The sequence below is a fragment of the Levilactobacillus wangkuiensis genome, from assembly GCF_016861605.1.
In the GTDB taxonomy this organism is placed as follows: domain Bacteria; phylum Bacillota; class Bacilli; order Lactobacillales; family Lactobacillaceae; genus Levilactobacillus; species Levilactobacillus wangkuiensis.
On sequence record NZ_BOLM01000017.1, the window covers coordinates 1 to 56934 of the forward strand.

58 protein-coding genes, 1 rRNA gene, 1 pseudogene and 1 riboswitch (1 of these 61 only partly in view) are annotated in these 56934 nt (G+C 49.1%); of the genes and pseudogenes, 38 read left to right on the forward strand and 22 right to left on the reverse strand.

Annotated elements, in window-relative coordinates; translation table 11 throughout:
* Positions 1–130 precede the first annotated feature (130 nt).
* The 3 genes from rrf (at position 131) to JUF13_RS10955 (ending at position 3684) form a co-directional block, all read left to right on the forward strand.
* Positions 131–247: ribosomal RNA gene (rrf, locus tag JUF13_RS10945) — 5S ribosomal RNA — on the forward strand.
* 458 nt (positions 248–705) lie between these two features.
* Positions 706–1992, forward strand: coding sequence for a cation:dicarboxylate symporter family transporter (locus JUF13_RS10950; RefSeq protein WP_203639694.1), 1287 nt, complete (start codon positions 706–708; stop codon positions 1990–1992).
* Between the two features lie 743 nt (positions 1993–2735).
* A riboswitch (M-box (ykoK) riboswitch) is annotated at positions 2736–2902 on the reverse strand.
* Positions 2903–3120: 218 nt separating this feature from the next.
* A complete protein-coding gene (locus tag JUF13_RS10955; RefSeq protein WP_203639695.1) occupies positions 3121–3684 on the forward strand; it encodes a peroxiredoxin in 564 nt (187 codons plus the stop codon).
* 92 nt (positions 3685–3776) lie between these two features.
* Here the strand turns inward: JUF13_RS10955 and JUF13_RS10960 are convergent, their stop codons facing one another.
* Positions 3777–4124: a hypothetical protein gene (locus JUF13_RS10960; protein ID WP_203639696.1), complete on the reverse strand. Its 348-nt coding sequence runs from the start codon at positions 4122–4124 to the stop codon at positions 3777–3779.
* 296 nt (positions 4125–4420) lie between these two features.
* Between JUF13_RS10960 and JUF13_RS10965 the strand changes: the two genes are divergently transcribed.
* Together JUF13_RS10965 and JUF13_RS10970 are read left to right on the forward strand one after the other, a co-directional pair.
* Entirely contained in the window at positions 4421–5062 is a 642-nt protein-coding gene (locus JUF13_RS10965) for an SDR family oxidoreductase (RefSeq protein ID WP_203639697.1), read from the forward strand.
* Between the two features lie 91 nt (positions 5063–5153).
* Positions 5154–5417 (forward strand): hypothetical protein, encoded by a 264-nt coding sequence (locus tag JUF13_RS10970; protein ID WP_125765322.1) that lies wholly within the window; start codon positions 5154–5156, stop codon positions 5415–5417.
* Between the two features lie 49 nt (positions 5418–5466).
* Here JUF13_RS10970 and JUF13_RS10975 read toward each other — a convergent pair whose 3' ends face one another.
* Positions 5467–6024, reverse strand: coding sequence for a TetR/AcrR family transcriptional regulator (locus JUF13_RS10975; protein ID WP_203639698.1), 558 nt, complete (start codon positions 6022–6024; stop codon positions 5467–5469).
* A gap of 144 nt (positions 6025–6168) precedes the next feature.
* Between JUF13_RS10975 and JUF13_RS10980 the strand changes: the two genes are divergently transcribed.
* Positions 6169–7344, forward strand: a complete 1176-nt coding sequence (locus tag JUF13_RS10980; protein ID WP_203639699.1) for an NADH-dependent flavin oxidoreductase — start codon at positions 6169–6171, stop codon at positions 7342–7344.
* 49 nt (positions 7345–7393) lie between these two features.
* Here JUF13_RS10980 and JUF13_RS10985 read toward each other — a convergent pair whose 3' ends face one another.
* Positions 7394–7834 carry a hypothetical protein gene (locus tag JUF13_RS10985; protein WP_203639700.1) on the reverse strand — a complete coding sequence of 147 codons (441 nt, stop codon included), beginning with the start codon at positions 7832–7834 and terminating at the stop codon, positions 7394–7396.
* A gap of 303 nt (positions 7835–8137) precedes the next feature.
* Between JUF13_RS10985 and JUF13_RS10990 the strand changes: the two genes are divergently transcribed.
* Positions 8138–8722 carry a hypothetical protein gene (locus JUF13_RS10990; RefSeq protein WP_203639701.1) on the forward strand — a complete coding sequence of 195 codons (585 nt, stop codon included), beginning with the start codon at positions 8138–8140 and terminating at the stop codon, positions 8720–8722.
* Between the two features lie 65 nt (positions 8723–8787).
* Here JUF13_RS10990 and JUF13_RS10995 read toward each other — a convergent pair whose 3' ends face one another.
* The 3 genes from JUF13_RS10995 to JUF13_RS11005 all read right to left on the reverse strand — a co-directional run bounded on the left by JUF13_RS10995 (position 8788) and on the right by JUF13_RS11005 (position 11598).
* Positions 8788–9411 carry a helix-turn-helix domain-containing protein gene (locus JUF13_RS10995; RefSeq protein WP_203639702.1) on the reverse strand — a complete coding sequence of 208 codons (624 nt, stop codon included), beginning with the start codon at positions 9409–9411 and terminating at the stop codon, positions 8788–8790.
* 159 nt (positions 9412–9570) lie between these two features.
* Complete coding sequence (gene gnd, locus JUF13_RS11000) at positions 9571–11013, reverse strand: NADP-dependent phosphogluconate dehydrogenase (RefSeq protein WP_125765318.1); 1443 nt, start codon at positions 11011–11013, stop codon at positions 9571–9573.
* 153 nt (positions 11014–11166) lie between these two features.
* Positions 11167–11598 (reverse strand): MarR family winged helix-turn-helix transcriptional regulator, encoded by a 432-nt coding sequence (locus JUF13_RS11005; RefSeq protein ID WP_203639703.1) that lies wholly within the window; start codon positions 11596–11598, stop codon positions 11167–11169.
* Positions 11599–11682: 84 nt separating this feature from the next.
* Between JUF13_RS11005 and JUF13_RS11010 the strand changes: the two genes are divergently transcribed.
* The gene (locus tag JUF13_RS11010) at positions 11683–12120 is read left to right on the forward strand and encodes a GNAT family N-acetyltransferase (protein ID WP_203639704.1); all 438 of its coding nucleotides are present in this window, start codon (positions 11683–11685) and stop codon (positions 12118–12120) included.
* A gap of 170 nt (positions 12121–12290) precedes the next feature.
* On the opposite strand, the gene zwf is transcribed toward JUF13_RS11010, so the two are convergent.
* On the reverse strand, positions 12291–13778 hold the full coding sequence (gene zwf / locus JUF13_RS11015) for a glucose-6-phosphate dehydrogenase (RefSeq protein ID WP_203639705.1): 1488 nt from the start codon (positions 13776–13778) through the stop codon (positions 12291–12293).
* Between the two features lie 452 nt (positions 13779–14230).
* Here zwf and JUF13_RS11020 point away from each other — a divergent pair, with 452 nt between their 5' ends.
* On the forward strand, positions 14231–15046 hold the full coding sequence (locus JUF13_RS11020) for an AAC(3) family N-acetyltransferase (RefSeq protein WP_203639706.1): 816 nt from the start codon (positions 14231–14233) through the stop codon (positions 15044–15046).
* 85 nt (positions 15047–15131) lie between these two features.
* Here JUF13_RS11020 and JUF13_RS11025 read toward each other — a convergent pair whose 3' ends face one another.
* Entirely contained in the window at positions 15132–15974 is an 843-nt protein-coding gene (locus JUF13_RS11025) for an aldo/keto reductase (RefSeq protein WP_203639707.1), read from the reverse strand.
* A gap of 240 nt (positions 15975–16214) precedes the next feature.
* Here JUF13_RS11025 and JUF13_RS11030 point away from each other — a divergent pair, with 240 nt between their 5' ends.
* Together JUF13_RS11030 and JUF13_RS11035 are read left to right on the forward strand one after the other, a co-directional pair.
* A complete protein-coding gene (locus tag JUF13_RS11030) occupies positions 16215–17036 on the forward strand; it encodes an Ig-like domain-containing protein (protein WP_203639708.1) in 822 nt (273 codons plus the stop codon).
* Positions 17037–17262: 226 nt separating this feature from the next.
* Positions 17263–17613 (forward strand): hypothetical protein, encoded by a 351-nt coding sequence (locus JUF13_RS11035; protein WP_203639709.1) that lies wholly within the window; start codon positions 17263–17265, stop codon positions 17611–17613.
* Positions 17614–17689: 76 nt separating this feature from the next.
* On the opposite strand, the gene JUF13_RS11040 is transcribed toward JUF13_RS11035, so the two are convergent.
* The 4 genes from JUF13_RS11040 to JUF13_RS11055 form a co-directional block, all read right to left on the reverse strand.
* Positions 17690–19591, reverse strand: a complete 1902-nt coding sequence (locus JUF13_RS11040; protein ID WP_203639710.1) for a heavy metal translocating P-type ATPase — start codon at positions 19589–19591, stop codon at positions 17690–17692.
* Between the two features lie 848 nt (positions 19592–20439).
* Positions 20440–21003: a Dps family protein gene (locus JUF13_RS11045; RefSeq protein WP_203639711.1), complete on the reverse strand. Its 564-nt coding sequence runs from the start codon at positions 21001–21003 to the stop codon at positions 20440–20442.
* A 35-nt stretch (positions 21004–21038) separates the two neighbouring features.
* A complete protein-coding gene (locus tag JUF13_RS11050; RefSeq protein ID WP_125765308.1) occupies positions 21039–21266 on the reverse strand; it encodes a heavy-metal-associated domain-containing protein in 228 nt (75 codons plus the stop codon).
* A 21-nt stretch (positions 21267–21287) separates the two neighbouring features.
* Positions 21288–21515: a heavy-metal-associated domain-containing protein gene (locus JUF13_RS11055; RefSeq protein WP_125765307.1), complete on the reverse strand. Its 228-nt coding sequence runs from the start codon at positions 21513–21515 to the stop codon at positions 21288–21290.
* Positions 21516–21753: 238 nt separating this feature from the next.
* Between JUF13_RS11055 and JUF13_RS11060 the strand changes: the two genes are divergently transcribed.
* The 3 genes from JUF13_RS11060 (at position 21754) to JUF13_RS11070 (ending at position 26160) form a co-directional block, all read left to right on the forward strand.
* Positions 21754–22920 (forward strand): MDR family MFS transporter, encoded by a 1167-nt coding sequence (locus JUF13_RS11060; protein WP_203639712.1) that lies wholly within the window; start codon positions 21754–21756, stop codon positions 22918–22920.
* 567 nt (positions 22921–23487) lie between these two features.
* Positions 23488–24843: an MFS transporter gene (locus JUF13_RS11065; RefSeq protein ID WP_203639713.1), complete on the forward strand. Its 1356-nt coding sequence runs from the start codon at positions 23488–23490 to the stop codon at positions 24841–24843.
* 204 nt (positions 24844–25047) lie between these two features.
* A complete protein-coding gene (locus JUF13_RS11070; protein WP_203639714.1) occupies positions 25048–26160 on the forward strand; it encodes an AAA family ATPase in 1113 nt (370 codons plus the stop codon).
* Positions 26161–26226: 66 nt separating this feature from the next.
* On the opposite strand, the gene JUF13_RS11075 is transcribed toward JUF13_RS11070, so the two are convergent.
* The gene (locus tag JUF13_RS11075; RefSeq protein ID WP_203639715.1) at positions 26227–26985 is read right to left on the reverse strand and encodes an NADPH-dependent oxidoreductase; all 759 of its coding nucleotides are present in this window, start codon (positions 26983–26985) and stop codon (positions 26227–26229) included.
* Positions 26982–27452, reverse strand: coding sequence for a class Ib ribonucleoside-diphosphate reductase assembly flavoprotein NrdI (gene nrdI / locus JUF13_RS11080; protein WP_203639716.1), 471 nt, complete (start codon positions 27450–27452; stop codon positions 26982–26984). The genes JUF13_RS11075 and nrdI overlap by 4 nt, the downstream gene beginning before the upstream one ends.
* Before the next feature lie 771 nt (positions 27453–28223).
* On the opposite strand from nrdI, the gene JUF13_RS11085 reads away from it, so the two are divergent.
* Both JUF13_RS11085 and JUF13_RS11090 read left to right on the forward strand, forming a co-directional pair.
* A complete protein-coding gene (locus tag JUF13_RS11085; RefSeq protein WP_203639717.1) occupies positions 28224–29741 on the forward strand; it encodes an ABC-F family ATP-binding cassette domain-containing protein in 1518 nt (505 codons plus the stop codon).
* Between the two features lie 131 nt (positions 29742–29872).
* Entirely contained in the window at positions 29873–31306 is a 1434-nt protein-coding gene (locus tag JUF13_RS11090; protein ID WP_203639718.1) for a DHA2 family efflux MFS transporter permease subunit, read from the forward strand.
* A 54-nt stretch (positions 31307–31360) separates the two neighbouring features.
* Here the strand turns inward: JUF13_RS11090 and JUF13_RS11095 are convergent, their stop codons facing one another.
* Positions 31361–32290: an AEC family transporter gene (locus JUF13_RS11095; protein ID WP_203639719.1), complete on the reverse strand. Its 930-nt coding sequence runs from the start codon at positions 32288–32290 to the stop codon at positions 31361–31363.
* A 222-nt stretch (positions 32291–32512) separates the two neighbouring features.
* On the opposite strand from JUF13_RS11095, the gene JUF13_RS11100 reads away from it, so the two are divergent.
* On the forward strand, positions 32513–32728 hold the full coding sequence (locus JUF13_RS11100; RefSeq protein ID WP_203639720.1) for a hypothetical protein: 216 nt from the start codon (positions 32513–32515) through the stop codon (positions 32726–32728).
* Positions 32729–33011: 283 nt separating this feature from the next.
* Here JUF13_RS11100 and JUF13_RS11105 read toward each other — a convergent pair whose 3' ends face one another.
* The 4 genes and pseudogenes from JUF13_RS11105 to JUF13_RS11115 form a co-directional block, all read right to left on the reverse strand.
* Positions 33012–33854 (reverse strand): SDR family oxidoreductase, encoded by an 843-nt coding sequence (locus tag JUF13_RS11105; RefSeq protein WP_203639721.1) that lies wholly within the window; start codon positions 33852–33854, stop codon positions 33012–33014.
* A 13-nt stretch (positions 33855–33867) separates the two neighbouring features.
* Positions 33868–34470, reverse strand: a complete 603-nt coding sequence (locus JUF13_RS11110) for a zinc-binding dehydrogenase (RefSeq protein WP_203639722.1) — start codon at positions 34468–34470, stop codon at positions 33868–33870.
* 51 nt (positions 34471–34521) lie between these two features.
* A pseudogene (locus tag JUF13_RS14610) lies at positions 34522–34632 on the reverse strand (hypothetical protein); the annotation flags it as partial.
* Between the two features lie 18 nt (positions 34633–34650).
* The gene (locus JUF13_RS11115; RefSeq protein WP_203639723.1) at positions 34651–34848 is read right to left on the reverse strand and encodes a hypothetical protein; all 198 of its coding nucleotides are present in this window, start codon (positions 34846–34848) and stop codon (positions 34651–34653) included.
* Positions 34849–34967: 119 nt separating this feature from the next.
* On the opposite strand from JUF13_RS11115, the gene JUF13_RS11120 reads away from it, so the two are divergent.
* A complete protein-coding gene (locus JUF13_RS11120; RefSeq protein ID WP_203639724.1) occupies positions 34968–35837 on the forward strand; it encodes a LysR family transcriptional regulator in 870 nt (289 codons plus the stop codon).
* A 42-nt stretch (positions 35838–35879) separates the two neighbouring features.
* Here JUF13_RS11120 and JUF13_RS11125 read toward each other — a convergent pair whose 3' ends face one another.
* A complete protein-coding gene (locus tag JUF13_RS11125; protein ID WP_125765293.1) occupies positions 35880–37259 on the reverse strand; it encodes a hemolysin family protein in 1380 nt (459 codons plus the stop codon).
* A gap of 592 nt (positions 37260–37851) precedes the next feature.
* Between JUF13_RS11125 and JUF13_RS11130 the strand changes: the two genes are divergently transcribed.
* The 3 genes from JUF13_RS11130 (at position 37852) to JUF13_RS11140 (ending at position 39021) form a co-directional block, all read left to right on the forward strand.
* Positions 37852–38214: a hypothetical protein gene (locus tag JUF13_RS11130; RefSeq protein WP_203639725.1), complete on the forward strand. Its 363-nt coding sequence runs from the start codon at positions 37852–37854 to the stop codon at positions 38212–38214.
* A gap of 151 nt (positions 38215–38365) precedes the next feature.
* Positions 38366–38701 carry a type II toxin-antitoxin system Phd/YefM family antitoxin gene (locus tag JUF13_RS11135; RefSeq protein WP_203639726.1) on the forward strand — a complete coding sequence of 112 codons (336 nt, stop codon included), beginning with the start codon at positions 38366–38368 and terminating at the stop codon, positions 38699–38701.
* Positions 38698–39021 carry a type II toxin-antitoxin system RelE family toxin gene (locus JUF13_RS11140; protein ID WP_225893666.1) on the forward strand — a complete coding sequence of 108 codons (324 nt, stop codon included), beginning with the start codon at positions 38698–38700 and terminating at the stop codon, positions 39019–39021. The genes JUF13_RS11135 and JUF13_RS11140 overlap by 4 nt, the downstream gene beginning before the upstream one ends.
* 490 nt (positions 39022–39511) lie before the next feature.
* Here JUF13_RS11140 and JUF13_RS11145 read toward each other — a convergent pair whose 3' ends face one another.
* A complete protein-coding gene (locus JUF13_RS11145) occupies positions 39512–39694 on the reverse strand; it encodes a YlcI/YnfO family protein (RefSeq protein ID WP_125765289.1) in 183 nt (60 codons plus the stop codon).
* Positions 39695–39961: 267 nt separating this feature from the next.
* On the opposite strand from JUF13_RS11145, the gene JUF13_RS11150 reads away from it, so the two are divergent.
* The 17 genes from JUF13_RS11150 (at position 39962) to yjeM (ending at position 55888) form a co-directional block, all read left to right on the forward strand.
* Entirely contained in the window at positions 39962–40534 is a 573-nt protein-coding gene (locus tag JUF13_RS11150; RefSeq protein WP_203639727.1) for a hypothetical protein, read from the forward strand.
* A gap of 28 nt (positions 40535–40562) precedes the next feature.
* The gene (locus JUF13_RS11155; protein WP_203639728.1) at positions 40563–43076 is read left to right on the forward strand and encodes an AAA family ATPase; all 2514 of its coding nucleotides are present in this window, start codon (positions 40563–40565) and stop codon (positions 43074–43076) included.
* An 18-nt stretch (positions 43077–43094) separates the two neighbouring features.
* Complete coding sequence (locus tag JUF13_RS11160; RefSeq protein ID WP_203639729.1) at positions 43095–43529, forward strand: hypothetical protein; 435 nt, start codon at positions 43095–43097, stop codon at positions 43527–43529.
* 184 nt (positions 43530–43713) lie between these two features.
* The gene (locus JUF13_RS11165) at positions 43714–44577 is read left to right on the forward strand and encodes a hypothetical protein (protein WP_203639730.1); all 864 of its coding nucleotides are present in this window, start codon (positions 43714–43716) and stop codon (positions 44575–44577) included.
* 45 nt (positions 44578–44622) lie between these two features.
* The gene (locus tag JUF13_RS11170) at positions 44623–45144 is read left to right on the forward strand and encodes a hypothetical protein (protein ID WP_203639731.1); all 522 of its coding nucleotides are present in this window, start codon (positions 44623–44625) and stop codon (positions 45142–45144) included.
* 37 nt (positions 45145–45181) lie between these two features.
* Positions 45182–45628, forward strand: coding sequence for a hypothetical protein (locus tag JUF13_RS11175; protein ID WP_203639732.1), 447 nt, complete (start codon positions 45182–45184; stop codon positions 45626–45628).
* 11 nt (positions 45629–45639) lie between these two features.
* Positions 45640–46155: a hypothetical protein gene (locus tag JUF13_RS11180; RefSeq protein WP_203639733.1), complete on the forward strand. Its 516-nt coding sequence runs from the start codon at positions 45640–45642 to the stop codon at positions 46153–46155.
* 147 nt (positions 46156–46302) lie between these two features.
* Positions 46303–47364, forward strand: coding sequence for a hypothetical protein (locus JUF13_RS11185; protein WP_203639734.1), 1062 nt, complete (start codon positions 46303–46305; stop codon positions 47362–47364).
* 94 nt (positions 47365–47458) lie between these two features.
* Complete coding sequence (locus tag JUF13_RS11190) at positions 47459–47923, forward strand: hypothetical protein (protein ID WP_203639735.1); 465 nt, start codon at positions 47459–47461, stop codon at positions 47921–47923.
* A gap of 27 nt (positions 47924–47950) precedes the next feature.
* Positions 47951–48508, forward strand: coding sequence for a hypothetical protein (locus tag JUF13_RS11195; protein WP_203639736.1), 558 nt, complete (start codon positions 47951–47953; stop codon positions 48506–48508).
* Positions 48509–48543: 35 nt separating this feature from the next.
* Complete coding sequence (locus JUF13_RS11200; protein WP_203639737.1) at positions 48544–49911, forward strand: zinc metalloprotease; 1368 nt, start codon at positions 48544–48546, stop codon at positions 49909–49911.
* 18 nt (positions 49912–49929) lie between these two features.
* Positions 49930–50292 (forward strand): hypothetical protein, encoded by a 363-nt coding sequence (locus JUF13_RS11205; RefSeq protein ID WP_203639738.1) that lies wholly within the window; start codon positions 49930–49932, stop codon positions 50290–50292.
* A 58-nt stretch (positions 50293–50350) separates the two neighbouring features.
* A complete protein-coding gene (locus JUF13_RS11210; RefSeq protein ID WP_203639739.1) occupies positions 50351–50713 on the forward strand; it encodes a hypothetical protein in 363 nt (120 codons plus the stop codon).
* A gap of 53 nt (positions 50714–50766) precedes the next feature.
* Positions 50767–51648: a hypothetical protein gene (locus tag JUF13_RS11215; protein WP_203639740.1), complete on the forward strand. Its 882-nt coding sequence runs from the start codon at positions 50767–50769 to the stop codon at positions 51646–51648.
* Between the two features lie 162 nt (positions 51649–51810).
* The gene (locus tag JUF13_RS11220) at positions 51811–53553 is read left to right on the forward strand and encodes a putative glycosyltransferase family protein (protein ID WP_203639741.1); all 1743 of its coding nucleotides are present in this window, start codon (positions 51811–51813) and stop codon (positions 53551–53553) included.
* A 209-nt stretch (positions 53554–53762) separates the two neighbouring features.
* Positions 53763–54188, forward strand: a complete 426-nt coding sequence (locus JUF13_RS11225) for an Hsp20/alpha crystallin family protein (RefSeq protein ID WP_125765275.1) — start codon at positions 53763–53765, stop codon at positions 54186–54188.
* Between the two features lie 209 nt (positions 54189–54397).
* Positions 54398–55888 (forward strand): glutamate/gamma-aminobutyrate family transporter YjeM, encoded by a 1491-nt coding sequence (yjeM, locus tag JUF13_RS11230; RefSeq protein WP_373300831.1) that lies wholly within the window; start codon positions 54398–54400, stop codon positions 55886–55888.
* Between the two features lie 648 nt (positions 55889–56536).
* On the opposite strand, the gene JUF13_RS11235 is transcribed toward yjeM, so the two are convergent.
* Positions 56537–56934, reverse strand: partial view of an aldo/keto reductase gene (locus JUF13_RS11235; RefSeq protein WP_203639742.1) — the final stretch only. The gene runs 454 nt beyond the window's last position; 398 of the gene's 852 nt are visible here — the last part of the coding sequence; its start codon lies off the right edge, out of view; the stop codon is at positions 56537–56539.

Genomic DNA, 56934 nt, shown 5'->3' on the forward strand with positions numbered 1-56934 from the left:
GGCAGCGTTGTGAGACGTGAAGCGGACCAGTACTAATCGGTCGAGGACTTAACCAAGTTGAAAAACGTGGTGTTCTCTATAGAAAATAATTTGATGATATCTAGTTTTGAGGGAATAAGTTCTCTTATAGTGTGGTGGCGATAGCCTAAAGGATACACCCGTTCCCATGCCGAACACGGAAGTTAAGCTTTAGCACGCCGATAGTAGTTGGGGGATCGCCCCCTGCGAGGATAGGACGTTGCCACGCAAACGTAAGGAACCCAGTGATGGGTTCCTTTTTTTGTGCAAAAAATTAAAAGAGGACTGGCGCATGACCGCAGCGGCAGTGTGGCTGGCGCCGCCGTCACGTCAGAAATGAATCCCCAATACAAATTGCATAAACGTTTTACCCATCCACTGCTAGCAGTGCGACTGACATTTTCACAAAAATCTACGGCTTAGCACAGCCAGTGGTTAGGACTAGCTACTAGAAATGGAAAATTCAGCCCCCTGCTGGTCTCAGGTGGCCGTTAAATCTGTCAGCGTCTCCGTGGTAGCTGACACATCTAAATGGCGTTAGAGGCTAACTGTGGGCGTTTTCCTGCCTGAAATCAGTTGTGTGCCATCTTTGCCGGGACCGGGCATTGTGCTATCATTATGACTGTTGTGACTAATCACTACCTAAATTATCTAAAACTATCATAAGAGAGAACAGGTGACAGTAGCATGCAGAAGTATCGGAAGTACCGCCTGAGTCTAGGGTGGCAAATTCTGATTGGGCTGATTCTCGGGATTATTCTGGGGGCAGTCTTTTATCAGAACAAGGTCGCTATCACAGCGATGCAAAACATTGGGAACATGTTTATTGGGTTGATTCAAATGATCGTTCTGCCAATCGTGGTTTCCTGTCTGACCGTTGGGATCGCCAACATGGGTGACATCAAGCAACTGGGCCGTATTGGTGGGAAGACCATCATTTACTTTGAAATCATGACCACGATTGCGATTGCCTTAGGGTTATTGGTTGGGAACATTTTCAAACCCGGGGACTTCATTGATATTCACCAATTACATAGTACCGACATCAGTCAGTACGTTTCCTCTGCCAAATCGGCCGGAAACTCCGGTATTTGGGCCACCTTGATGGGGATTATCCCAACCAATATCTTCAAGTCGCTGTCTGAAGGGGACATGATGCCAGTCATCTTCTTCTCCGTCTTCTTCGGACTGGGAACGGCTGCCATTGGCAAGCAGGGACAGGTCATTATTGATGCCTTAGACGCCGTCTCACAAGTGATGTTCCGCGTGACGAACTGGGTCATGCACACGGCACCCATCGGGGTCTGTGCGCTGATTGGGGTCACCATCGCGCAAATGGGGCTGTCGGCGTTGGCACCGTTGGGGTACTTCATCGTCTTAGCCTACGCGACCATGGCCGTCTTCATTCTCGTGTTCATGGGCTTGGCGGCCCGGTTGTTCGGGTTCCGGTTGTGGGACCTGCTCTACGTCATTAAGGATGAAGCCATCTTGGCCTTCTCAACGGCGAGTTCCGAAGCAACCTTACCCCGGTTGATCGATAAAATGGACAAGTTCGGGGTTAGCCAAGGGATCGTGTCCTTTGTGATTCCCACCGGGTACACGTTTAACCTGGATGGATCCGCCATTTACCAGTCATTGGCTGCGCTCTTCCTGGCACAGGCGTACCATATTCACCTGAGTCTGGGGCAGCAGATTACCTTGCTGGTGGTCTTGATGATTACTAGTAAAGGGATGGCTGGGGTGCCTGGCGCGTCCTTCGTGGTCTTACTGGCGACGGTTTCTACGATTGGGGTGCCCATGAGTGGGTTAACCTTTATTGCTGGGATCGACCGGTTAGTTGATATGGGACGGACCGCCGTTAACGTGGTGGGGAACTCCCTGGCAACCGTGATCATTGGGAAATCTGAACATGAATTTAGCGAGGAGAAGAGTCAGGCTTATCTGGATCATCTTCACTCGGCAAAAGCGAAATAATAAAAAAGCAGCGAACCAATCCGTTTTTCGAATTGGTTCGCTGCTTTTTAGTGAAGCGTGTTTGGTAATACCAGCTCATCAACGTCATGGCGGTGGGACCTTGCGGGGTGATTCCCATCAGCCCATGGGGCCCATCAAATGGCGTTAATAACCAGTTTATGATTGGTTTGGTATTGATTAGTCGTATCGACCGTTAGAGATTAAAAACCGACCTAGTTGAAACGGCGTCAGTTACGAAATGTTTTCCTCTCCACTGGGTTCCCCCAACGGTGAAGCATCGCTACGTGGTGTAACGCTATGCGACTAGCACGTCAATGCATTATGGTGACATAGTTGCCGAGAAAGACTGGTAACTCTAGCTTGCGTTATCCATTAAGTGGGTGGAACCCGGCTGGCACACGAACGAGTTCGGGAAGTTCAGACGAGTTACGGTCGGTTGCAACACCGACAGCGTCTGAAATAAAGTGGCCAGTCGTTTCCGTTTAAAGTCTACTAGTCGAACCTCCGCATCAAGCTACGGGGTCCGGGATAGGGAAAGCTAGAGGTTTGTCCTCCTCAAAGCGTCAACCAAGAGGCTTGAACAGACTGTAACTTTCCCACCGGCGAGTAATAACACGCTCCGGGATCATCTAAAAGTTGCGTTGTCATGTTCAATCACCTCCTGTAGTAAGTCGACAGTGACAACTGCGACAAATTAAAAGCGCTTAGCCACGACTAGCTAAGCGCACAATAAAAACATGTGTGATTTTGGCTAGTCGTTGAGTTTTAGCACTATACGGCGTAGTTAATTTCATAACAGCTACATTAGATCAGGCCTTGAATTGACCTGAACAGCTGACTCATTGGCGTTTCTCGACGTTTCTGAGCAGTAGCATTTTCCGTATAGGAGCCTCACCTAACAGCTTCTAATTTATCTATGTACTTAGTATATCTGCTTTCAGCCCACAATGCAAGAAAAATGCGTAATCCCTAGCGAATAATAATTATAATAACTAACTATTAAAACCTTTATAATAGGCGGATGTCTGGTATTTCTCTAGTTTAGAACGATTCTTGATTTTGTGGTGGAAACCGCGTATGCTAGGGGTGTGTTAGAAGTTATCAATTGAATGAGGGGAGTTTTAAGTCATGAATTATATTGGTTCTGCGTTACCCGATTTTCAAGTCAATGCTTATCAAGACGGCGAGGTACAGTCTTTGACGCCCACCGACTTACTGGGCCACTGGTCTGTGTTGTTCTTCTATCCAGCCGACTTTTCTTTTGTTTGTCCCACGGAACTCGGCGACCTGGCAGCGCACTATGCGGCGTTTCAGAAACAGAATGCGGAGATCTACAGTATTTCTGAAGACACTGAGTTCGTGCATCAAGCCTGGCACGAGCAGAGCGATGAGGTTGGCCACGTGGCTTATCCGATGATTGCCGACCCAGCCGGGGTGCTGGCGCGGCACTATGATGTGCTGGATGAGGATGCGGGGCAGGCCTACCGGGGCGTCTTTATCCTGGACCCTGCCGGCAAGGTACGTTCATACACCATCAACGATATGGGCATCGGCCGCAATGCGGAAGAGATTCTGCGGACGTTGACCGCGGCGCAGTTTGTTGCAGAGCACGGCGACCGCGTTTGCCCAGCCAATTGGCATCCGGGCGAAGAAACGCTGAAGCCGGGGACAGACCTGGTTGGTAAAATTTAATTTTTAAATCAGTAAAGGCGCGTCCAGAATAATCCGGACACGCCTTTTAGCGCGCAAAAAAGGCAGCTGCCTGCCCCTCATTGCCTGCTTGTTTATTTACCTTCGGCGATGCCAGCGTACTGTTGTGCGTACCAGCCGTCCCAAGTTAAATCTTTGAGCGCGCCGCTTGCCGTGTAAGGCAGGTTGACCGTCTTCAAAATGGTTAAGAATAGGTCGCGCTTGTTAGCCAGAACCCCAGCGGCCAGTTGGTCGGGGCTGAAGTTCAGGTTGCTGTAAATGTACATGTTGATATCGTTCATGGCGTAATCAACCTTAAACGAAGCCAAGATTTCCAAATCATTGGTTCGGTAGTGCCGTAAATAAAAGTGGACAAAATCAGTTAGAGCAGTGTTTTGGGCATTTTCGTCCAAGTCAGTGATGGTCAAATCTGGATTTTGCAAAATTTGAGACCTCCTCAAAATGTGTGTGTCAAAGCGAGTATCGGTCAAAGTCGGTCGGTGCCCTTCCTTCATTATAGCATGGGGGCTAGTGGGGTAAAGCAGACTGGTCAAAAAATTTCAGTTGTCAATAACTTCTATAGTGTGGGAATGTGTTAAGCAAATAGGGTCTTGGCCTTACAGGCGTCATAATTAAGTAGACAGTACTTTGGACTGAAAGGACGGGTTACGCCGGTTAAGCTCGATTAACGCGTAGTGTATAATGACTATGGAAAGTTTGGAAGGGAGCTTGAGAACTGATGCGGGTAATGATCGTTGGGGCAAACGGCCACGTGGGTCGGCTATTAGTGGCGCAGCTGTTGGCCAAGGGGGATGAACCAATTGCCGGATTGCGGCCGGATGAAGATGGCGAGGACTGGGAAGACCAGGGTGTCGCTGTGCGCCGGCTAGACCTCCTAGAGAAGCCTGAGCGGATTGCTAGCACGTTCATGGATGCCGAGGCCATCATCTTCGCCGCGGGCTCTGGTGGGCGTACCAGGGACGATATGACGCTGCTGATTGACCTGGACGGCGCCGTGAAGACCATGCAGGCTGCTGAAATTGCTGGCGTCCACCGCTTCTTGATGATCAGCATGTTATTTGCCGAGGACCGCAACCGCTGGGCCGATCCGTTGAAGCCGTTGTACGTGGCGAAATTTTATGCCGACAACTGGCTAGTTCACCAGACACATCTGGCTTACACCATCGTGCAGCCGGGTGCGCTGTCCTTTCATCCGGGGACTGGCAAGGTTAAAAGCGACCCGTTGGCAGTTGGCAGTGTGCCCCGAGAAGACGTTGCTGCCTTCTTAGTGGCGGCGTTGCATGCGCCCCAGACAATCGGCAAAACTGTGCCGTTATTGCAAGGTGACCAACCGATTGATCAGGTGATTGACCAGTTGTGAGCATAATGGTCGCGTTCGTTAGTGATTCTTGTTAAAATGAAGACAGAAATAGAGAGTAGTCGACTGAACATTTGCTAAGGAGGGGACGGTTATGACTGAGAACTTAGTGTTAGACGCGCCAGAAGCTCTGGAGTTAGCGCACCACCTTGATGAATGGGCGAAATGGCGGCAGACAAAGGACCGGACCACGGCCGATATGGACTGGGACCGGTTCATTGCCAAGAGTCGCGAAAAAGCGCAATGGCAAGCAGGCCTCGCCACTGAAATTGACCACTGGGAAAACCTCCACGCAATTCAAATGGCACTTGAAGATCGTTTAGCGGGGACCACGGCTGGTGGCCACACGCGTCAATAGAGCAATTAAAAAACCGTCTGGGGAGTTGGTCCTCAGGCGGTTTTTGTGCTTAAAAGGTCGGGTTGGTGACGGGCAGATCCAGGCGAATGCGGCATAGAATCTCAGGCATAAACAAGTGCAGTTCATAGCCTAAATCAGTGGCGGATTGGGGCGTGTCGCTCAGAACCCACTGACGCGTGTAGGTGACGAAGCCGTCGACGAAGAACCGCACGGCCTTGCGTTCGTCAGTTGAGAGCGCCTGGTGGTCACTGTGGGTCGTGATGATGGCCGCAAACTTTTGATTTAGGTAGTCGCGGAAGAACTGGGTGAAGGCGTTTTGCCCCTCGCTCTGGAAGGCAGTGCGAAAGAAGACGCGGTGTTTTTCCAGGTAAACCGTCATCTTAGTGAAAATGCCCTGCCAGGTAAAGGCGTCACAGTCCTTGAAAATGTCGGTCATGGCCTCTTCGTAGTAGCTATTGACGACGTCATATTTGTCAGCGAAATATTTGTAAAATGACCCGCGACTGACCCCGGCTTCCGTGAGAATATCATTGACGGTCATGTCTTTAATGGCCTGCCGTTGGGCCAGTGTATAGACGGCGTGTAAGAGTTGATGGCGAATATCCATAGGTCGCGCTCCTTCCAATAAGTAGACAACTGGGGACTTTTGTTCAAATATGAACAAATTTCACAAATCGTTCGTTACTAATAATAAGCGATTCTGTTACAGTAGACAAGTAAAGTTCCTGTGACTAACTTAGGAGGGGTTCAAATGAGTCAATATCAATTTTTGGAACCAGCAACGTTAAAGTCCGGCGTGACCGTGAAAAATCGGGTCGTTTTACCACCAATGACGGAGTGCATGTCTTTGGCAAATGGTGAAATTTCACGGGATGAACTGCGGTATGCCGCGATTCATGCTGGGGGTGTCGGCCTGTTTATCACCCCGGTGGCCTACGTTAATGCTCGTGGTAAAGGCTTTGAGGGCGAGCTGTCCGCTGCCGAAGACCGGTTCATTCCGGGCCTGACGAAGTTAGCAACGACCATCCAACAGAACGGGACCAAGGCTATTTTGCAAATCTTTAGTGCCGGTCGGATGTCCAGTTCTGCCATCTTACGGGGGCAACAACCGGTTTCTGCTAGCGCCGTTGCCGCGCCACGTCCGGGGATGGAGACACCAGCCGAACTGACGGATGCCGAGATTGAGCAAACGATCACTGACTTTGGTGAAGCGACACGGCGGGCCATTCAGGCCGGGTTTGACGGTGTGGAAATCCATGGTGCCAACACCTACCTGATTCAACAATTCTTCTCTCCTCACAGCAACCGGCGGACCGACAAGTGGGGTGGCTCTGTTGAAAAGCGGATGACCTTCCCATTGCGTGTTGTAGCCGAGGTGCAGAAAGCCGTTGCCACCTATTCGGACCGGCCATTTGCCGTCGGCTACCGCTTCTCACCGGAAGAAATTGAGGAACCTGGGATTCGGATGGCGGATACGTTGAAATTGGTTCAAAAGCTAGACACTCTGGGTTTGGACTACCTCCACGTTTCGATGGGAAATGTTTGGCGGCCATCGATCAATGATCGGACGGACAAGACGCCGCTGATCGACCAGATCCAAGATGTGACTCAGGAGACGCCATTGATTTCTGTGGGAAACGTCAAGACGCCTGTCGATGCCGAACGGGTGATGGAAGCCGGCATTGACTTCGTTGCGATTGGCCGGGAAAGTATTCGCGAGCCGCATTGGGTCGAGAAGGTCGAAGCTGGGGCCGAGGACAGCATTCGCTACACCTTACCACTCGCTGATTTGGACGAGCTAGGGATCGCCTCACCATACTTTGATTTCTTGGCGGGGATGGATGCCGGGGGCGCCCATATTGGGTTTGAACCCGCATTAGACACGACTGAAAAAGGGAATGCGCAAGACTTAGTATTTCGGAAATAAAAATGAACCTGAAAAATGCCACCCGGGCATCGACCTAGGTGGCAGTTTTTTAGCTGAAAGTGCGCCATAATCCGTAGGCTAGCAGAATCAGTGGGGCGAAGATAAACTTACCCAAATTGCTTAATAACTTTGGCAGCCAGTGCTCGTGCGGGACCGTGTAATCGCGCAAGGGCATTAGGGGCAGACCAGCCGCGTAAATGCTAGCCCATGGCGTTGGTGCCTGGGTCATGGGGTGAGGATGACGGGGCCAGCTAGCACGGAGGTGTGACAGTAGGACGGCCACCAGTGGGAAGGTGACGTAACAGAGGGTGAGGTACCACGAGGTTAGGTTCCAAGTAAAGTTGAACTTGCTTAAGGTAAACTGGCAGTTTAGTAGGATGAGAATGAGCCAGATAGGCAGGGCCTGTAGGTACAGAATGAAGTAGCGACGAGGGGATGCTATTAAGGAAATAGACCCAGATTTTGGGGACAAGTGCGCGAGGGCTTTCATGATAATCACTCCTAACTTGGTTTAGTCTCAGTATAGGTGGCCATAACCGGGCGGGTGACAAAAATAAATCGGTTAGGGTCATGACAGTAAAAACAGTGGGCTAAGGATTAATAGTCATGGTAGTGTTCGGGCACAGCCATTTTAATGATGGGGGACTGGGTGACTAAAACCATTCACCTAGTCATAGTTCCGAAGATGAGGGTGCTTATGGAACCGTCGTCATAACCATTCTTTTGCAGTTCTTGATTGACAATTCAAGGTGTGTCAGCGATACTTTAGAAAATAGTATCGGGGGCGAAGCGGATGGCGAACGGTCGATCAAAGCAAGTGATGGGAATTATTTTAAGTTTAATGTTGGCGACAATTTGGATGCAGTTATTCACAGCGCCGGTTCACGCGGCGCACCGGCAACTAGCTAGCACGCCCAAGGCCTTACGTGGCTACTGGTATACCTATGGCACCAAAACGACCCATCGCCATGCTAGTGACCTGGTTTATTTACACGTGACTGCCAACCATATTGACGGTAGTGTGATTTCTCGCAAGACCATGAAATTAGGCTTGCAAACGTTCAGCGGGGCGAATCTGAATCCGGGGAATCCAATTGCTACAAAGTTACGTGCCAATAAGACTAATACGCTGTACCAAATCAACCGCAATCATTGGCAGTTGCATGCGCTGCTGTCGACGGCAGATGGCAAACTGTATGCCACCGGTCGATATGCGCTGAAGGGCCAGAAAACGCTGTTCTTCCAAGGGCTGGGCAGCACCAAGGGATTTAACGATCATCCTTTGGCGGTCCACGAACGTTTACACGGGAAGCATCCGGTTATCAAGTATACGAAAATCAGTCGGCAGTATCTGCAATCGATTGGCATCTTTGACTGAAGTTTGTTTGGGGGATGGCCAAAAAACGGTCAGGACAATGTTAGCCCTGGCCGTCTGTGAGTAAATTAAGGTAGTTGATCAAGTTGATTGGCGCCGGCACGCTTATGCCAAAAGGAAAATTCGGCAGAAACTAGGATAATTGCCGTAATGGTTGCGAGGAAGGTGAAGTCGCCAGCGAGTGGGACGTTGCCGGTGAATTTTAGAATCAGTGCGGCCACTGCGCTACCAAGGGTAACCAGTAAAATCCATGGCCGCCGTTTCGTCCATGCGACATACGGGTTAACGTTATCTAAACTATTTGCGAAGACCGTTAATTGATTTAACGCCAAGATGTTGATCATGCCCATTAGGTAGAATAGGTCCTGGCTAATAAAGGTCTGGTGCGAAAAGCTCAGGCCAATCAAAAAGAGAATATCGACGATGGTGAGTGTTTTAATGACGGGTTTAATCGATTGAAGTACGACAGGTTTCCGTAGTGTATCGGTTAGCCCGGTATCGTTCTTGAGTAGCGTATCTAAGGAAATCTGAAAGTAATCGCTTAATTGAATCAAACTATCGATGTCGGGATAGCTCTTTCCGCGTTCCCAACTGGAAATGGTTTGTCGCGTGACGTGTAAATTCTTCGCGACAGTTTCCTGTGTTAAATCTTGGTGTTGCCGTGTACGCTTAATTCTTTCCCCAAATTCCATGGTGGTGCCTCCTCTAACTGATGGGTCTAGTATAGGCATAGGTGGGGAGAAGTGTCTAGCAAAGGTTCTCTGCAACGTTGATATGACGCCGTTTCTGCCTAAATAAAAAACTCACGGCCAAAACGACCGTGAGTCTTCAAAATCAATTTAAAATTAAGCTTATTGTTCTTCGTACCAACTGTAATGGAAGTTCCCATCGCGGTCGTTCCGTTCGTAGGTGTGGGCACCGAAGTAATCCCGTTGTGCTTGTAACAAGTTAGCAGGCAGAACTTCTGCACGGAAGCTATCGTAGTAAGTGATAGCAGCGGACAGACTTGGAACGGGGATGCCGGCTTGAACAGCCATGGCAACCACGTCACGGATGGATTGTTGATACTTACCAGCGATATCCTTGAAGTAGCTATCGAACAGCAGGTTAGTCAACTTAGGATCCTTGTCGAAGGCGTCGGTGATGTTTTGCAGGAATTGGGCCCGGATAATGCAACCGCCACGCCAAATCTGTGCTAATTCACCAAACTTCAGGTCCCAATCGTTAGCTTCGGAAGCGAACCGCAGTTGTTCAAAGCCTTGGGCGTAACTCATCAGCTTACCAAAGAAGAGGGCTTGACGAACTTCTTCAACGAACTTGTCCTTGTCAGCGATTTCGGCCTTGCCTTGCTTAGCTGCAGCTGGCAATTCCTTAGAAGCCTTGACCCGTTCGTCCTTCAACATGGAAATGTAACGGGCATAAACGGCTTCAGTAATCACGGATTGTGGGACTTGAACATCAAGGGCATCTTCGGAACTCCACTTACCAGTCCCTTTGTTGTTCCCACGGTCCTTGATGGCATCAACGATTGGCAAGTTCTTGTCGTCGCCTAAGTCATCCTTGCGGGACAGGATGTCAGCAGTAATTTCGACCAAGTAGCTATCGAGTTCACCCTTGTTCCATTCCTTAAAGATGTCAGCCATGTCGTCAACGGAGATTCCGGCAACGTTACGCATGATGTTGTAGCTTTCGTCGATCAGCTCTTCATCACCGTATTCGATACCGTTGTGGACCATCTTAACGTAGTGGCCGGCACCATTAGGCCCAATGTAAGTGACACAAGGCTTGCCGTCTTGAGGCGCCTTAGCCGCAATTTTAGTTAAGATAGGTTCAACGAGATCATAAGCTTCCTTTTGGCCACCGGGCATCAGTGAAGGTCCTTGTAAGGCCCCTAATTCACCACCGGAAACACCCATACCAATGAAGTTGATGCCAGACTTGTCCAGCTCAGCGTTCCGTGCCATGGTGTCATGGAAGTTCGTGTTCCCACCATCGATCAGCACGTCACCCTTATCAAGCAATGGCAACAGTTCGTGGATAACGGCGTCAGTTGGCTTTCCAGCCTTAACCATCAAGAGAATCCGCCGTGGCGTTTCCAAAGATTTAACAAAGTCTTCAACCGTGTAACTTGGAACCAGTTTCTTTTCGCTGTGGTCCTTCATGACTTGTTCAGTCTTGTTTGCGGAACGGTTAAAGATTCCGACCGTGTACCCGCGACTTTCGATGTTCAGGGCTAAGTTCTTGCCCATGACTGCCATACCAACAACACCAATATTTGCTTTTTGATCTGCCATTAGTAACCTTCCTTTTTGTCTCAAAATTAGTAACGACTTTCCACCAGCTAGTGTAGCATTGAACAATTTGAAAGGAAACTGATTTGACTGGAAATGGGTGAAAAAATCACTCAGGTTTCAAAACGGTCACGTAAAATGGTAACGGCACGCGGTTTAGGACCGCTTTTCTTGGAAATCACGCATGTTTGTCGCAACCTTGGCCAGCAATTCTTCGAGCAGGGCGGCCTCACCGGTAGATAAACCAGCGGTGCCGATGGCCAGGACGTGTTGCTCATAGGCTTCCAGCGCGGGTGCCATTGCCATGCCCTTAGTCGTTGCGACTAAGGGGCGGCGTTTCTTATTGGCGTCATCGGTCTCACGACTGACGTAGCCACTCGTGATAAGTTTGCGCACGGTTCGTAGGCAAGTGGAGGGGTCAACGTGAAGTTGGTTAGCCAACTCAGTCTGGGTGATTCCGGGTTGTTCCGTGATCCGTAGAAGATAAATGAATTGATTGTTAGCGAGGTCATCGGCTTGAAAAAGTTGATTTCCCATGGTGGCTGTTACACGGGCAATTAAGCCGATACTACGAAAAGAATTTGCCATATTTTCTCCTTTTATAGTTGCATTTGCAATTAAAATAACCGATACTAGTCAAAAATAGTATAACACAGAGAGAAGATAATTGACTTGGAATGGCAAACTAAATGGTTTAATGAACTGTCGACGACTGATTTATACAATATTGCATATGAACGTATTCGTACATTTGTTATCGCGCAAGATCGGGTCTATCAGGAAATCGACGATATTGATCTGGTAGCCCACCACGTGCTGGGGTATGACGGGAAGCAATTGGTCGCTTACGCGCGGGTCTTTGAGGAGGATGACCACGTCACGTTCGGCCGGGTCCTTACGATTCCAGAGCGTCGGGGGACGGGACTAGGTCGGCAACTGGTCGACCACATCGAAGCGGACCTGCACGCTAACTTTGCGCTACAGCCCATCAGCATTGAGGCTCAGATTGATAAACAGCATTTCTACGAGAAGTTTGGCTACACCGCGACGGGTGCCGTATTTAATTTCAATGGGACGCCCCATATCCAGATGACAAAGGCGGGAATCTAAGGCCAAAATTGCCGGAAGCCGCCGCCATTAACGGGAGTGTAGTCATGGCCGACGATGGTTACGCAGAGTTTAAGGGCTTGGGCATTCTAGATTTGTAAAACGTATCGTCTACAACAAAAAAGCGCTGATTACCAGTTTCCTGGCAGTCGGCGCTTTTGCTTAATTATAAATTAGTTGTTTAAACGGTAGACCCATTCACGGTGGTCGCGTTGAATTAATTCTTCAGCAGCGGCTGGTCCCATTGAATGTGGCGTGTAGTTAGGGAAGTTAGGTGCTTGTAAGTCCCAAACACGACGGATTTGATCCACGAACTTCCAAGCGTAGGAAACTTCTGGCCAACTTGAGAAGTTAGTCCCGTCACCCTTCAAGACGTCGTGTAACAGACGTTCGTAAGGTTCTGGCGTTTCCTTAGACTTTTCAGCGTCAACCAAGTAGTCCAACTTGATTGGTTCCGTTGAGAAGCCAGCGTCGTTGGTCTTGGCGTTCAATTGCAGAGAGAACCCTGCGTGTGGTTCAACGAAGATCGTCAAAACGTTGGCAGCCAATGGCGTGTTTTGAGATTGTGGGAAGGCAAAGATATCAACCAGTGGACGCTTGAAGACCACGTCAACTCGGGTGAACTTGTCAGCCAACATCTTACCAGTCCGCACGTAGAATGGGGTACCGGACCAACGGTAGTTGTCGAACAACAGCTTGCCGGCAACGAAGGTTTCAGTCGTAGAATCAGCTGGAACATTGTCTTCATGACGGTAGTCTGGTTGGTTGTCAACGGAGCCGTATTGGCCACGGACAAAGTTGGTTGCGGCGTCAGCGACGTTGTACACGCGCAGGCTCCGTAAAGCTTTGACCTTTTCAGCCCGGATATCAACGTCCGTGAAGGCAACAGGCTGTTCCATGGCTAACAGGGAAACAATTTGCATGATATGGTTTTGGACCATGTCACGTAAAGCCCCACTGTTATCGTAGTAAGAAGCCCGTTCTTCAACACCCAACTTTTCAGAAAGGGTCACTTGGATGTTGTCAATGTACCGGTTGTTCCACAGGGATTCAACCAGCGTGTTCCCAAAACGCAAAGCTTCAATGTTTTGGATCATTTCCTTACCTAAGTAGTGGTCGATCCGGAAGATTTGTTCTTCCTTGAAGGAGTTACTTAAGGCATCGTTTAATTGCTTAGCGGAGTCAAAGTCGCGGCCAAATGGCTTTTCAATAACCAAACGGTTGAAGGCGTCTTTGTTGGTGGACATCAAGCCTTGTGCCTTTAAGTCTTTGGCAATCGTGCCGAAGAATTGTGGGGCCATGGACAGATAGAAGATCCGGTTACCTTGTAACTTGTACTTCTTGTCCAGCTTTTCAGCAGCGTCCTTCAAGACGGAGTAGTGCGCTGTGTCGGTAACGTCGTGAGCTTGGTAGTAGAAATGAGAAATAAAGTCGCTGGCTTCTTTTGAGTCGGCGCGGTTACCGCTGTCAGCTAAAGACTTCTTAACTGCGGCACGGAATTTGTCATCGTCAAGCGTTTGACGGGAAGTCCCGATAACGGCGAAGTGTGTCCGTAAACTACCTTTTTTGTAAAGGTTAAACAGACTAGGGTAAAGTTTCCGGTAAGCTAAGTCACCGGTAGCCCCGAAGAACATGAATAAAGCTGTGCGTTCAGTTGCCACGAGATTGTCACTCCTTAAGTGTAAGTTCGTTATATGAGTCGTATCTACAATAAATATGAGAAACAGTTAGCAATGCTGTCGGCTATCCGTGAGCGGTGAGCAATGCCGCCCCGGGTCCGCAATGATCTAAACGATGTCTAGACCACTTCAAAAATGTATTATACGCTTCTTTGCCATGAAACGCGACCTTTTTAAAGCAAGAATTTAAAATTTGGACAACCGGTTGCAATTGCGTATAATCAACGTTTTCATCAATTTTACGTTTTCATGAAAACGATAATATTTACGGTGAATTAGCATGGAAGCGACTTTCGCTTAGCTCTTTTGTGAAATCGCTGCCACTTGTAGTCTATCAGAAACGGGGTCGATAGTAACGTGAGACGACGCGAATTTGTGAAAAATTTTGCGGTGAAATCATGGTACACTGAATCCATTAGAAAAGAGGGATTGCCATGAGTTGGAATCAACGAGAAATCCAGACGGTAACCACAGCGGACAACCTGCGCCAGTTATTTATGAAGCTAGGGCTCGAGTCCACGGACACCTGTCTGGTTCACACGGCGCTCAGTGCCTTTGGGTTTATTCCGGGTGGGGAGCAGACGTTGGTGACCACATTAAAAGCGACGCTGTGGGACGGCAATATTGCCATGCCAGCGCAGTCAGCGGATTGGTCTGATCCGGTCGATTGGGAAAATCCGCCCGTCCGTGACGACCTGCAGGCCAAGGTCATTGCCGGCATGCCAGCCTTTGACCGGGAACGAACGCCCTGTCACATGATTGGCCTAACGCCGGAATACTTTCGGACGTTACCGGATACCCAGCGGAGCAATCACCCAACCTGTTCGATGACCGCCTGGGGTCGTGATGCCGAGAAGATCTGTGAGACGCCGACCCTGGACGTGCCGTTTGGTGAGTTGGGGCCCCTCCAGAAACTCTATGACCTGGACGCCAAGGTCGTGTGCCTAGGGACGCCATTTGAGAATGCCACGGCGATTCACCTGGCGGATTCCACGATTGGCCGGCCAACCCATCTGGAGCGGGCGCCCATCAGCGTCGACGGCAAACCGCAGTGGGTCTCCTTTGCCATGGCACCGCTGGAACCCTACGATGATTTCAATGAAATGGGTGCCGCATTCATGGCCGCCCAGCCAGCCGCCGTTCACGAAGAACCCATTGGTGACGGTCACTTGGCTCGGGTCATGTCGATGCAAGCCCTGGTCGATTTTGCGCGGACCTATTACCGGGCGAAAGATTTAGCCGCTAAATAGGTAGTGATTATAAAAATGAAGACAGGCACCGCTAACGCTATCTCGAGGATAGTCCTAGCGGTGCCTGTCTTTTTGAAGTTAACACTTAGTCAGCCAACGCCTTCAAAGCGTCAAAGTCGGCTTGGCTCAGGTCAATGTCTTGGCCGTGAATGTTTTGTAATTCGTGTTCACTGGACTTGGTTCCAGGAATGGGTAAGATAACGTCCGAGCGCTTTAACAGCCAGGCTAAGGCAATCTGAGCGGGTGACGCGTCGTAGGTCTGCGCGATGGTGGTCAGCGTGGGGTTGTCGATGAGTTGGCCAGTCGCTAACGGGAACCACGGGATGAAAGCAATGTGGTGGGCGTCCGCGTAGTTCAGCACGTCTTCATCCTGGCGGTTACTGAGGTTGTACATGTTTTGAACGGAAGCGATTGGCGCAATCTTTTCGGCTGCCTTGAGTTGGTCGACGGAGACTTGGCTCAAGCCAATGTGTTTGATCTTGCCCTCGTCCTGTAAGGCCTTCAGCTCCCCAATTTGGTCGGCCAATGGCACGTTGGGGTCGATGCGGTGCAATTGGAGTAAATCAAGATGGTCGAGGCCCAGGGTAAACAGGTTCAGTTCGACCTGCTGACGTAGGTAGGCTGGCACGCCGGTGGGGGTCCACAGGTTCGGGCCTTGCCGGGTTTGGCCAACCTTGGTGGCAACCATCACGTGGCTGTCGGGCCGGTTTTGTAGGGCCTGCCGTAAGTACAGGTTGGCGTAGAAGGGACCGTAAGCATCGGCGGTATCAATGAAGTTCACGCCATGATCAATAGCCGTTTCAATGACCTTGACCGCGTTATCGGGATCCGCCACGGGGCCCCAGACACCGTCACCGGTCAGCTGCATGGTGCCGTAACCTAAGCGATTAACGGTTAACTCGTCGTCAAATTTAAATGTTTTTTCCATTAGAATTCCACCTCAATAGTCAGAATATGTTCATGCACAATAAGTTAGTCTTTTACCAATGCAATCGCAAATATTTCGTCTCGGGAAAATGGTGAATCAAGTTAATTTTAAGGGTCGTTAAAAAAGTCTAAACTCCTGTTCGATTTTAGACCTTTTTACCATAAAATCTGTTATACTACTAGTCGGTTAAAAAATTAAATACCGGCGCGAGAATGCCGGTAGAATAGGGGTCAGGATATAATGAAAAAATTTATGGTTGCTATGACCGGACTGGTTACCTTAGCTACTCTGGGAGCCGTTGCACCCGCTGCCGCTGTGACACCAACGACTGCTCACGCCGCAACGACGCATGTTGGTCCTAGCTTGAGCGTTAACGCTGTTTACACGTCATCCGCTAAAGTTTCGGGGACTGCTACGAAGGGTTCTAAGGTTACTGTTAAGGCGACCAAGAACGCTAAGAAGAACTTGGCTAGTGGGACTGCTTCTAAGACGACTGGTAAGTACAGCATCAAGTTGTCCAAGAAGTTGAAGAAGAACGCGAACGTTTACGTTTACGCCACGAACCCTAAGACGAAGACTTCCTTCTACCGGATCATCCGCGTCCAAGCCGCTGCGACTAAGGCTGCAACGACCACGAAGACGACTTCTACTAAGAAGACCACGTCAACCAAGAAGACGACCACGGCCAAGAAGACCACGACGACTTCTACCAAGAAGGTTGCCAACTACGGTGTGAAGACGCCTACTGGTACTTGGAAGTCCAACACGGCTAACAAGTATTCTCAAAAGATCGTCTTCAGCCAAAAGACTGGTTTTAACCAAACCCTTTACAAGAATGGTAAAAAGGTTAAGACGTTAGTTTCTTACGCCAAGTACAGCGTAGATGCTAAGACCCCAACGTTCTGGAAGATCAACTACACCCCTAAGGGTTCCAAGACTGCGCAAACGCTCTACCTGCGTTTCACTTCTGCCAAGACCTTTAAGCTGGTTAACAGCAAGAACCAAGTCGTTGCCGTTAAGGCCGGCGTTGCCCCAGCTGCTAAGTGGACTTTCACGAAGTAATTAATGACTAAATAAATGGACGACCTCATCAATGCGATGGGGTCGTTTTTTGTTTGGACTAATGATAGCTAGTGAAAATAGTTGATTACAGTTCACGTCGCCGACTTGTCTAACCGGCCCTAAACGACTAGAATACTTAATGATACAGAGAATTCACAAAGTGTCTGAATCCGGTGCCACTGGGGAGTGAACCACGGATTCAGTCGTTCAAAGGGGGAACGGTGACGTGCAACATAGACTGAAGATAAGTTTGATTGCTCTCGGCGTTGTGGGTATCGGGATCGCCATATACCTGGCGTGGGGCGACATGGTCAACACGATGGCGCTGACATACGGGGATGCGGCCACAAATGAGCTCGTACTCTGGGAATTAACCGCCGCGGCGACCATCATCTTTGCGCTTAGCCTGTTCTGGCTCCGCTTTCGAGGAATCACCTGTCTGAGTGGCCTGCTGGGCTTCATCAGTATGGGAGGTTACGCCTTGCTGGTCGGAACGGGATTCAGTCCCTTGATTGGCGGCTACTTGCTCTATCTGGGTGTCGGCTGTGGGCTGAAATGCTACGCCAATAAAGTTTAAACCGAATATGAAATTATTTATTGGATAAAAAAGCGCCAGGTCGTCAGTGACCTAGCGCTTTTCATTTACCGATTATTTAGTTCGTGGCTAATTGTTGGGCAACGGGTTGAGCGTCCTTCTTACCGCGAGGCTTGTAACCAATCAGGCGCATCGCGTTGAAGATAACGACCAGGATGGAGGCTTCGTGGACGAACATCCCACTGGCCATGTAGATGTAACCGTAAACCAGGCCAATCAGCAGGAAGGCAACCGTCAAGATGGCGATGGTGATGTTTTCCTTGGTGTTGGCAGAAGTCTTCTTGGCTAAACCGACCGCGTGATTCAGAGCGGTGAAGCTGGATTGCATCAAGACCACGTCGGCCGTTTCGATGGCGACGTCGGTCCCACCACCCATGGCGATACCAACACTAGCAGTGGCTAAGGAAGGACTGTCGTTGATCCCGTCCCCAACGAAGGCGACGTTGCGACCCATGTCTTGGAACTTCTTCACAAAGGTGACCTTGTCGGCTGGCAGCAAGTCGGCGTGGACTTCATCGATGCTCAGGGATTCAGCAACGGCGGAGGCAGTGGCTTGGTTGTCACCGGTTAACATAACCAGGTGCTTGATACCTTGGCGTTTCAGAGCGGCTAAAGCAGCGGGAACCTCGGGACGAACCGTATCGGCAACGCCCAGGATGAAGGCGAGTTGGCCTTGGTAGCCGACTAAGACAGTGGATTGGCCCTCATCTTGCATTTCGTGTAAGTCGGTTAGTTGGTCAGCAGTTAAATCAATGCCGTTATCTTTCAGTAAGGCGGCGTTTCCAACGTAGAGACTGTCGTCGTGCCAGTTACCGACCATCCCACGACCCTTGATGGTTTCCGTTTCAATGGTAGCGGCGTTCGCATGAAGATGAGCGTCTAAGTGCGCCACAATGGCTTGTGCCAGTGGGTGATCAGAAGTCTTTTCGACCTGAGCGACTCCGGCTAAGAGGGATTGGTCGTTCGTGTATTGCTTCAAACCAGCGACGGTCATCTTACCAGTGGTCAGCGTCCCAGTCTTATCAAAGACGATGGTATCAACCTTGGCGAGACTTTCGACCACGTCGCCACCCTTGATCAGGATACCGTTTTTAGCACCGTTACCGATACCAGCCACGTTAGAAACGGGCGCACCGATGACCAGGGCCCCAGGGCAACCGAGAACCAAGACGGTGATGGCTAACCGTAAATCTTGTGAGAAGACGTAGACCAGAATGGCGATGACCAGAACGGCTGGCGTGTAGTATTGCGCAAATTTATCAATAAACTTTTCAGCGGGAGACTTGGTATCTTGGGCTTCTTCGACCAGTTCAATAATCTTGGAGAAGGTCGTTTCGTCCCCAACTTGGGTGGCTTCAATGGTCAGCGTGCCACTTTCAACCATGGCACCGGAGTAAACGCCGTCACCATTTTGCTTATTAACGGGGCGAGATTCACCGGTAATGGAGGCTTCGTTGACGTAACCCGTACCGTCGACGATTTTACCATCGACGGGGACTTGGCCACCGGCCTTGACTAACACAACGTTGCCTTCTTCCAGGTCATCGACGTCGACTTCTTCGGTCGTGCCGTCGTCGTTGACCAGTTGAGCGGTCGTTGGGGCCATTTCCGTCAATGATTGGATGGCACCCCGGGTCTTGGCCAGCGTCTTCTGTTCGAGGTAGGACCCGAAGAGGAAGAGGAAGGTCACGATGGCTGATTCTTCAAATTCACCGATGGCAAAGGCCCCGATGACGGCGATGCCGACCAGCAGTTCGATACTGAAGACCTTGGCTTTCAACGCGCTGATGGCCCGCAAAACGATTGGTGCGGCGGCGATAACGGAAGCAATGATCCAGGCGACGTCGGTCACGTAAGGTACTTTGGTGAACCAGGTGTTCAGGAAACCGAGAATGATTAAGCCAGCAGACCAGAAGGTAATGGGGTTGGTGTGACTGTAAATAAAGCGTTGAAATTTCATGGGGTAGCATCCTTTCTATTGATCATTCCTAAGTAAGTTTTTGTGTTCCTTGTTTATGTATTCATTATGCCTGCGATGGGGAGGGATTAACTTGATGTGAATCAAGTTGGGGGGAATAGTTGGGATTTATTTGAATTCGTGGAAAATTTGGGTAAAAAAATAGGCTGTCAACGGCGTGATGACGGCGTTGACAGCCTAATTAGGTTTCTTTGGTAGGGTCTATTTATTTTTTAAGCAGCCGGCGCACAAAGAAGCGAATGATCTCGTACGTGACGATGCAGAAAACCAACAGGAGTAGCAGGCTCAGCAGTAATGAAGGACCAGCGCCTAACGTGAAGACCTGATTGCTGAGCCAGGCGAAAAGCTTGAAGGTGATGAGCATGACGATAACCAGTTCGAGTAGGGTTAGTAGGTTGTTTTTGATGGCGACAGCCTCCTTAGACGTGTGCTAGTTTAAAGCTAAGCCTAACAAGTGGGGATGACGTCGTCAAATGGAAAATCGCTAACACAACAAAATAAATAAAAGGCGACTGCCAGCACCTCGCAGTGTGCTGACAGTCGCCCTTTCTCGCAGGGTGGGACTTGGTGTAAGTGAAATTTGATAGGGGCGCCAGTGTGGAGCCCGGTGTGATATTGGCTTGGGGCGAGTTAGTTCTTGGGACAGTCTACTTGCTATAGCTCAGTTCGTTGGACTGGTTCTTCGCGGAACTATCCCGGTGCTGGCGGCCTCTGAAACGTGCTCCGCGAGCCAGACTCCTGCGCTTAACCCGGCAAAGAAAATATCCCAAGTTCGGGGATATTCCCTTTGCCACGTTAATGCTCAGAGTCTAAGCGGCTCGCTCCGCACTCTAATCTTCGTCATCCTCATCGTCTTCTTCGTCCAGCCCATCCCGGGCGTCATTGCCCAGAACGGCTTGGAGTTCGCGGATGATGTGGTTGTTGGTGCCGCGCAGGTCAGTTAAGAAGCTGGCCAGGGCTGGGCGTTCTTCCTTTTCGGCGAGCTTGATAGCCCGGTCGATGAAGAGGTTGTGGGTATCGGCGTCGTGGACCAGCTCACTGACTTGGTCTTCGGCGTTGAGGTACTTCTTGTCGCCGCCTTCTTGCAGCATGTTGTAATCGTGATATTCCTTGGTCGTGGTCGAAACGATTTCGCCCTCATCCAGGAGCAGTTCACCTAAGGCGTCAAATTGCTTGCGATAAGTGTCGATGTAGCCGGTTAACAACTGGCGAACGCTTAAGGCCAACGGACCCTTGACGGACCACCGAACTTGGTGGAACTTAACGATAGAGATGTGCAGGTTTGATAAAATGTGGTTGGTCATGGCGCCGGCCGTTGGCACGTGGTGGTCGTGGTCGGTTTGGGCTTGTTCGGCAGCGTAACGGTCTTCGATACTCATAGTTGTAGTGGTCATTAGATGAACTTCCTTTCAAATTTAGGGATCAGGGATTAAAGGGCTTTGACTTTAGAACTCTTCACGACGTAGCCGAGGTCGGTGACGGTGTCCGCCAGGCTTTCAGCGGTAACGGCACTGTCGTCGAATTCGGCTTTGATCTTGCTGGCGTTGAAGAGGACCTTGACGTTTTCCACGCCATCCTTCTTACTCAGTGCGCCTTCAATCTTGGTCATGCAAGAGGGGCAGGTCAATGCGTCTAACTTCATGGTTACTTTACTCATAATTGAAAACCTCCTATTGGGTTAAAGAGCTTTAACTTTACTGCTTTGAACGGCGTAGCCTAAGTCGGTCACGGTGTTCGCTAAATCTTCGGCGGAAACGGTGGCGTCGTCGAATTCGGCTTTGACCTTGCTGGCATTGAACAGGACTTTGACGTTCTTCACGCCATCCTTCTTGCTCAGCGCGCCTTCGATCTTGGTCATGCAAGAGGGGCAGGTCAGGTCGTCTAACTTCATGGTTACTTTACTCATAACGAAAACCTCCTTCGGCTTTTCGTTTGCCTTGATTACATGACTTAGTATACGGGCGGCTGGAGGAAAAGAACTTGACTCAAATCAAGTTGACATAAAAGATAGAAAATTTTTTGTAGAAAATGAGCAACTTGCTCATAAAACAGCGGTTTAATCCCATTTTGAACGGGTAAGAGTTTCGGAAATTTTTTATCTGTGCGACAATGAAGACAGATTGAAAATAAGTGAGGGACGCTAAATGTGGAAAACCAAACGAGAAGTGAGTATGCCTGGTATTGTAGCGGCAACGCTACTCCTTAACGCCGCGGCCGCGTGTATGTGGCCGTTGACCACGGTCTACATGCACGATCAGTTACATCAAACGCTGACGCTGGCGGGAATTGCCTTGCTGGGGATGTCACTATGTATGATTTTAGGAAATTGGCTGGGCGGCTGGCTCTTTGACAATTGGTCGCCGTTTTTATCGAGTATCGTGGGTACGCTGTGTTCCTTTATCCCGATGACGCTGCTGATCTTTTTCCATGGTTGGCCGGTCTTTGGCATCATGCTGCTGTTCATCGGACTGGGCGACGGCATCGTCATGACGGTCGTGAATTCCTTTGCGGCCACGGTCAAGTCGGTGGAGAGCCGCAAAGTTTTCAATTACCTCTATATTGGGATGAACTTAGGGGTCGTCATCGGCACGCTGATGGTCGGGGTCCTGATGAAACACGGGGTCACATTGGTCTTCGGGGTGGCAGCGCTCAGTTATTTGGCGCTGCTGTTGATTTTCCTCTTTGACTTCCGCGCCAAGATTGAAAAGAAGACGTACGCGCACGCCAAGGGGCCGGACAAGCCGGCACAGCTTAACCTGATCTGGCTGATCAGTGCGCTGGTCTTCGCCCTCTACATGAGTTATTCCTTATGGGAAAGTGTGATTTCCGTGCACATGACCGGACTCGGCATCTCCTTTGAGAAATACAGTCTGTTGTGGACGTTAAATGGCTTGATGATTGTCTTCGGCCAACCTATTGTGAACCGGCTAGCTGCAGACTTTAAACTCAGCTCACAAATCTGGGTCGGCACGCTAGTTTTCATTCTCTCGTTCCTGCTGTTAGTTTTTGCCAAGAGTTACGCAATGTTCGTGATTACCATGGTGATTTTAACCTTGGGTGAAATGACCGGTTTTCCAGGGATTCCAGCGTGGATCGATGGACTGGCGGGGGACAATGACAAAGGAAAATTCCAAGGTATCTATAATATGGCGATTTCCTTCGGCCGAGCCGTGGGGCCGCTGTACGGTGGGATGATCATTGAGTACGGCAGTTACCAATCATTGTTCTGGTCGGTGACGGCGTTGATGCTGGTGGCATTGGGAGCCGTTCTCCTCTGCAACCGCCGGAACCAGGCCAAGCTTTCTAAATAGTGTTTTTGTTTCGCCTCCCGGGGGCTCAAAATAGGCCGGAACGCTGTGGGCGGGACGCCTAAAGCCTGTGGGGCGGTCTTTAGGCTCGCTTTGAGCCTCTAGAAACCGAGTCTCAAAGTCGCCATTTACTGGGCTGTGCCCAGTAAATCCCACGGCTGAGCCTATTTTGAGCCCCCGTCCGGCTGACACTGATTTGGAACGTTTGGACTGGTCGTTGATTTTGGGTTTAGTTTGTTTTGTTCGGTGGGACTAGCTATGATTCAGGGATTTACTCAATTTGAATATACGTCGGGCCGGTGGTTACTGCTGCTGGTCCTTTTTATTGTCTTTCCAGTGTCCACCTGAGTTCTCCTCAGGTCCAACTCTTACGGTCTGGTCTCACGGATTAATGCAATTATGTGCAGGAACTTGACTCAACTGGTTCCCTTAGCTAGGTCTAAAACTTTCTTTCGAAAATAAGGGTCACTTCTAAAGGAATGTAAGGGTTTACATTGACGCGATAATGGCCACGGTGTACATTGAAGTTGTACAAATGTTCACTAACACAATTTCGTAGGGGATGAGCTTATGTTTTCTTTTCTGAAACCAGCTCCAGACGCTAAGGTGAAGGTTCCTGCTGAGAAAATCGAGGGAACTTATCGTTGGCGGCAAACGGGTGTCTTGCTCTCAATTTGTATTGGTTACATTGGTTACTACATTATTCGGCTGATCTTCACGACGGAACAGAACGATATCATGAAGGCGTATGGGTTTACCACCGCTGATATCGGGCTGGTCATGTCCTGCTTTGGGATTGGCTACGGGATTTCGAAATTATTCATGGGGGCGCTCAGTGACAAGAGCAATCCCAAGTGGTACTTAGCAACTGGGTTATTTGTTTCAGCCATTTTAAATTTTGGGTTGGGTGCCACGCGCAACCTGTACATGATGATGTTTCTGATGCTGGTGATGTCCGTCGCTCAAGGGATGGGCGCCGCTGCTTGTCAACGGACCGTTCAACTCTGGTGGGGGAAGAAATGGCGGGGGACCGTCTACGCCGTTTGGTCCTCTGCACATAATGCCGGGGCGTTCGTCTGCGTGGCCGTTGTGCAACTGGCAACGTTGATGTTTACCGGTTCGATTGCGGCCGTCTTCTACACGGCTTCCGTCGTTTCCATTATTATTGCTATCTTTATCGTGTTCGCTGGTGCTGACCGGCCCGCTACGGTGGGTCTTCCAAGTGTTGGGGAGCATACCGGTGACGAGGTTGTGTTGGATGATGGGAAAGCCACGGCCGCTGAACTGACCGACCTGTCTCTCTGGCAGATTTTTGTCAAATATATCTTAACGAACAAAATTGTGTGGGCCATCACGTTGACCTCCATGTCACTTTACCTCGTGCGTTACGGGATCATGAGTTGGATTCCCAGCTATTTGACCCAGTTCAAGGGCTTCGACCCTGGGACTGCCAAATGGTTGGTCGGTATCTTTGAATTGGCCGCCGTCCCAGGCGTTATCTTGATGGGGGCCATCTCCGACCTGTTAAAGGACCGCCGGGCGCTGGTCTGCATCGGTTGTGTAATTGGATTATTGATTTGCCTGACGACCTACTTCTTCAGTACCAGCCACATTGCTATCATCGTGGTGTTGTTGATCATGGGGAGCCTGATTTACGCGCCACTGACCCTGGTTGGTTTGATGGTCAACGAAGCTGTGCCAAAGTTTGCCGTGGGGTCGTCAACCGGGTTCATGGGCTTCTTCCAGTACATCTTCGGTGAAACCTTAGCCACCGCATTGATTGGGATTCTGGTTGCCAAATTTGGATGGATTGCCAGCAACACCGTGTTGTACTCGGCTGCCGGGTTGGCACTGCTGCTGTTACTCTACATTGCTATTCACGAACACCGGGTCGCCAAGATTGTTGCGGCGGACCAGGCGGAATAATAAATTGGAAATGGACTGCTGTAATGGCAGTCCATTTTTATGTTGAGGGGCCATTAGAAACCTTATGGCAACGGCATTTTCACAACGATATTTATGGTTGAACGTCTTATTAAAATCGCAATGACGGATTTGCCGTTTTGGAGTGAAATTCGTTGTGAAATTGGTGAAGTGGCGTAACCTGTTAGAAAAAGGGGAGGTCTCGCCATGCTTATTGCATTCACGCTCCAGAATTTTCGGTCGTACAAGGAAGCCGCTACGCTCTCACTCGCTGATTTGAAATGGGTGGCCCTGTCAGGACTCAACGGTGCTGGGAAAAGTGCCGTGCTCGCAGGCTTAACCCTGTTGCAGCAGATGGTGGTGGTCCCCACGGAACAGATTACGGATCGACTGCCGTATCAGCCATTTGCCTTTGACACGACCAGCGATGGCCTTCCCACACAGTTTTCAGTGACGCTAGAGCGCGGTGGCAGTCGCTATCGGTACACGCTGAGTTATGATGCCACGCGGATTTTGAGTGAGGAGTTAGCGGTTCTCCTGCCAGGAGGTCAGTCACAGCGGCTGTTCTTACGGCAAAATGGCGCCATTGTTTGTGTACCAGCCGGGCAAAAGCAAGCCGCCGCTAACACGCGGCCCAACGCGCTCTTTCTGCAGACGCTACAAGCAGCCAATTACCAGCCAGCAATCGCCGTGTTCAGTTGGTTTGCGGAAGATTTAGTGGTCCTGGGCGACCGTCCCCGGACGGATCTGGTGCTGGATGAGTGGCTGATTCCCCAGTTGACGCAGTTCTTACACGCGGTGGGTAGCGAGGTGGCGGGCGTGACCCAACGACAGCTGGCCCTCCAGTTTCTAGATGGGTCGCGGTTTACCCGACCAGACCTGGCGTTGCTCTACGAAAAATACGATGAGGAGGGTGAGGTCGTCGATGTGGCCGAACTCCCACTGCGGCAGGCCTCAACCGGAACTCAGCAACTAGTCGCCGCGGGACTAGCTTTCATTACCGCCCAGATCGCCAAGAACCCGCAAACGGTGATTGCCGATGAGTTTGCGAGTGCTGTGCGGCCAGAGGTGGCGACAGCCTTGCTGGCCCTGGTGGCGTCCGACGTGAACCACAGTCAGCTACTCTTCTCAACGGGACACGAGGTCCTATTAAGCAGTCAGACGGACCCGCAGCAACGGTGTCTAGCGGAGAAAAACTATCGGGGTGAAAGCACCCTGCGCCAAGGCATTCCAGCGATGACGGCGCACCCCACGATTTTTACCCATCAGCGAATTGACGGTGAGACGCTGCGGACGGCGTTTACGACCGATATGGCATGACTTTAAGTTGGACAGTAAAAAGGGGCTGAGAGCGTGTCCCAGTCCCCTTGATTTGAATGATTGTGGTTAGTGGGCAGCTTCCAGGGAAAAACCTTGCTGGATGAGGGCTACCAAGATTTCTTCACGCTGTTTCGGGTCACGGCTCATTTCGCGGACGATGTGGTGCGTAAATGTTTCGTCGCGCTGGTTAGAGCCACGGTCGTGATAGTAGGACGTGATCAACTGATCGTAAGTTTTTAAAATGGGATCAGTGGCGACAATTGGTTGATAGGCGTTGGTGAAGTGAATCAACTCCTTGGGAAGTCGGGGCTTTTGTTCCGGCTTTTCAGCGGGATGTCCCACGGCTAGGCCCAGAACTGGGAAGGTCAGCTCGGGTAAATCAAAAAGTGAAATGACCCGCAACGTATCGTTGAGGATACTGCCCATGACGGTGCTTCCCAGGCCCAAGCTCTCGCCAGCCGTGACCATGGCCTCGGTGGCAATGGCGGCGTCAAAAATGCCGGCCAGTAGCTTATCCGTACTGCGTAGATTGGTTGCAGTCCGCTCATTTTTGGGGGCCAACTGCTCATTACGATATTGATCCGCAACCATCAAGAAGAAGTGGCCCGCATTTTCTAACCAGTGGTGTCCGGTGATTTCACCCAGGACGGCCAGCTTTTGTGGGTCGGTGACACTGATGATGCTGTATTGCTGGGAAAAGGTACTGGTCGCGGCGTGTTGCGCGGCGTTGACGAGCGTCTCAACTTCGGCAGCGGTCAGCTTCTCATCGGTAAATTTCCGAATGCTACGGTGGTCAAGCAGGGTGGCTAATGTCGGGTTGATCATGCTTGGGCCACCTCCCGTGCGCGAGCGACCAGGGCATCGTAGATCCGAGTCTCATCACGGGGAACGCCCCGGAGTTCATAGTTACCTACGAAGGGCACGTTGAATTGTGCTGCATACCGTTTAGCCGTTAAGCAATACTGCTCGTTAAAATTACGGTTCCCGCTGCCCACGACGCCGAGAAGTTGTTGGGCGTTGTGATTGTAGGCAATGTACTCGCCCATAACGTTGGTCATCAATTCCTTAACGCCGTTATCAATGCCGTTGCCGCCGTTCAGGTAGGTGGGCACGAAGCAGAAGTAGGGCTGGGTCTCATCAACAAAGTCGCTGACTTCACTAATTTCCAAGGCGTCAATGGTTGGCAGGCTTGGGTCAGTAGCATGTTGTTGCGCCGCATAGGCAGTCAAATTCGTGACAAAGTTGCGGGTATTCCCCTCGATAGAAATGAATAAAATGCGTAAGGGTTGCATAAAAAGAGCCTCCGTTCAAAACAGTCTGATTACTCCCAGTGTACTCGAAATGAAGCAGAAATGTTGTGATTTTTTCGTGTGAATTTGGAGTGAGTTTGTATGAGAAGACGAAGAAAGGACTTAGTTACTTCGAGCGAGAATTAGTGTGATGCTGCAGCTCAAGGATAGTAGATAGCTAAGGCGTTATTTATAGACACTGGTTAAGTGGGATTAGAACGGAATTGGATGCAGAATATCAAACGTGAAAACCAGTAAGCACAGGCGTGACTACACAAGTATAAAGTGGTATTACTAGTCCGAGTGACCAGAGGCGAATCAAAGTGACCAGCTGTGTCGATGTTCTTAGGTGAGTGACTTTCTCACCTTAGAACATGGGACGAACTTGGAAACTCGCGCTCTTTAGCGAGGTTTCAAGTCGAGGTCCCAGACCGCTCCTCAGGCTGGGACCGTTCCCCACAGCAGGGCACCTTGAATCCGCCGCCGGGAACGCCAATAAACAAGGCAAAAAGAAAAACACTTGTCAAAAAATAAGGCCTGTGCTATTCTGTTGGTAATCTAGGAAAGAACGAGGTATTCAGCCGATGCGTAACTAATCAATCCACAAATGTCAGTCAGCTTCATCACCTGCAAGGGGTGGAGTGGGCCTGCAATTGGGATTGATGGTGCATTGACTGAGTTGCCAAACGCAACCAGTGGGCGCCATTTCCGGACGGGAAATGCGGCCACTATTTTTGTACCTTCAATCCCTGCTTTCAAAAGGGGGACGACTTTTTGACACAACTTACCTTAAATAATTTAACGAAAACAGTCGCGGGGGAAACGTTATTTACCGCGGAACATTTAACCGCTCAATCTGGTGACCGGGTCGGCATTATTGGCGCCAACGGGACCGGGAAGAGTACGCTGGCTCACATTATTTGTGGCACGGACACGGACTTCACCGGCCAACGAACCGTGACGGATACCGCTATTTTAGTGCCACAGATTGCGCCGAACGCTGGCCGTTCCGGTGGGCAAAGCATGCTGGACCGGATTCGTCGAGCGCTGGCGCAACGCCCAGAATTGTTGATTTTAGACGAACCATCTGCCAACCTGGATGACGAACATCAGAGCTGGTTGATCGGCCAGCTCCAACATTTCTCTGGCCTGCTGATCATCATTTCTCATGACCGGGAGTTGTTGGCGGCCGTAGCGACACAGATCTGGTCCCTCGAGGATCACGTGTACACCCAGTATAACGGGAGCTTCACCAGGTTTGAAACGTACCGGGAACAGCGGCGGGAGAACGCACGGAGTCAGTATCAAAATGAACAGAACGAGCGGCGGAAGCTCCGGCTGGCCGTACAGGCGCGGCACGAAAAGGCCGACCGTATCCGTAAAGGTAGCCGCAGCATGAGCGCCGCGGAACGCGCAAACTCGCAATCGGTTCGTGAACAGAACGCCGGTAAGATGGAACGTGGGGCCCGCGCCTTACGCGACCGAGCCGAACGGCAAACGAAAACGGTCAAACCGCACGAGACGGCGGCGTTGAAGCTGGTGGCCACGGACTTACCCCCCGTGACCGGTAAACGCCTGATTGCAGTGGAAGACCTGCACCTCAAGCGTGGCAAGCATGATCTGTTGCAACACGTTCGTTTCAGTGTGACGCCGGGTGAACGGGTCGCGTTGGCTGGGCCCAATGGCTGTGGCAAGTCGACGTTGATCGAAGCCATCTTGAGTCACGCGCCCAACACCCGCTTAGCGCCTAGCGCGCGGGTCGGGTACTTTCATCAGGACATGACGGAGTTGCCCGCGGCGAAGACTGTGTGGCAAGTGATGTCGGCAGCGACCGCACTTGATGGCAACCGAACGCGTCAGGTGATGGGGGCCTTTGGGTTAACGGCCCGGTTTTACGACCGGCTAGTTGGCGATCTCAGTGGGGGTGAACAGGTTAAGCTACAACTGTTAGCCATCCTGGTCAGTGCCAGCAACCTGTTGATTCTGGACGAACCCACGAACTATTTAGACTTGCCCGCCTTACGGGCACTGGAAGACTACTTGATTGGCTATCCCGGCACCGTCTTATTCGTCGCACATGACCAGGAGTTCCGGCAACACGTGGCGACACGAACCCTGGTCATGGCCAATCACCAGTTGACGGACCCGGCCAGAACGGCCAAGGGTGTCCCAGCCAGTGATTTACCCCGGCTCCAATTTGAATATGATCAGGCGATGATGGCCCCGGAACTCGATACCCAACGGTTGAAGGAACTTCGAGAACAGATTGCGGCGTTGAAATCGGCCAATTAAATGGCAATTTGGTGAAAAGTTGGCTATGAAAACGTTTAATCGAAACTTTTTCTAATTTTACTATTACGAAGAACTGTTTTTTCTGCTAGAGTAATCCATTGTGTATACATTGAAAGTGAGTGTGAAAACAAATGGATTCAGCACAAAGTAGTCAACCAGAAATGGCCAAGCACGCGCGGGTACAAGTTGCCCACCCAATGTTAGCCATGATGGGGATGCTAATCGGGGGCTTTGTTGGGATGTTTTCTGAAACATCTTTGAATATTGCTTTGCCCCAGTTGATGGCGCAGTTAAACGTGTCAACGGCCACGATTCAGTGGTTGGTGACCGGATATATGTTAATGGTTGGGGTGGTTCTGCCACTCTCCAGTATTATTACGAAATGGTTTACGACGCGGCAGGTTATCCTGTTTGCCTTAATTGATTTCGCAGTCGGGGCGATTATTTCCGCTTCGGCCCCCGGATTCGGGGTCTTGTTGTTTGGTCGGATGATCCAAGGGATTGCGACCGGCTTGATCTTACCGCTGATGTTTACGGTGGCGATGCAAATCTTCCCACCGTACAAGCTCGGGGCAGCCATGGGGATGGTCGGACTGGTCATCATGTTCGCACCAGCCGTTGGGCCAACCTTAGCCGGTATCGTCTTGGGAATTTCTTCCTGGCGGTGGATTTTCTGGCTGTTCGTGCCATTCTTAGTGATTGCCTTTGCGTTTGCAGTGACGTCATTAAAGAACATTGCCGAAGTGACGCGGCCCAAGGTGGACTTCTTGTCCATTATCTTGTCCACGTTAGGGTTCGGCAGTTTAGTGATGGGCGTTAGCTTAGCTAGTGACCATGGCTGGGGTTCCGGCATCGTGATTGGCGCGTTGATCTTTGGGATTGTCATTTTAGCGTGGTACACGCACCGTCAGTTAACGGTTGAAAAGCCTGTCTTAAACTTACGGGCCTTTGCCATTCCTGGTTTCCGGACGGGGGCCATTCTGGTCATGATCAATTTCGGGATTATCCTGTCTGCGATGTACTTATTACCGATGTACATCCAAAAGGGCCTGCTGATCCCCGTTGCTTTGACCGGGATCATCATGTTCCCTGGTGGTATCATGAATGCCATCGTTTCCGCCGGCGCTGGCCGGTTGTATGATCACGTGGGTGCGCGAATGCCTGCCCGCCTAGGTTTTATCATTTCAATGGTGGGCGCCCTGATGTTGGCCTTCACCTCCACACATTCCGCTGTCTGGTATGTGATTATGGCGCACGTGATTCTGATGATTGGGGCACCGTTAGCGATGTCACCATCTCAGACGCACGCGTTAAACGCCCTGACCGGCCCAATCGCCGCCGACGGGAGTGCCATCATGAACACCTTGCAACAGATTGTGGGGGCCATTGCCACGGCGATTGCCACCAGTTTGCTGGGTATCGGGCAAGCCGCTTACCTGGCTAAGGGGACGACCAACGCCGCCGGTGCCTTTGTGAACGGGGCCCACTATGGGTTCTACTTCACGCTTGTCCTGGCTTTGATTGGTTTCCTGATTGCCTTACGCTTACCCAAGGCAGAACGTTAAACGAACGCTAAATAAAATGGTGTCCGACCAAGCTGGTCAGGCACCATTTTTTAGTTAAAGAAAATTACTGAGGGCAAAAACTAAGGGAATCGTGCCCATGCACAAAATTGTTGAGAGGCTCATCAGAGTGACTGCCGGGGTGGTATCGCCGTGGGCCTTGAGCGTAAACAGGACCACGTTACCGGCAACCGGGCAGGCGGCCATCAGCACGGTCGTGTAGAGTGGAATTCCACTGACGCCAAATGCCCGCAGAATTAAAATGTTGATAATTGGAAATAATAAATTGCGTAAAAGCAGCGGCCACCAGAGGCGGGGGTCCAGCGTTTGCCGGTTGAGTTTAACCGCGGCCAGGCTGTTCCCAATCACAATCATCGATAGTGGCGTGTTGATGTAGCTGACGTCGGTGATGGTTTGGTTGAGCAGGCTTGGCAGGTGGACGGCACTGACGAAAATGATCAGCCCCACAACAATCGCAATGATATTGGGATTGAGTAGAATCTGGCGCCAGTTGACGTGGCGGTCTCCCAGCTGTTTCGGGGTGAAGAGGGCAATCCCGTGCGTCCAACAGAACAGGTTGAAGCCCGCTAGTGAGGCTACGGCGAAGAAGACACCGGTGCTACCAAAGAGGGCGCTGGCCAGTGGCACGCCCATGAAGCCAGCGTTGGAGTACACGGCCCCGAAACGCATGATGCGCTGTAGGTTGGTATCCGCTATCCGTTTGAAGACCAGGTTGGTCACCAGGACCATGACGGCGTATGTCAGGAGAATGCCCAGCATGACCATGGCGAGGGCCTGCAGGCGGCTGGCGGAGAACCGCTGTTCAAAGGCGTTTACGATGAGGCAGGGCGACACGATGTAGAGCAGAATGTTGGTGAGGTCGGTCGCCGTTTGCCCGTGCATGAAGCCGAGTTTGTTCGTCAGCAGGCCGACCGCCATGAGGATGAACATGAGGATGATTTGGTTCGAGAGCTGCGCAATATCCAAGCGATTAGCTTCCTTTCAGAATGGGGTTGTTGTCAGTGCCTGATCAGGCCGATAAAAATAGTGGATGTGAGTCGGCATTATTTGCCAGTGATGGTTCGGTCAATCAAAAAATTCCGTGCCAGAAATAACGACATACGTTCATCTTCGGCCTAACTGGCCGGCGTGTCAATGATTGCTAGTTAATCCCCTGTCCATTAGTGCTAGAATAAGAGGTAACAGTCAGTGGAAGGCGGAATCAACGTGACGTTTAATAAAGAATTTTATCGTTCATCGAATTTTTGGGGCGGCATTGTGGCCCTAGTTTTGAGTGGGTGGGGGTTCTCACCTTTGACCGGGAACAGCGTGTTTGAATGGATTATCTCGGGTATTCTAGTTATTGTCGGCGTTTATGAGTTGTCGCGGGGGATGTTTGTGACCCCCAGTCGGCAGAAAAAGTAGGAGGAGCCATGCAATTTAATCGACGATTTGTGCATTCATTGGATTTTTGGAGCGGACTCCTGATTATGTTTTTAATGATTTGGAATATCCTACCATTTCGGCTAACCAGTGTTTTCTGGTGGGTCTGCTTCCTGCTGTTTTGGGGCGGCGTGTTTTACTTTGTTAAGGGGTTAGTGCGGTTGCGGTAAATCGGCGTTGAGCAGACCTCATTTCTGTTGGCCTACATAGTGGTAAACAAAAACGTCCCTGCTGCCAAGTTGGCAACGGGGGCGTTTATTTGTGCTTAAGCTTTAACGGCTAGGACCTCATCGACATATTCGCTAAAGGTTTTCGCCGGCCGACCCATCAGGGCGTTGAAGTCCAGCGGGTTGCCCTTGTACGGGTGGTTGCCATGGTAAGTGGCAATCCGACCGAATTGATCGTTGGCGTGAACGGATGGGAAATCAGGGACCGGAATCAAATTGATCTTGAGCTGTTTTCCAGTCTTGTCACAGATTTCCTGCGCGTATTCGCGGGTCGTCCGGTTGCCCTTGGAGCAGAGATCCAGGGAGCAGGCGTAATATTCGTCATCACTCAGCAGAACCTTGACGTTGGCGGCCGCAATATCATTAAGACTGATCAGGTTTGAGGGTTGGTCGACCTTGATGAAGGTAGTCAGCACGCCGGTTTCAAAGACGCTGTCGGCACCAGCGGGGAAGTGGCCTTCCATATAACCACTAGGCTTGGTGATGGTGTAATTCATGGTCGACCCCATCAGTCGGTCTTCGATTTCGTATTTTTCCCAGTGTTGGGCCAATTCCATGACTGTGTTCAGACAGGAGGAGAAGACGAAGTGGGTGACGTTGGCCTTTTCGGCGGCACTAATGAGTCGTTCGGCCATGGGAACCATGCCATCGAGGGCATCTGGCAAAATTAGCAGAACCTTGTCGACACCGGCAACGGCCTGATCAATGATTTCGTCACGACGCAGGTCACCAATGATGACTTGGCTCGCGCCTAGTTTTTTTAAAGCCGCCTCGTTAGCGGGGTCCGGGTCGACTGCTACGACATCGACGTTGTTTTGAGCCAATAAGGGAATTACCTTTTGACCGATGTGACCAAATGATGCGGTAACTAGTACTTTCATGAGTATTTCCTCCTTAACGCCATTTGAAGATGGGGTTATTAATCGTATTGTCGTGTTTCAGGACCTTACCGTAGAGCATCTTAATGTTTTCGTCGGTTGGGTCGTAAATGGTATCGCTGTGGGCAGGCGCGATAATCTTCTTGGTCGATAGGAGCCACAGAAAATTCTTGATGGCCTTGCGTTGCCGGTCCATTTCGGTGTTCACGAAGTCGCCCAGAATGGTCAGGTTTTTAATGAAAAATTCGCCGTAGTTCAACGTTTGTGGATCATTGTTGGCCGTGCAGAAGACGACCTTACCCAGTGGCCGTGCGAGGTGAATGGCCAGGTTCATGCCGGGATTACTACCGGACACGTCCAGAGCCGCATCGACGCCACCGTTCAGTTTACCGATGAGGGCTTCAATGGCTGCCGAATCATTCGGATCAAGAACGATGTCGGCGCCAGCCTTCTTGGCCGCTTGCCGCCGTTGTTCCTGAATATCAAAGGCAACGATGGGGTGCAGGCCGTTTGCCTTGGCTGCCTGAATGGCAATTTGGCCCACGACGCCGGCCCCAATGATGGCCACGGACTGGCCCAAACGCAGGTCGGCCTTGTCCAGCGTAAAGAGGGCGGTCATGCCTAAGTTGTAGAAGACGGCATCGTCCAGCTGAACGTCATCGGGAACCGCGTAGACGGCGTCCTCTTCAACGTAGGTGTAGTTAGAGTGGGCGCCATAGACGGGCGCACCAATGACCCGGTCGCCAGGCTTAAATTTCGTGACGTCTTCACCAACCGCTTCGACGACACCGGCAGAACTCTAGCCGGGGATGAAGGGGAAAGTAGTGCCCAACACAACGTGGGCTTTATCATTCACAAACCAACTGTTTTCACTGCTTTGACTGATCAAAGAATACTGCGTGGCAATCAACACGGTTTTGCCAGTGGGTTCACTGATTTCTTCCTCGTGATACTCTGCAACACCGGCGCTAGGCCAATAAACTGATTTCCGTAACATCTTCGTTGCCTCCCTTAATTTGCTTACAAACCCATTGTAGAAGCGTTTACATTCAAACGGAAATAGCGGATAATTGTGATGGATGATAAGTGAAACTTATAACAAGGTGGTGCTATGAAATGGATTTAGAGTCGTTAAAATACTTCGTTGACGTGGTCGACCTGGAAAATTTTACCCGGGCGGCCGAACGGAATTTTATTTCACAGCCGGCCATTAGCGCCCAAATTAAACAGTTAGAAGAAACCGTTGGCAAGCCACTCTTGTTGCGTGACCACCATCACGTCACGGTCACGCCCGCTGGTCAGCAATTTTATCGCGCAGCTCAGCGCATGCTGGCAACGTATCACGGCGCGCTGCTGGATATCTGGCGGGACCAGGCAACGGCGCCGACACGGCTGCGGGTCTCCTTTTACATTGCCCAGCAGTTTCAGCCCTACATCAATCAACTAGTCAAATTCCGTGCTGAGTTTCCAAACGTGACCGTTGAGTTGGTGGAACGCGATTCGGAACAGGCGGTGCAGGATGTGCTAACGGGGGCGGCCGACCTGGGATTTGGCATCGTCGACCACTCTGACCGGCAATTAATGTGGAAGCAAGAATTAGCGGACCATCTGGTCGTCGTTGGTGGCAAGAGCACGTTAACGACATTGCCCCGGCGTGTGACCCTGGATCAATTGGCGGGATTGACCTATCTAACGTTGACCAGTGTGCCAGCGACACAGTTTGGCCAGCTGACGGCGCAGCTCCTGCACGGTCATGCGTTTCAAACGACTCAATTGGCGGGGCTGGACCTCTTGTTCACCCAGCTTCAGATGACGCCGACGTTTGCCTTACTGCCGGTCTCACAAGTACCTGGCAACCTGAACGGACTGGCAACCCGGGAGCTACAAACGGCGCTCCCCAACGCGATGGGGGTCGGTTGGTGTTACCAGCGACACCCTTTGGATCCCACGGTGGGGGCGTTTCTCGCCTTTGAAAATTTACTGTAAACAAAAATCCATCACTCAAAACGAGCGATGGCTTCTTTGGTGTTACTTATCTTTTTTCTTGTCGTCACTTTCGGTGTCTTCTGTCGTGGTGATTTGCTTCTGTGGCGGATTGACCGTGACCTCTAACCAGTTGATGAAGGAGTTTTCGTAATCCAAGACCTTCAAGTCGAAGTTCTTCAGTTGGATGACGTCGTTGACCTTGACGTCGGGGTAGTTATCAATGATAAACCCGGCCATCGTGACCGTATCGGAGGCTTCAAAGCCCTTGATATCGGTGTTGAAGTACCGTTCAAAGTCGTAGGTGGTCATCTTCCCGTTGACCTGGTAAGTGCCATTGGGTTGCTTGAAGATGTACTGGTCGTTGGCGTCATCGATTTCATCGCGGACGGTCCCGAACAGTTCTTCATAAATATCCTTATCCGTAATGATCCCGGACGTCCCACCGTATTCGTCAACCACGACAACGATTGGGGTCCGCTTCTTGATCATTTGCTGCAGGACTTGGGTGATGGGGGTCGTTTCAGGGGTCGTGGAAATATCGCGAATTAATTTATCGATTCGGACGTGAGAATCCACTTGTTGTTGCCGAATCAAATCGTAATTGTAGACGTAACCCAGAATCTTATCCTTATCACCGTCGGCCACGACTGGTAACCGGCTAAAGCGTTCTTGCAGATAAACGTTCAGGGCTTCCTTGACGTTGGCGGTAATGTCGATGACAACCAGTTGGGTCCGGTCAATCATGATATCCTTGGCCACTTTATCGTTCAGCTCGAACGCCCGTTGCATGTAGATCAAGTCGTTCTTTTCCAGTTCACCACCGGCAACGGCGCTTCTGGAAAGATTTAAAATTTCAGCTTGGGAAAAGACTTCATCACTTTCGTTGGCCACTTTCAGGCCCATCAATTTGACCACGCCGGAGGCACTGTTGTTCAGTAACCAGACGAACGGGTAGAAGATGACGTGGCAGTAATGTAGGGGTGTCACCACTAACATTAACACCTTCATTGGCATGTCGATGGAAATGTTCTTAGGCACAATTTCTGTGAAGACCACTTCGAGGTACGTCAGTAAAAGGACACCGACAATCACGGCGATGGTGTGGGCCGTTGCGTTGTTCAGGTGGGCGGGCGCAATCCCGCCGAGCAGTAGGTCAACGAAGAACGTTTCCCCGATCCACCCTAAGATGATTCCGGCGAGGGAAACCCCCACTTGAGTCGTTGATAAATATTCATTCAAATTGGTGACCATTTTCATGGCCCGATTCAGCTTGGCCGATGGCTTGTCTCTTTCGGCAATTTTTTCCTCCAGGGCACTAGGCCGGGTTTGGACCAAAGCAAACTCGCAGGCAACAAAGAAAGCTGCAAAAAAGAAGGTAATTAAAATAATAATTAGATTTACAACTATCTGACCGCTATCCACACATCATTCCTCATTTCATATAGTTCTATCTCTTCATTATAGCGCGTCTCACCGCCTTTTCACAGGGGGTGAATTGAAGCAAATTTTACCCTTTATAGCGGTCCGACGCAACCGAACACCGCAAAATAAGTGGAATTTTAGCAAAAATTGCGTGGGCCGGGGATTGGCGTGACGGTGGTGGGTGAAAATTAGGTATGCACAGGGAGCGTTCTAGCAGGTTATTCGGTTCAAAAGTCAGTATTGACGCAGCTTTTGACTGAAAAATAGACTGACGAACGAAGTTACTCGTGTGGCTGGGTATTTATATAGTAGAAAAGTGGTGAGTAGAGACAAATACGCCGCGGACTGTTTTGATGGCAGAACCTAGGCGTTGGGTTTAGGAAAATAGACGGTGACCACCGCAAACCAGTTTTATTTTTACCATCTCAGAGGTGGTTGCGAACAGTCTACCTCGCACCGAACCAGTTAGCGTGAGATTCACCCTGCTGGCGGACCATTTAACCGTATAACTAACACAAGTCACATGGAATACTTAACGTTTGCCCGAAAAAGGACTAGACTAAAGTCAGAAACATCAAAGGAGATTTTGATTATGGCAGATACACCAAAGGAAGAAACAAAGAAACCGACCGTAGTAATTCCTGACGAGGACGTTGAGAAGGCGTCAAAGTTGGTTCTTGATCCGGGGTATGTGACGAAGAAAGATTTACCAAAGATGGCAGATTTAGAATGGGCGACCGCTTTATCTGATGCTGTAACGAAGCATTTCTTAAACGACGACGAAGACCACGATCCTTACGTCTACTTCGAACAATTTGACTTTGCTGGTGGCGATATTGATTCCATCATCTTCAACATGGACATTATCAAAACACGTGATGCCGGCTTACACAAGCTGTCAGAAGCGCTCGATGAAAATATCATCGACAACGATGTGCAACAAGAAACTTACTAAATTTAACTTGGAGAGCAACTGGTGTGAGCCGGTTGCTCTTTTTTTATAGCAATGGAACTTTTAAAAAACTTTGTTAAGACGGATAAAAGTCGTTTTCTTAGGAGGTCTCTGGTGGGCATGGTACTATATGCTAAAAGAGAAGGTGCTTGGAATGCAAACGATGAACGTGCCAATCAGTAATATCACTGATTTAAAAAAGTCTCCAAAAAAACTGTTTGATGAAGCAGGCGACAAAAAGACCGGCGTTTATGTTTTCAATCGGGATCAACCGGCTGGGGTCGTCTTAGCAGTTGCGGATTACGAAAAGCTAGTTAATCAAAATGAGGAGCTTCAAGAAAAGTTGTTTGAAATGGAACAAGATTATCTGGTCTCGCAGCGTTTGCTGAAGCAGGCGCAAGCTCCAACGTCTTTGGTGGATGATAAAACGGTTCGGGGTTCCGTAGCTGATGAGGATCCGGTAGTTGATGAAAATGACGGTTGGGAATGATGCCAAATAAGACTGAAGCATATGCAATTGTCTATTTAGCAGAAGCACGGAATGACTATCAAAGGTTGGATGGCTCCCAGAAAGTCTTTGTCGATAAAGGCTTAAACAGGATTAGGAAATTCGGGATGCAAGCTGGCCAACCGTTAGCGGGAAGCTTGATTAATTGCCGTAAGCTGAAAAACAAGCGTATGGGATTGCGAATAGTTTTCAGACAAGTTGATCAGGAAATTCAAATCATTCAAATACTAGCCATTGGCAAGCGGGCAGATAAAGCGGTCTATCGTGACGCTGCACAGCGCTTGTCGCAATTTAAAGATTAGTCTCGAGATAATTAGTGAGGGATTTGGAGCAACTGGTGTGAGCCGGTTGCTTTTTTTTGCAAAGATTTTTAAGAATCTGTCTCTTAAATTGGGTGGTGAGGCAGTCACTATCCCAAAATGGGCTACGTGATAGTTAGCTTGCTCAAATTTTGTTTTCATTAGTGAAAAGAATGCAGAATTACGCGGAAGATTTGTCGAAAAAGCCAAAATAATTATCCGCCAAACATTTTTGATTAATGACTTTTCAACAGATTGGCGTTTTTTACAACAGTTCGGCTATTTCCGCGAATTGTAACCTATCCGTTGGGAGTTACTGATTAAGCAAAGACGTATGTAAAAAGCCATCTAGTTTTGATTTAGATGACTTTTTGTCGGAATTACTACACAAGACAAAGATTTAGAATATAAAGCAAAAAAGTGAATCGCAATACATATTGCATTGCTAAATGTATTGCGATATTATTTGTATAAGCCTTTAAACAAGTGATTTTCACTTCTTATCTTTATCATCTTCCATATTGTCGAGCGCATATTCACAAGCTTGAATCACAAAGGTTGAAAAAGTGACGTCCTCACCTTCAATCGCGTGTTCAATCTTTTCTACCAATTCCAGTGGAAACCGAACTGTTTTGTTGACGGTTTCTTTACGATCATGTCGAATTTTGAATGCCATCTGCAATCACCTCCTGGAAGACAATTTTAAGTAAAATTGTTCCGATAATATGCACTGCAAAAAGCACTACATTTTGTCCCCAATGTGAGGAGCGTTCTTTAGAATTGTCATTGGTTTTTGATCAAATGGGCGTCGCTGGATAAAAAGAGACTGGTGGCTACTGAGCTTGGGATAGCTCGGTAGGCATCAGTAGTTGCGAAAATCGCTGAGGTGTTTTTGAAAGTAAACAGTTGTACATAGAGATTTAAAATCGGGAGGAATTTGTCCATGGATAATAAACCAAAGTTTGGGGTCAACAGTGCTAGCGATGATCCCAAACCAACTAATGATGAAACAGATACGACGACTGAAAAGGTGACAACTGAGACCGAAACCGAAACCCAGCAGCCACAGTTTGGAACACAGGCAGCAGTTGATCAGCCCAAGGACTTACAACACTACGGGCATTACGTGACGCGGTTTTTCAAACTCCAACCGGCATCGTTCTGGATAACCCAGTATATCTTTTCATTCATTGGTCTACTACTCTTTTCAGGCGGCTTTTCAGCGTCAGCAATGAGTCAGTGGGGGTGGTGGTTCATTTTGGACTTTATCCTCTATCCAGTGACGGTTACCGTCTTCAAGGAAATTGGTGGACTCTTTCATAAAGAACCGGGTGCGGTTGCCCGGCTCCTATTTGCGACACCCAACAATAACTCTGATGAATCAAATGGTTCGATGGTGATGATTTATTGGTTCTTCCGCTTCATTTTCTTCATGGTGAAATGGTTAGGCAGCATCATCATTGGCCCAGTCGGATTGATTTACATGAATCATGAAGCAAAAAAGATGAATCTATAAAGCGTGTCAGGGTTAGGAGTGTGGCGATGTGAGAAAGCCAGTTTTAGTGGGTAAGGGCTTTGGCAAACATACCTTTGATGAAGCCGTCAATATGGTTGAAGCCGGTGGTGTGATTGTCTTTGATCCCGGTACTTATACGAATAACAATGGTTACAATATTCAGAATATTCGGATGAGGGGAGATGGCAAGCAACCCCAAGATGTGCAAATTAACTCGCATTTCAGTGTCGCAGAAAATGGCAAGTTTGAAGTCGAGAATATGCAGATTAATTTTACGGCCAATAACAATGTCATCAACGTTCAAGCAAACGGAGAGTTTATTGCTTCTAGAACAATCTTAAATTTAGACACGACGGGTGACGTTCCAACCGTCTGGAATCATGGCGGTAGTGTGACGTTGCTGAGCTCCGAGGTTAGACGAAACAATACGGATAAGTATGAAGCCCTAGATGGTGATGGGGGACATTACTTAGTTAAACAATCAATTGCTGATGGAATTTATGTCGTGAATAGTTATCTTAAGGTTGAAACCAGCCAAATCAACGGGAAAATATGGTTGTCAAATAAGGCTGAACTTGAGGGAACCGACGTGTACTTCAATGGTACCGTTCCAACGGATGATTCATCCATTAAGGTTTTTGATGGCTCGAAGCTAACCATGGAGAGTCTAATTCTTCAAGCTGACAGAACGGGGGTATTTGTGACCCACGGCTTCTTAACCAGCCAGAAGAGTAACATTCAACCGGAATCTAAACCCGTCATGATTGTAGGGATGGATGAACAGTCGGAAGTTAATGTGCCGGGTGCAGAAGTGACGGTCGAAGCAGCCGACGGTGGGGATGACCAGACAAACTCCTACGAGTCAGCGGTTCCCTACGACGCAGAAACTAACGATGACGTAGAACCGGAACCAACTGAGGAACCAAAGCCAGTCGTCAAAGCCATCGATCAACTGGATGACATGATCGGTTTGACCAAGGTGAAGGAAGCCGTTCACCGCTTTATGCGGGTCGCTATCTATAATAAGAAGCGCGAAGAACAGGGCCTGCCCAGTGTTAGTCAGTCTTACCATTCCATTTACCTGGGGAATCCTGGGACTGGAAAAACGACGGTCGCACGGTTGGTTGCCCGCGTCATGCATGATGAGGGGATTCTTCCCAATGATAGTTATCACGAAGTTGCGCGTCAGGACTTGGTCGCCCAAGTTGTTGGGGGAACGGCCAAGCAGACGCAGAAAATCTTGCAAGATTCTTTAGGTGGCGTGCTCTTCATTGATGAAGCCTACACGTTGTACCAAGAAGGTGGCGGGACGAACTGGGGTCAAGAAGCCGTGGATACGATTCTGAAATTTATGGAAGACCACCGCAATGACCTCATGATTATCTTCGCTGGCTATACCAAAGAAATGAAGGATTTTATCAACATGAATCCTGGCTTGGAGTCGCGCGCGCCAAACGTGTTTGATTTCCAGGACTATACGCCTAAGGAAATTAGCACGATTGGGGTCAAGCAACTGGAAAGCAAACAGTTTAAGTTCAACCACGAGACTTATACGGATGCCGTAGAAACGGCTTATAAGAGCAGTGTCGAAAACAGTAATGGTCGTTGGGTTCGTAACTTTAACGAGCAATTGGTGCAAATCGTTGCCAATAATTGTATTGATGACCCTGAGCGCGACGTCACCCTGATTTTGGATGATGATATCCATGAACTAGTTGGCGGGGATGATAACGCTAAGGCTGATAAGGTTCAGGCATTACTAGACCAGCTGGATCAATTAGTTGGGCTGGATGATGTTAAAAGCTACATCCATGACTTGGTCGAACGGGTCGCCGTGGAACGGAAATTGGCTGACAAGTTGCCGGATTCTAAGAAACCGACGTATCACATGGTCTTCACGGGGAATCCCGGAACTGGGAAAACAACCGTTGCCCGAATCTTGGCGCAATTGTTCTATAACCTGGGTATTTTGGAAAAAGATACGGTCATGGAAGTCAGTCGGGCCGACCTAGTGGGCGCGTACATCGGGCACACGGAAAAGAAAACCAAAACGGCTGTCCGGGATGCACTGGGCGGCGTGCTGTTTGTTGATGAAGCTTACCAGTTAACGGCGCAGAACGGGAATGACTTTGGAAAACAGGCCGTGGAAACCTTAATCACGGAGTTGGAAAATAATCGGGATAAGTTCATTGCGATTTTTGCCGGGTATACGGATCAAATGGAGACCTTCTTGAGCGCTAACCCTGGCTTGCGGTCACGGATTCCGCTGACCCTGAACTTTAGTGATTATACCCCGGATGAAATTGGGGAGATTGTGTACCGCCGCATCTCTCAGAACTGGAAGATTGATGAATCACTGTTGAAGCATCTGGTAGCGAATAAGTACCAGGGCTTGCCAGCCAATGAGCAGGCGAATGGGCGTTGGGCCCGAAACTTTACGGACAAGCTCATCAGTAACTACAAGAACTGGTTAGTCGATCACCTGGACCGGCCTGATTTGACCGTGATTCCGGATGAAATTTTACTTGAAGCGATTCGTTAAAGTGAAGGAGCAAAACTTATGAAGAAGTTATTCGCACTGGTTGCGGTGAGCCTGTCAGTTGGCCTGCCACTGGCATTGAATGTGCCAACCACGGCTCATGCGGCCAAGTGGCACCAAGGGACGCCCAAGGTGTTGCGTGGTACTTGGGAACGTATGGAAACTGTGGGTAAGGGACAAAACGCTTTTAAAGCCAAAATGGGTGTGCAAGTGACTAAGAAACGCGCGATAGCTTACTTCATTGGCGATCCGTTTGTATTAAAGAAGATGCAGTATCAGAAAACGAGTAAACATGTTTATGTATTGAAGGGAACCGAAGCACTCTATACGCGTAAACCTACGATGGGAAAGATACGGATCCATCAGGTTGGTAAACGTTTAAAGTTCCAGGTGTATGAGGATTTTGGGAAACAAGCGCATTATGAAAAAATGAGCGCTTGGCTGGTAAAGAAGTAATAGAGTAGTCAATGCAAATCAGACGTAGTTAAACATTCAGCTAGCGAATAAGGGAGTGATTGCGTCCGGACGGCGCAGTTTGGAAATCGCTGGTTGATTTTACATAGTGCATAAGCGGGTAATAAGTTGATCGTATTCATGAAGTTGTTGGGAATAGTTGAAACCAATTTTGGAGGGAATAGTTATGAATAAGTTTATCGTAAGAACAGCCTTAACCTCAGTCACGGCACTGGCTTTATTTGGCGGTGCGGATATTTTAACGAATGGTAGTGTGTCACTGGGACAAACAGTGGTGGCCCAAGCCAAGACGGTTAGTCGGAGTCAGTTTTTGAGTGACGTGAATGCCGTTCAAAAAGCTGGGTTGATGTCTACTGATACCATTAAGGGAGAGCTGGGAATTTCAACAATCAAGGCCTTTTTAGCAGATCCATTAGCTGCTTATGGGGAGACAAATCCTGAGACACCAACGATAGCTGGAGCAGTACTAGACTATCAGAACTTGAATACACCAGGCTATTTTAGAGATCAGGATGCATTTGATCAAGACTACGCCGCGGTCATGTCTTTATACAACCATTTTAAATCTCGGTTGACGAAGAGTGATCAGATTGCCCTGGACACGTATAAGGGTGATGTAGATGCTGTTAAAAATACTGAGAGAGATAATGATTTTAAGTTAAACGATTTTTGTGAAAACTTCTTCTCGGCTCTTGAAGATTATGATGAAACCGTCACTAAAGTCCAACCAGCAGCCAAAGCTAACAAGGTTTACAGCGTCAAAGCGCGTAAGCAGGGCAAATACGTTGTGGTAACGGGAAAGGTCACGAATAACCGACTGACCAAGTCAGCGTTAGCCAAGACTAAGAAGCTGAACCGGGTGAAGGTCACGTCTTACCGTGGCGCCAAGTACCTGAAGATCAGTAAGAAGAATACCTTCAAAATCAAATTGTATGCACCTAAAGCTAAGAGTGTTAAAGCCAATGCTGGTGGGTTGAACGGCAGCAAGTACGCTTCTATCACCAAGACAGTTAAAGTTGCGGTCCGCTAGTCAGTGATAGCATACGACGATAAGAATAGGTAAGGAGCACGTACGATGAAACGATTCGTTCTACAAATTGGCTTGGTTTTAGCTAGCCTAGGCTTGGGCGGTGTATTCACTGCGAATATAACGCCAACAGCTCAGGCAGCCACAACGCCCAAAAACATTAAAACCTTCCCCAAGAAAATGCGGGGGACTTGGTACTACCGAGATGGGAATAACAGTACTTACAGGACGATTTTTACCAAGCACACCATGAAGAAAGCTATTTTACATGATGGTCAGGTGCAACACAAATGGACTTATAGATTGGTTGTCAAGAGTAAGAAAATGGGTGATGTGTACTTGAACAAAAATGGCCATGGTTGGTACATGGTCAGTGTGGCCTACACCGATGCATGGACCAATTACAAGCGCGGCACTTACACAATCAAGGGGCACAAGTATGCGGCCCTATACACCGGCGCAGTCAGTGTATTAGATCCTGTGCGGAAGAAAGTATCTTTTGATATGGCCATGCACAAAGACCATGGACGCGCTTATAGCAAGAAGGTTTCTATTAAAGGCTTACTTTAAGCAAGCCGGCAATCGATTTTAATTGGAGGTCATAATCATGAAAAAAGTCTTTGCTACAGCAGCGGCCGTTGTATTTGGCCTGACCCTTGGAGCCGTTGCACAACCACAAACTAGTGCACAGGCTGCTAAGTACCATCAAGGGATGCCTAAGGTTCTTCGCGGGAAGTGGATGATTCCCAAGAAGGATCATTGGCAAATAGTTGGTGAGAATGAGGACAATTTAAAGTACTTCAAAGTGTCGAACAAAAAGTTTGTGATTAAGCAAATTGATACTAATGACACCTACTTGTCTCCACGATATAAGAAAACGTCCAAGGGCCATTACACGGTCTTAACCCACTACAAGATGATCAGTACCATCGTAAAAGGTCGAGTATTCAAAAGTAAAAAGAACGTTAAAATGCACTTCGTTCTGAAGAAAGGCGTGCTGAATATTAAAGGCAACAGTAGTATCGTTGGCTTACCTTATCAGCGGGTTAAGTAAGGGGCAAGCACATGAATCGATTAGTGATTAAGAGCGGACTCATTTTAGCCGGTCTAAGCGTTGGCGTGGTGGCGATGCAAACGCACGTTTCAACACCCGCTGCGGCCGCTAAAACCGTGACGACGTTTCCCAAGAAGATGCGCGGCACCTGGTATTACCGGGATGCTGAGCACTATCGCTACAAGACGACCTTTACCAAACGGTCGATGAAACTGACTACTTGGCACTATGGCAAGTCTCAAGGCACGTCAACTTATAAGCTGGTTAAGAGTTTTACGACGAAACATGCGGTGAACCTGACTAGCAATGGTCATGGCTGGTACACCGTTGCCTGGACCAACAGTAATATGTGGAAGAGTTACAAGCGCGGTACCTACACCCTCAGAGGTCATCAGTACGCGGCACTGTACACCGGGATGGTCGGTGTGGCGGGACCAATGGGTAAAAAGGCCTCGTTTGCAGCGGCCATGCATCAGGACCGGGCTCACGTGTATACCAAGAAGGTTGCCATTAAAGGATTACGTTAAGCAAGACACAAAGAGTTGGTGGATGACAGTCGAGTTGTCCCCAACTTATTTGCGTGAAAGATAAAGCCGCAAAGATAGTGACGCTGTGCTTGGACGACTATCTAAACGGCGGAGGTTGCCAAATAGAAAAGGATAGGGAGTCATCTTATGAAGAACACACGAGGTCTATCTATTAGTAAGATAGTGGGTCAGCTGCTGATCATTGGCGTTACCTTTGGTGTAGTTGGGGCTGGTTCTGTTGGGAATAAACATGAAACGGTGGTCGCGCAAGCTAAGAGTGCCACTTTTCATAAGGGCGGCCATTTGTGGTATCGCGGTTCAGGAAAACATGGCATGAATGTTGAGGTCATGCCCAAAAAAGTCCACGCCAATAGTCATGGTAGTTATAAGATTCCAAAGAATAAGACAAGCCACTTTCGGTTATACACAGTAACTGGGATGCCAGTAATTCCTGCTAAGAAGACAGGTTATGCTGCCCCTGCATTTACTGGTCAGTGGGATCAGATTACCACGGGTGCTTGGGGCAATGATCAAGACTTTAAGCACTTACCTAAGATTATTAAAAAGTACTGGGGCAAACGCTACATGGCAACATCTAGAGGGGACACATTGGTTCAGTATCAAGGGACACCAATCAAGACATTTAACTTACCGACTGTTCACGGGACTGTGCTCAAGTTTCAAACCGATGATGAGTTCGGAGGCTATACGATTGTCGTGCCTTCCAGCCAGGCTGATACAGATCTGACGAAAAACACGGTTCAGCCGCTAGTGACCGCAAAGTCATTTAAATATATGGATAAGCAATCGTTCTACTATACGTGGGGTGTTGCCGATAAGTTACAAGGAATGGCTAAAGGATATCATTATCCGATCATTAATGCTTTCGCGCGAACGCATCCAAAAGGTTTTAAATCATTGTGGCCTAAAAATAGTCAATGGGTTCAAAACAGCAGCGGTGGCTTAGCTGATTTATATTATCACGTAGATGAGAAGACACAAACCGTTAAATTTAGCGGTTATCCGGAGAAGCCTGGGCATTATGTTTTTAAGTTTTACATTATGGCAACGGATAGTCGTGGTGAGTTATTAGAAGGTCAATCACCTATTGAACAAATTGGCAAACAAGAAGTGGACATTAGCCGGGGAAAAACCACGACTGTTAGCGAAAATCAGTATGAAAAACTATTTGATGCTGATAATTATTAATTGGGTAATGCAGGACTTTTAACAATTAGTCGTTATTTGTGAAGATGCCAGGATAGTGAAAATTATTGTGGCGATGTGAAGGGGATTTAAACACATGAAAAAATTTTGGATAACTTTGACGTTGTTACTGACGATGGTCGGTGGATTATCGCTGATTAATGCCAATCCAGTGACAGCTCAAGTAGTGACGAAGCATTACACGGTCGTTCCAAAGACCTTGCGCGGCCATTGGCGGCATTACGATAAAAAGAAGAAGGGCTACGATAAGGTTATTTTTACCAAGTGGCAGTGGAAGTATCGAGATGCTGGTCAGAAGAAATGGCATAGCCTGTCTGGGAAGACCTTTAAAATGGCGAAGCATGTCCGGGCTAGCAGTCCCTGGTATAGCGACTTGTCGATCACAAAATCTGGCAAGCACAAGACCTATACGGTAGGTCAGAGCTATTCAGATATGTGGCCAAGCTGGCGGCGGGTCAAGCGGAATGGTAAGACAGCGTTACGTAGCATGCCAGCCGCACTGGGCCAAAAAGTCTCGTCTACTTATTACTATCGCTATTAGTCGTTTGAGAAGTTGGGAGGGCAATTCATGAAGCATTTAAAATGGTTCGCACTCATGGTCGCTTTGGTGGGCGGATTGTATATGTTTCCACAAACGGCGTCGGCCAAGGTCTACCACTATAATCCCAAGTCCATTCGCGGGACGTGGTATGACAACACGAATGATAAAAATTATCGGCAATATTACCTAAAAACGCGTGTGACCAAGTATCACGTGTACGTGTCGGATGGGCCTAAGGGGCAAATGCCAGGGTATCGTGTCAAGACACAAACCTACAGCTTTAATCACGGGAAAAAGAGTCAACGGCTACACGTCTATACGGATAAACAGGGATTCTATGTAGTCACGAAGGGCAAAGCCAAGTCCGTTAAGTTCCCGTCACAAAAGTACCATTATAAAACGGCAATCATAAACGCCGCTTTCATCGGTCGGCCAACGCATCACAAGCTACGGGGCAAGAACTACCGGGTCATGGAACAGTTCGTCCACAACGCGTCGGCACCCTATCAACGTTGGTACTCCTACCAGTACCCGAAAATCATTAAGTCACCGGGGACGTCATACAGTAACCAGAGGAAGCTTTAAGCGCGAATCATACATGTAACAGGAGGTGTGTAGAAATGAAACGAAAGACAATTACAACCGTCGGCATCATTACAGCCACGCTATCAGTTGGCTTGGTCACCTTGAACGCTCGCGAAAATATGGGAGCAGCGTTAGCCAAAACTAAGTCTGTGAAGGTTGTAAAGACTAAGAAAATGAGTGGAAAAGCTTACCGGGCCAAGAAGGGTTATCTCTATAAGAATAAGCGGTTAACTAAGAAGTCCTGGTCGTTGAAGCATCACCGGAAGACCACTTTTTATGCCAAAAAGCAGGTCACTGTGAAGAAGTCTAATGGAAAGAAGGCCATTTACTTCTACGTGGTCACGAAGAATCAGCGGACCAAGGGGTACGTTTGGCGAGGAAATCTGAAACGGTATGTGGTAAAGAAGTCCAAGAAAGCCACTACAACCAAGAAAGTCGTTGCCAAGCCAACGGTGACCAAGGCCGAATTGCAGTCATTGATTGATCAGTCGCCAGATTTAGATCCAACTGGCAAGCTGTTGTCTTTGACTAAGAAGGACTATCAGACATACGAAGACCTCTTTGATACGAATTTTAATTTGACGAACTTTAGTGATACTGGCGTTTTTAAACACCATCAAGCCACACTGTACGTTAAGGATTCTGCCTTAAATGATGCAACTCAGGAGGCTATCGGTAAGTGGAATCAAGCCTTAGGAAGTACGGTCTTCAAGTTGGGAACCAAGGACAGCCATACAATGACGGTCAAGTTTGGAAATGGACAAACTGATTACTGGGACGGCTTGTACGGAAGTGACACGGTACAGATTGATAGAACAGGGTTTAATGATCCTGACCACGGTAAGACTATCGTTAAAAATACCGCTTTATCTCAACAGTATCAAAGTCTCAAGACTAAAATTGTTCAGAATAAAACAGACTTTGATGCGCAAAGTGCAGTTGTTTCACAACAATATCGTGACAAAGTCGTTGTTTTGAGCCAAGAGATTGCAAAATTATCTCCACTTGAGGCAAAATCATTAGTTGCTCAGCGAAAGCAATTGGGTAAACAGAAGATTGCAGACTTATCAGCACTAAAGAAAGCGTACAGTCAGCGTAATTCTGATTTACGTAACCAGCAAGATGCAATTTCTAAAAAGATGACAACCACTGAGCATGCAAAGTACTGGACTGGCGTCATGATGCATGAACTAGGCCATGCTCTGGGATTGGACCATACGCCTTATTTGGCAGACATCGTTTTCGCTAACAATAACAAAGAGGGAAAGTACGAATCGCAAAATGTGAAGTATCCTTGGTCAGCGTTCAAGGGTCCCCAAGTAAATGGTGGGGTTGAAACACAGACCTTGTCGCAACGAGACATTGACCGGGCGAAACTGACGGAACAGTTAGGATACTGGTAAGTGAAAGGAAGTACGACAATGAAAAAAATGAAATGGTTACTGACCGCGTTATTAATGTTAGGTGTCGCAGTCTTACTAATTAACGCAACCCCAACCACGGCCAATGCGGCTACGGTTAACGGGATGCCTAAAGCGTTGCGTCACGTATGGATTCGGGGCAAGTACAAGACCAAAATCACGAAGTATCACATTTATTGGGCACCAACAGGCAAGAAGTACACGAGTCAGATTTCGTTTAAAAAAGTTCTCAAGAGCGGCAACAAGTATACCGTTAAAAAGACTGATCTGTTCGAGCAAACGCCGTACTGGATTAAAGGGCACAAGATGTATCACGGGATGCGAGGGGATGCTAATGATCCTTTGACAATTTGGCATCGTTAACGTCAAGTGACTGGAGATTTTGTCCGTTGATTAAATGAAAGTGTAGGAGGTTTTACTAATGCGTTCTGGATTAAAATGGACGGCTGCGTTGCTGGCAACCTTGACGTTGTCAACGACGGCATTAACACCAGTTACGGCCAATGCTTCTCGTTATCACTCGGGGATGCCGAAGAAGTTTTGGGGTCACTGGCGGAATAAAAGTGAACGTATGCGCATCAGAAAGAACGGGTACGATTCAGCGTTGAGAGTCGCAACCGGCTGGGTTTTTGTGTATGGCAAGCCGCGAGTCAAGGCCCTTGGACACAATAAGTATCGGGTTCGAATCTTTACCTATAAAGCTAACCGCTGGACGACGCATTCATTCACTTATATTTCTAAGAATAAAATCAAATGGCTTGGTGAAACGCTCAAACGATATTAGTTTTCGCGCGGTTATGTAGAGATTTGGATTTTTTTGAAATCAGGAGGCACTTTATGAAACATTTTAAATGGTTCGCACTGGTTGTTGCGGTAATGGGCGGGTTATATCTATCCCAACAAGCACCAACGACTGCGAATGCCGCGGTTCACTACATTCACAAGTGGCAGCATCCCTATCCGATTGATTTGCCGGAATACGAGGAGAATTCCGACAAGCCCAATCGTGCCGGCGTTTATTCCAGCAGGGGAAAGCTGTTGCGACGGGTAAATGGGACAAAATTGACGGGTAATTACTGGCCGTTAGCTGAGGCTAAGATTAAGGGCCATAAGTATTATCGCGTTTATAAGTATTCTTGGCGAGCTAATCATGAGGGCACGCATAAATTAGTCGGCTGGATGCGGACGTCGGCTTTTGGGAAGCAACCCAAGCATAAGGAATATGCCTCTGACATGTTTTACTCGTACTCCGCAAACTTTGGCGACGCTGATTTGCCCAAGGCTATGTGGATATATGAAATTTTAGGCCAACCGATTAAATTTCAGGCGGAAAATGCGGGACATTCATTTTCCTTTGCGACCAGCGCCGAGTTTGTTTTGCGCTCATATATGAGAGAGTCGGATGGTAATTATTCAAACACGGGGGTTGAGGCCCTGCGGTGCACGGGTGGCGAATTAGAACTGTTCTATTCGTCGCAAAAGAAAGGAAAACACAGCGTCACGAAGTATCTCAAGAGCGGTAAAACGCAGCATTACACGATTTACGATAATAAATACGGTAACGTGCCAACGACGATCAAGAATAATGTCAAAGGCAAGTGGTTAACCTTCTCGTACAAGTTAAAGGGTAAAAAGCATACCTATACGATTACGAGCAAGGGGGTTACGCGATTCGACGGCAAAAAATTGACCTATACGGTCGAATCTAACGAAGGGTGAGGTCGAAGTGATGATCTGACGGGATATTCCTTCAGGTTATTTACGAAATGGGAAGGTCTCGTTCAACAGTAAGCTTAATTATGAACTACCAGACTAGCTAGAAAGCGGAGGGTGGACGCCCTCTTTTTCTTTGCCAACAGTCACTTAACAAGGAGGATTTCTATGTCAGAGTCACCAGCCCAACACCCGGTACGAACCTGGTTGTGGCACCACGCGTTTCTTTTAATTGTGATTGCGCTGTCGTTTTTAGCGGCGTTACCGCAGCTTACCAATCATTCGGTCATTCTCGGTGTCGATGGGCTCTTTCACTTTAACCGGTTCTACGACGTTGTCATGCAGCTAAAACAGGTTAATTTCCATTATTTTGTCGCACCCTATGAGTATCAGGGGATGGGCCGGATGGTCAACGCCATCTATGGGCCGTTTGCCGCGGGATTCAATGGCGCCTTACTCCTGCTGGCAGGCAACTACGTGAAATATCAAGTCCTATCTCGCGTCGTCCTCAGCGCAGTCGCGGCCGAGTGCATGTACGTGGCACTCCGCCGGTGTCGGGTCACCAACCTGACAGCTCAGGCGATTGCCATTCTTTACCCGTTTACTTATCAAATTATTATGTGGAATATCCGTCAGTCCTTCATGAGCTGGGGCGCGGCGTTGATGCCGTTAGGCGTAATCGTCGGGGTGCGGATGATTGAAAATCGCGAGCACCCGGTCAACGTTTGGCAGCTGGCGATTGTGATGGCGCTGTTGACGCAGACCCATTTGATTTCAGCCGCGCAAATTGCACTGATGCTGTTTGTCTACGCAATAGTTGCCCTGTTCCGTCTGCCAAATCGACGTGATTTTCTCTTGAAAATTGGGCAGGCCATCCTGCTGTACCTGGTTCTATGTGCCAACGTGATTGCCGGCATGGTAGAAGTCTTTATGGGCAACCGAATCTTGGGCGTCGGTCAGGTCAAAGATCCAGGTCGAAAGGCGTTTAACGTCCTAGTCCTACATCGCTCGCGCTACCTGATTCTGGTGGTGTTGGTCGCTAGCCTGATTATTCTTTTGATTGGTTGGCGAAAATTAAGCTTCTCGACCAAGGTGACGGCCAGTCTCGGTACGGGTTTTTATGTGATCTCATCGGTACTCTTGCCCTGGAATGCCATCTTCCGTTTACTGCCGGCCATCAGTTTTATCCAGTTTCCTTCGCGGTTTATGGCCGTGGGGACGGTGCTATTGTTGGTCGCTGACGGTCAGTTACTGTCAACGACAATCCTGGGTCGTGGGTGGAATGGATTGCTACGACTAGGGATTGCCGGGTTAGGCGTCCTGTTAATTGCCGTGAATGGCTACTCAACCCTGCGGCATACGCAACAACTTTTTGCGGTTCCACGTGCCATTTATCCAGCACGGACGTACGCCGCTAAGGAACTGGAAAGCTTGCGGACAGCCTTTAATAGCTCTAATCTTGCTAAGCCATTGACGCTCGCAACTAAATCAACACCGGATTATTTACCCCTTCAGCCGAACTACAAACCGACTGATAATGTTTTCGCGGCGTACGAGGAACTGGACCACGTGCTTTACCAACGTACCGGTCCGCGCCTACACCAAACGATTGGGCAACACGTCACAACGCTACGGTGGGCGGGCACGAAAGCCCAGTCATTGACGTTGCCGGTCGCCATGTACCGCAACACGCAGGCGACGCTGAATGGGCACGCCTTTCAGTACCGCAACAATCCCAAGCAGACATTGCGGCTGGCAACGGTTCAGAGTCGGGCTGGTCAAAATACGTTTACCTTTCATTATCAGCCGCGATTGCTTTCACGGGGACTCCTGTGGGTTGCAGCACTTGGCTGGTTAGGGGCCTTAGTTTGGTGGTGGCGGTCGCGATTGACCAATAGCCAAAAGTTCTGACCTTTTAACCAATCGTTTGACCTTTAATCAGATTAATTGACCTTTCTGGTGACGAGAACTATTATGTTTTCAATATAAAAGCTGGTATTAAAGCGATGAACTGGTGAAATTAGCACTCTAATACTACGAGTGCTAATTACTTGCAATCCTGACCAATACTGACTATTATAGATAATGTAATCAAGCAAAGCAGAAAGGGGTTATTGATTATGACTAACGATGTTATGAACCGGAACTTTGATTTCTTTGATCCAATGAATTTCTTTAACGAAGTGGGGAACCTGGGACGCGACATGTTTAGCGGCGATGGCTCTATGAAGACGGATGTTGTGGAACACGATAAGGACTACGTGGTTACGGCCGAAATGCCTGGCTTCAAGAAGGAAGACATTCACGTCGATTACCGCGACGACACCCTGAGAATTTCTGGGAAGTCCGAGGTCAACCAGTCAGCTAAGGATGACGATGGCCGGATTCTCCGTCAAGAACGTAGCAGTCAAAACGTTGCGCGTTCCTTCTACCTGCCAAGCATTGACCTGGATAATGTTCAAGCCAAGTACGTTGAAGGCGTTCTGACCTTGACGTTGCCAAAGCAAACCAAGGTTGCAGACAATCATAAGATCAGCATCGACTAATTAAATCGACATTAATGAAGCCCACTGGCCACGACTGACGTGGTTGGTGGGCTTTTTGCTGGGTGGCCAATTTCTATGAGAAAAAGCCAACTTATCACACGAAAAATTTAGCCTCCTGTTAGGAAATTACCACGGGAATGTATTGTCTCTCATCTAAAATAAATAAAGCGCCTACAATTGGGCAGTCTATAATAATTGGGGAGACAATAATGGCTGATAATAACACTAAAATCACCTTAATGGCCTTAGTCATGATGATCTTTACGACCGTCTTCGGCTTTGCCAACAGTACGGTGGCCTATTTCTTAATGGGTTACTCGTCGATTCTATTCTACTTAGCCGCGGCAATCCTATTCTTTATTCCATTTGCCTTAATGATGGCGGAATATGGGGCCGCCATCAAATCTGACGAAGGGAGTGGGATGTACCAGTGGTTGGACCGCAGTGTGAACTCAGAGTTCGCCTTCATCGGGACCTTCATGTGGTTTGCATCCTACATCATCTGGCTGGTTTCCACCTCCGCGAAGGTCTGGATTCCCTTTACCACGACCTTCTTCGGGCGTGATCAAACGCAAAACTTCGCCTTCGCCGGCTTAAACGCCACGCAGGTTATTGGAATCCTGTCCTGCCTGTGGATGGTGCTGGTGACCTGGGTCTCCATCAAAGGGGTCAAGGGTATCGTGCGGATTACCAGCCTCGGTGGCTTGGCCGTCATGAGCTTAAACGCCATTTTGCTGGTCGTTTCCGGTGTCGTTTTGGCGTTGCAACATGGTAAATTTGCGCAACCACTGAGTACCTTCTTACACTCACCCCATCCCAGCTACCAACAACCGATGGGAATCATGAGCTTCGCCGTATTTGCCATCTTCGCTTATGGTGGCCTGGAAGTCTTAGGGGGCATGGTTGATAAGACCAAGAACCCGGAAAAGACGTTCCCGAAGGCCATTGTCATCTCGGCCGTCGTCATCACGTTGGGCTATGCGATTGGGATTCTTTGCTGGGGGATTAGCACGAACTGGCAAAAGGTCCTGTCCGACCCAACCACGAACATGGGAAACATTAGTTACGTCATGATGCGGAATCTGGGAGATACTTTGGGTGAAGCTATGGGGTTGAGCGCCGCCACGAGTACCACGATCGGGCTGTGGTTCGCCCGTTACACCGGTCTGGGCATGTTCTTAGCCTACTCCGGGGCCTTCTTCACGTTGACTTACTCACCGCTGAAGACGTTGATCATGGGGACGCCCAAGTCCATGTGGCCAAAGAAGTTTACCAAATTAAACGACAACGATATGCCAAGCTACGCGATGATGCTACAATGTGCCGTCGTCATCGTCATCATTCTGGTCGCGTCATTTGCCTCGAGCGATGCCTCAGCCTTCTACAACATTTTGACGCTGATGGCGAACGTATCGATGACGTTGCCATACCTGTTCCTGGTCTACGCCTTTCCCAAATTCAAGCACAACCGCGACATCGTCAAGCCGTTCGAAGTCTACAAATCACCGGCCTGGACGACCGTCATCAGTTGGGTCGTCTTCCTCGTGGTCTTGGGGGCCAACGTTTTCACGTTGCTCCAACCAATCTTGGAAAATGGCGACGTTCAGAGTACGATTTGGATGCTGGTTGGACCAATCCTGTTCGGCTTAATGGGTGTCATCTGGTACCAAGTCCGTAAACACAAACAAGCGGAGAACTAGTGCTTTGATGGCGCCTTACCGGGCGAGAAAAATGGGATCGGAACGCTGGGGGAGGACGCTGGAAGCCTGGAAAGCGGTCTTCCAGCTCGCTTTGAGCCGAAGAACACGTCTCAAAGTCGCCATTCTGCGAGTGGAACACTCGCAGAATCCCCGGCTGGACCCATTTTTCTCGCCCTCACGGCTGATACAGAACTAATTCTGCCAGTTTGTGCTTAATGGTTTTTACCCGAAAATTGGGCACAATTAGTTAGTCTAAATAAATATGCGTAAAAGAAAATGCAATCAACGTCCTCATCAATTGAGAACGCTGATTGCATTTTTAGTATACATGATTAAGTCGCCACTGAAGCGGTACTGGGGTTAAACAAGTGTGAGCCGCAAGGTTGGTGAAAATGGGTCAGTTGTGGGAGTGACCAGAGACGAGCCAAGGCGACCAGCTGTGTCGATGGTCTTAACTGAGCGATTTTCTCAGTTTAGAGCATGGGACAACCTTTGAGACCGTACCTCAGGCTCAAAGTTGAGGTGGAAGCCCGCTTCTCAGGCTGGAACCGGCCCCACAGCAGGGCACCTTGAGATCGTCGTCGGGAACGGACGCAACACGGCCTATTTTCACCAGCCCGGAGGCGCAGTACCCACGCAGTTTAAACCTTAGTACTGCTTGCCGGTTTCGTAGACGATTTCGGGTTCGTTCCCCGTCCGCTCATTCTTATTCAGAATGTCGATCATGGTCATTTCGTCAACGTCTAAACTAAAGTCAAAGATATCGGCGTTTTCCTTGATCCGGTCGGGATGGGTGGACTTGGGAATCGTCACCAATTCGTGTTGGAGTTCCCACCGCAAAACGATTTGGGCGACGGACTTGTTGTGGTGCTTGGCCATCTTAGTCAGCATTGGGTTATCTAGAACCACGCGCCGACCCAATGGACTCCAGGCTTCCGTAACAATTTTCTTTTCTTGGTCGTAGTCGAACAGTGCCTGTTGGTTTAAGTAAGGGTGGTACTCCACCTGGTTAACGACGGGCATTTCCTTGGCCTGGGTAGCGAGTA

Excerpts from the sequence above, each read along its gene's own strand:
- JUF13_RS11165 (WP_203639730.1), top strand. The coding sequence starts at position 43,714 with ATGAATAAGTTTATCGTAAGAACAGCCTTAACCTCAGTCACGGCACTG.
- JUF13_RS11005 (WP_203639703.1), bottom strand. The coding sequence starts at position 11,598 with ATGGCAAATTCTTTTCGTAGTATCGGCTTAATTGCCCGTGTAACAGCC.
- JUF13_RS11210 (WP_203639739.1), top strand. The coding sequence starts at position 50,351 with ATGCGTTCTGGATTAAAATGGACGGCTGCGTTGCTGGCAACCTTGACG.
- JUF13_RS11205 (WP_203639738.1), top strand. The coding sequence starts at position 49,930 with ATGAAAAAAATGAAATGGTTACTGACCGCGTTATTAATGTTAGGTGTC.
- JUF13_RS11110 (WP_203639722.1), bottom strand. The coding sequence starts at position 34,470 with ATGACCGCCCTCTTTACGCTGGACAAGGCCGACCTGCGTTTGGGCCAG.
- JUF13_RS11220 (WP_203639741.1), top strand. The coding sequence starts at position 51,811 with ATGTCAGAGTCACCAGCCCAACACCCGGTACGAACCTGGTTGTGGCAC.
- JUF13_RS11055 (WP_125765307.1), bottom strand. The coding sequence starts at position 21,515 with ATGAGTAAAGTAACCATGAAGTTAGACGACCTGACCTGCCCCTCTTGC.
- JUF13_RS10955 (WP_203639695.1), top strand. The coding sequence starts at position 3,121 with ATGAATTATATTGGTTCTGCGTTACCCGATTTTCAAGTCAATGCTTAT.
- JUF13_RS10985 (WP_203639700.1), bottom strand. The coding sequence starts at position 7,834 with ATGAAAGCCCTCGCGCACTTGTCCCCAAAATCTGGGTCTATTTCCTTA.
- JUF13_RS11175 (WP_203639732.1), top strand. The coding sequence starts at position 45,182 with ATGAAAAAAGTCTTTGCTACAGCAGCGGCCGTTGTATTTGGCCTGACC.
- yjeM (WP_373300831.1), top strand. The coding sequence starts at position 54,398 with ATGGCTGATAATAACACTAAAATCACCTTAATGGCCTTAGTCATGATG.
- JUF13_RS11115 (WP_203639723.1), bottom strand. The coding sequence starts at position 34,848 with ATGTTACGGAAATCAGTTTATTGGCCTAGCGCCGGTGTTGCAGAGTAT.
- JUF13_RS10975 (WP_203639698.1), bottom strand. The coding sequence starts at position 6,024 with ATGGATATTCGCCATCAACTCTTACACGCCGTCTATACACTGGCCCAA.
- JUF13_RS11040 (WP_203639710.1), bottom strand. The coding sequence starts at position 19,591 with ATGAAATTTCAACGCTTTATTTACAGTCACACCAACCCCATTACCTTC.
- JUF13_RS11120 (WP_203639724.1), top strand. The coding sequence starts at position 34,968 with ATGGATTTAGAGTCGTTAAAATACTTCGTTGACGTGGTCGACCTGGAA.
- JUF13_RS11065 (WP_203639713.1), top strand. The coding sequence starts at position 23,488 with ATGTTTTCTTTTCTGAAACCAGCTCCAGACGCTAAGGTGAAGGTTCCT.
- JUF13_RS11075 (WP_203639715.1), bottom strand. The coding sequence starts at position 26,985 with ATGATCAACCCGACATTAGCCACCCTGCTTGACCACCGTAGCATTCGG.
- JUF13_RS10995 (WP_203639702.1), bottom strand. The coding sequence starts at position 9,411 with ATGGAATTTGGGGAAAGAATTAAGCGTACACGGCAACACCAAGATTTA.
- JUF13_RS11150 (WP_203639727.1), top strand. The coding sequence starts at position 39,962 with ATGGATAATAAACCAAAGTTTGGGGTCAACAGTGCTAGCGATGATCCC.
- JUF13_RS11135 (WP_203639726.1), top strand. The coding sequence starts at position 38,366 with ATGCAAACGATGAACGTGCCAATCAGTAATATCACTGATTTAAAAAAG.
- JUF13_RS11030 (WP_203639708.1), top strand. The coding sequence starts at position 16,215 with ATGAAAAAATTTATGGTTGCTATGACCGGACTGGTTACCTTAGCTACT.
- JUF13_RS11195 (WP_203639736.1), top strand. The coding sequence starts at position 47,951 with ATGAAGCATTTAAAATGGTTCGCACTCATGGTCGCTTTGGTGGGCGGA.
- JUF13_RS11190 (WP_203639735.1), top strand. The coding sequence starts at position 47,459 with ATGAAAAAATTTTGGATAACTTTGACGTTGTTACTGACGATGGTCGGT.
- JUF13_RS11070 (WP_203639714.1), top strand. The coding sequence starts at position 25,048 with ATGCTTATTGCATTCACGCTCCAGAATTTTCGGTCGTACAAGGAAGCC.
- JUF13_RS11145 (WP_125765289.1), bottom strand. The coding sequence starts at position 39,694 with ATGGCATTCAAAATTCGACATGATCGTAAAGAAACCGTCAACAAAACA.
- JUF13_RS11105 (WP_203639721.1), bottom strand. The coding sequence starts at position 33,854 with ATGAAAGTACTAGTTACCGCATCATTTGGTCACATCGGTCAAAAGGTA.
- JUF13_RS10990 (WP_203639701.1), top strand. The coding sequence starts at position 8,138 with ATGGCGAACGGTCGATCAAAGCAAGTGATGGGAATTATTTTAAGTTTA.
- JUF13_RS11225 (WP_125765275.1), top strand. The coding sequence starts at position 53,763 with ATGACTAACGATGTTATGAACCGGAACTTTGATTTCTTTGATCCAATG.
- JUF13_RS11130 (WP_203639725.1), top strand. The coding sequence starts at position 37,852 with ATGGCAGATACACCAAAGGAAGAAACAAAGAAACCGACCGTAGTAATT.
- JUF13_RS11020 (WP_203639706.1), top strand. The coding sequence starts at position 14,231 with ATGAGTTGGAATCAACGAGAAATCCAGACGGTAACCACAGCGGACAAC.
- gnd (WP_125765318.1), bottom strand. The coding sequence starts at position 11,013 with ATGGCAGATCAAAAAGCAAATATTGGTGTTGTTGGTATGGCAGTCATG.
- JUF13_RS10970 (WP_125765322.1), top strand. The coding sequence starts at position 5,154 with ATGACTGAGAACTTAGTGTTAGACGCGCCAGAAGCTCTGGAGTTAGCG.
- JUF13_RS11215 (WP_203639740.1), top strand. The coding sequence starts at position 50,767 with ATGAAACATTTTAAATGGTTCGCACTGGTTGTTGCGGTAATGGGCGGG.
- JUF13_RS11025 (WP_203639707.1), bottom strand. The coding sequence starts at position 15,974 with ATGGAAAAAACATTTAAATTTGACGACGAGTTAACCGTTAATCGCTTA.
- JUF13_RS11170 (WP_203639731.1), top strand. The coding sequence starts at position 44,623 with ATGAAACGATTCGTTCTACAAATTGGCTTGGTTTTAGCTAGCCTAGGC.
- JUF13_RS11050 (WP_125765308.1), bottom strand. The coding sequence starts at position 21,266 with ATGAGTAAAGTAACCATGAAGTTAGACGCATTGACCTGCCCCTCTTGC.
- JUF13_RS11140 (WP_225893666.1), top strand. The coding sequence starts at position 38,698 with ATGATGCCAAATAAGACTGAAGCATATGCAATTGTCTATTTAGCAGAA.
- JUF13_RS10950 (WP_203639694.1), top strand. The coding sequence starts at position 706 with ATGCAGAAGTATCGGAAGTACCGCCTGAGTCTAGGGTGGCAAATTCTG.
- JUF13_RS11060 (WP_203639712.1), top strand. The coding sequence starts at position 21,754 with ATGTGGAAAACCAAACGAGAAGTGAGTATGCCTGGTATTGTAGCGGCA.
- JUF13_RS11180 (WP_203639733.1), top strand. The coding sequence starts at position 45,640 with ATGAATCGATTAGTGATTAAGAGCGGACTCATTTTAGCCGGTCTAAGC.
- JUF13_RS11090 (WP_203639718.1), top strand. The coding sequence starts at position 29,873 with ATGGATTCAGCACAAAGTAGTCAACCAGAAATGGCCAAGCACGCGCGG.
- JUF13_RS11185 (WP_203639734.1), top strand. The coding sequence starts at position 46,303 with ATGAAGAACACACGAGGTCTATCTATTAGTAAGATAGTGGGTCAGCTG.
- nrdI (WP_203639716.1), bottom strand. The coding sequence starts at position 27,452 with ATGCAACCCTTACGCATTTTATTCATTTCTATCGAGGGGAATACCCGC.
- JUF13_RS11160 (WP_203639729.1), top strand. The coding sequence starts at position 43,095 with ATGAAGAAGTTATTCGCACTGGTTGCGGTGAGCCTGTCAGTTGGCCTG.
- JUF13_RS11200 (WP_203639737.1), top strand. The coding sequence starts at position 48,544 with ATGAAACGAAAGACAATTACAACCGTCGGCATCATTACAGCCACGCTA.
- JUF13_RS10965 (WP_203639697.1), top strand. The coding sequence starts at position 4,421 with ATGCGGGTAATGATCGTTGGGGCAAACGGCCACGTGGGTCGGCTATTA.
- JUF13_RS10980 (WP_203639699.1), top strand. The coding sequence starts at position 6,169 with ATGAGTCAATATCAATTTTTGGAACCAGCAACGTTAAAGTCCGGCGTG.
- JUF13_RS11045 (WP_203639711.1), bottom strand. The coding sequence starts at position 21,003 with ATGACCACTACAACTATGAGTATCGAAGACCGTTACGCTGCCGAACAA.